Here is a 57,671-nt window from a genome sequence, read left to right as displayed (position 1 = left end):
CCGGGATAGAACTGCTTGTAGGGAAAATCGGTGCCGAGCATCAACAGCGTCTCGCAGCCCATCATCGCGGCATAGCCCGACGAGAACCCGATCAGCCCGGTCATGCCGACATCGTAGGGATTGTCGTATTCCACGACGTCCTTGCCGCCGAGCGCATGGACGATCGGACTCTTGAGCCTGCCCGCCACGGCCAGGAGGTCGGCGTGGGCTCCGGCGCAGCCGCGCCCGCACAGCAGGGTGACCTTGGCCGAACCGTTGAGGAGCTCGGCCAGGGCGTCGAGGTCGCGGTCGGCCGGCCGGACCAGCGGACGCGGCGGCTTGAGGCCGGGATTGGGCGAGGCCGCGCGCTTGGGCGCATCCATCTGCGCCACGTCGCCGGGGATGATGACGACGGAAACGCCGCGCTGGCCGATCGCCGCGCGCAGGGCGTTCTCCAGGACGAAGGGCAGCTGGGCCGGGTCCGAGACGACCTCGCAATAATGGCTGCATTGCGTAAACAGCGCCTTGGGGTCGGTCTCCTGGAAGTAGCCCGAGCCGATCTCGGCAGAGGGGATGTGGGCAGCGATGGCCAGCACCGGGGTGCGGCTGCGGTGGCAGTCGAACAGGCCGTTGACGAGGTGGACGTGGCCCGGCCCGCAGGAACCGGCGCAGACGGCGAGCTCGCCGGTGATCTGGCTCTCGGCGCCGGCGGCGAAGGCGCCGACCTCTTCGTGGCGGACGTGGACCCAATCGATGACGCCGCGCGCCCGGATCGATTCCGTCATCGCGTTGAGGCTGTCGCCGACCACCCCGTAGATGCGGCGGACCCCCACCTGCTGCAGGGTCTCGACGAGGAAGTCGGCGACGGTGGCGATGCGCATGGTGCGGTTCCCGTGTTCAGGAGCCGAACCGCCGGGTCCGGTCACCCGTTCCCGTGAAACGTCAGGCGCCGATCTCGGCCACCGTCGGGGCGATGACGGCGAATAGGTCGCCCAGGGTCGCCAGGCTCGCCGCCTGCAGGGCCGCGGCTGGCACGATGCCGCCGTCGAGCCCGGGAAGGGCGCGGGTGGCGGTGGCGGAGGCGACCACGGTCGGGCTGAACCCGAGGTTGAAGGCGCCGCGCGCCGTCGAGTTGATGCACATGTGCGTCATGAACCCGGCCAGGATCACCGATTTGACGCCCGCCGCCTCCAGCTGCGCCTGGAGGTCGGTGCCGACGAAGGCGTTCGGAAAAGTCTTCACGATCACCGGCTCGTCGCCCTGCGGTGCGACCTCGGGGCTGATCGCGCCGATCGGCGCGGTGACGTCGTAGGGCGAGCCCGGCCCGGCATCGTGCTGGACGTGGAACACGGGAATGCCGGCGGCGCGGGCGCGGGCGAGCAGGCTTTGGGCCTCCAGCAACGCGGGCTCGACGCCCTCCAACCGCATCACGCCCTCGCGATAGGTGTTCTGCAGGTCGATCATCACGAGGGCGGAGCCGGACAGGGTGGCCGGCGCGGGACTGAGGCCGGAGACATCGCGCAGCGTCTTGAGGGGCGTGTCCGAAGCGGTCATGGCGGTGGTTCCCGATTGTTGGGGCAGGACTCGGCCGCGAACAAGCGGGGTTTGCGGATCGCGGTCAAGACGACACCGAAGATGCACGCGGCACCACGGCATCGGCGTCCGACGCGAAAACCTGTCCCGGCGTCCTCCACGGCCTAGCCTCGCCCGGCGCCGGGCGGCTAAGACTGCCGCGCCACGACCGTGACTTCACGGTCGCCATCGTCCCCTTCCCCGGTCGGCCGGGGTACATCAAGCGGTCAGGACACACGAACCGGATGACCTCGACCCCGCCCGACGACGCCGACCGCAAGGGTCCGACGACGGTCCAGGACACGCCCGCCTCCGCCAGGCAGGCCCCCGGCCCCGAGCCGAAATCCGCGCCCGACATGGCGGCCATGGCGGCATCGGCCCCGGCCGAGCCTTCGCGCATCGAGGCTTCGCGTACTGAGTCTTCGCGTACCGAAGCTTCGCGCACGACGCCCTCGCCTGCCGCGACGCAGCCGGGCGCCACGGAGCCCGATCCACGGGCGGCGGCCGGGGAAGCGGTGGCGGCCGCACGCGTCCTCGCCCGTCAGCTCGGCATCCTCGCCGCCGGCGCGGCGCGCTCAGGCGGCCGGCGCGGGCGCAGCGTGATGGGCCGCCTGGCGGCCGGCGGCGCGGCGGCAGGCGCCACCCTGGCCGCGCGGCTGCGCACCAAGCCGGCCCCGGCGGACGTGCCGACGCCACGATCGGGCACCGGGTCCGCGCCACCTCCCGCCACGGGCCGCCGCCGGCAGGTACCCTTCGCCGTCGGGATGGCCTGCGCCGTCACGGCCTTCGCGATCGCCGGCTACCTCCTGTGGATCCTGGCGACGCTGCCGCCGCTGGGCGGCGTCGTGACGGAGAACGAGCGCCGGGCGATCACGGTGGAGGCCGACGACGGCCGGGTCTTCGCCACGCGCGGCGTGTTCCAGGGCCAGAAGCTGGTGGCCGCCGACCTGCCGCCCCACCTCGCCCAGGCGATCATCGCGATCGAGGACAGGCGGTTCTATTCGCACTGGGGGGTGGACCCGCGCGGCCTCGCCCGGGCGATCTGGCGCAACCTGTCGAGCGGCGGCGTGCGCGAGGGCGCCTCCACCATCACCCAGCAGTACGTCCGCCTGACCTCGCTGACGCAGGAGAAGACCCTGCGGCGCAAGCTACAGGAGGCCATCCTGGCCCTGCGCGCCGAGAGCCAGATGACCAAGCAGGAGATCCTGCTCGGCTACCTCAACACCGCCTATTTCGGTGCCGGCGCCTACGGCGTCGATGCGGCGGCACGGCGCTACTTCGGCAAGCCGGCCAAGACCCTGACCCTGCCGGAATCGGCGATGCTCGCCGGCCTCGTGCGCGCGCCCTCGCAGCTCTCGCCGACCCGCAACTTCGGCGGCGCCAAGGAGCGCGCCGACGTCGTCCTCCAGACCATGGTCGAGACCGGCGCCATCACCACGGCGGAGGCCGACAAGGCGCGGGCCGAGACCATCACCCTGCGCACGCCGCCCGAGACGCCGCCGGGCACCAACTTCTTTCTCGACGTGGTGGCCGCCGATGCCAAGCGCCTCGCCGACACCACCGGCGACGTCACGGTGCGCACCACCCTGAACCTCGACCTGCAGAGCCTGGCCGAGGGCATCGTCGCCCGCCGCCTCGATGCGGAGGGGGTCAAGAAGAAGGCCTCCCAGGCGGCGATGGTGGTGATGTCGAAGGACGGCGCCATCCTCGCCATGGTCGGCGGCCGCGACTACGAGGAGAGTCAGTTCAACCGGGCGACGCAGGCCAAGCGCCAGCCGGGATCGCTGTTCAAGCTGTTCGTCTACCTCACCGCCTACGAGAAGGGCTACACGCCGGAAACCGTGCTGGTGGATCGGCCGATCCAGATCGGCGAATGGGAGCCGCAGAACTCCAACAACCGTTTTCGCGGGGCGGTGCCGCTGCGCAGCGCCTTCGCCCTCTCCATCAACACCATCGCCGCCCAGATCGCCGACGAGGTCGGCATCCCGGCGGTGATCGAGACCGCCCGCCAGCTCGGCGTCCAATCCGACCTGCCCAACCTGCCGAGCCTCGCCCTCGGCTCGGCCGAGGTGACGCTTCTGGAGATGACCCGCGCCTACACCGGCGTGCTCGCCAACCGCACCGGGCTCGAGAGCTTCGGGGTCCACGCGATCCGCGGCGGCACCCCCCAGCCGCTCTACCTGCGGCCCGAGCCGAAGGCCGGCGTGCCACTGCCCGGCGAGAGCCGGACGATGATGCTCGATTCGCTCCAGGCGGTGGTCGACGGGGGCACCGGCAAGGCGGCCCGCGTCGCCAACATTCCCGTCGGCGGCAAGACCGGCACGACCCAGGACTACCGCGATGCCTGGTTCGTCGGGCTCACCCCGGACCTCGTGGTGGGAGTCTGGGTCGGCAACGACGACAACACGTCGATGAACAAGGTCAGCGGCGGCGACCTGCCGGCCGCCATCTTCCGCGACTTCGTCGAGCGGGCCTCCGCGCAGATGGCCAAGGCCCGCAAGCGCCCCTCCGCCGCCCGGGCGCAGCCGGCTCCCGCCGCCGCCCCGCCGTCGACGCCGGCGAGCGCCGACCTGCGCGGCGTGCCCGAGGTGATCGACACCGGCACGCTGGCCTTCCGCGGCCGCGTCGTGCGGCTCCTGGGCGTCGAGGGCGAGGGCGGCGCCCTCGCCCGCCAGCTCGCCCGCTACCTGCGTCGCCGCGAGGTCACCTGCGCCGCTCCTCCCGAGCCGGCGGCGGGGACGCCCGGCACGGTCCGCTGCCAGATCGACGGCGACGACCTCGCCTCGCTGATCCTGGCGGCGGGCGGCGGACGGGCGGGCGAGGATGCGCCGGCCGACCTCCTCGCCGCGGAGGAGCAGGCCCGCTCCGAGCGGGCCGGTCTGTGGCGGCGCGAGCGATGAGACGACAGGACGCTTTCCGGCCGAAAGACCCCATGCCATAGTGCCGCGAGGCGACACTCAAGGTCGCGCATGGAGGTGGGCGGATGGCATTCTTCCTCGGGATCGGCGGACCCTGGATCGTCCTGATGATCCTCGACCTCCTGTCGACGAAGCGTGATCTCGACACGCTTCCCGCCGAGCAGCGGCGGCCCTGGAACGAACGCCTAGAATATCTGCTCCAGCACCGCGATCCGGTGCCCTCCCCGATCCGGCGGCGCGGCTGAGGCCGCGGGGAACCCACACTCCGGCGTCGGGAGAGACCGCAACCTCTGCCGCCTGAGACACGATCGGGCAGGCCGCTGGCGCGTCGCTCCCGGCGCGACGTTCGTCAGGGATCAACGATGCCGCCTGCCGGTTCCCATGGCGAAAGCCACCTCATCGACCGGATCGGTTGGCTCCGAGCGGCCGTGCTCGGCGCCAACGACGGCCTCGTGTCGACGGCGAGCCTGATCGTCGGCGTCGCCGCCTCGGCGGCGGCATCGAGCGAGATCCTGGTGGCGGGCTGCGCCGGGCTCGTGGCCGGTGCCATGTCGATGGCGGCCGGCGAATACGTCTCCGTCAGTTCGCAGGCGGATACCGAGCGGGCGGACCTGGCCCGCGAACGCGCCGAACTGCTGCAGGATCCTGCCGCCGAACGCGAGGAGCTGGCGGGGATCTACGTGGCGCGCGGCCTCGACCACGACCTCGCCCGGCGGGTGGCCGACCAGCTGATGGCCAAGGACGCGCTGGGCGCCCACGCCCGCGACGAACTCGGCATCTCCGAATTCACCACCGCCCGGCCGATCCAGGCGGCGCTGACCTCGGCCGCAACGTTCTCGGCCGGCGCGGCCCTGCCGCTCGCGGTCGCCTGGGCGTCTCCGGCCCACCTCGTCGTCTACCTGGTCTCGGGCGCGTCGCTGGTGTTCCTGGCCGGGCTCGGAGCACTCGGCGCCAGGGCGGGCGGGGCCGGGGTTCTGCGCGCAACCCTGCGCGTGGCGTTCTGGGGCGCCCTCGCCATGGCGGTCACGGCGGGTATCGGCCGCCTCGTCGGCACGGCGGTCTGACCCGACGACCGTCGTCGTCCGAGACCGACGTGGTCCGAGACCGCCGTCAGCGGGCGCGATGGCGCGAGGCCGTCGCCACGAGGCCGTAGAGCACCCCGGCGTTGAGGAGATGCCAGAGGAAATGCGTGCCCATCGGCAAGCTCGGGCAGAGCGCCGTATCGAGGGTGCGCAGGGTGAGCGAGAGGGCGAACAGCGCCGCGAGGCCGATGAGCGCCGAAGAGGACCGTCGCGCCGCCGCTTCTTGTCCTTTCGTCAGGCGCAGGGCCGCGGCGACGCCCACCAGGGCGAGCACCGCCGGCAGGTAGGACAGTGAGCCGTTCGTCCGCAGACCGAGCGAAGGCCCGGCGATCGCGTCGAGAGCCGGCTCCAGGCCGATGTTGAAGCCGGCGAACGACAGCGTGACGAGGATGGCCGTCGCGCTTCCCAGCCCGAGGAAGCGGCGCATCGCCAGCAGGAAGTAGGCGTAGATGAACAGCGCGATCGGGACGACGTCGGCAAAGAGCGACCAGCGCACCGCGACGGTGTGGAACAGGAACGAGCCGAGGCCGACGACGGCGATCAGGCCGGCCAGGGCCAGGGCGGCCGGATCGGCGGCCGCCGCCCGCCGCTCGCGCCAGACCAGAGCGCCGGCGGCGAGCAGGAAGGCCCCGTTCGAGACGGCATTGAGCGGCTCGGCCCAGAACGACGCATCGCCGCGCTCGCAATAGGCCCGGATGGGGGCGAACCAGGTCTCGGTCACGGCACGGCTCCCGGTTGCGGCGGCGCGAGGGCCACGGCTCGCCTTGCCAGCGGCCTGCGAAGGCCCGATGACGGGCCGCCCCTCCTCTCGCCAGCCAGATCAGAGCCCATGCGGATCGCCACCTGGAACGTCAATTCGATCAAGCAGCGGGTCGGGCATCTCACGGCCTTCCTCACGCAGGCCAAGCCCGACGTGGTCTGCCTGCAGGAGCTGAAATGCCAGGACGTGGCCTTCCCGCGCGACGAGATCGCGGCGGCGGGGTATACCGTCGAGACCCTGGGCCAAAAGGCCTACAACGGCGTCGCGCTGCTGGTGCGCGCGCCGCTGGCCGTGAGCGAGATCCGCCGCGGCCTGCCGGGCGACGAGGCCGACGAGCAGGCCCGCTACATCGAGGCGCTGATCTCCGGCGAGGATCTGGCGCCGGTACGGGTGGCCTCGATCTACCTCCCCAACGGCAACCCGGCGCCGGGACCGAAGTACGACTACAAGCTCGCCTTCATGGGCCGCCTGCGCGCCCATGCCCGCCGGCTGCTGGAAGCCGAGGAGGCGCTGGTTCTGGCGGGCGACTACAACGTCATTCCCGAGCCGGAGGATGCCGCCAACCCCGAGGCCTGGGTCGCCGACGCGCTGTTCCTGCCTCCGACCCGCGCCGCGTTCCGCGCGCTGTTGGCGGAAGGGTTCACCGAGGCGCTGCGTGCCTGCGACGGGAGCAGCGGCCTCTACACCTTCTGGGACTACCAGGCTGGCTGCTGGCAACGGAACGCCGGCATCCGCATCGACCACCTGCTGCTCTCGCCCCGGGCCGCAGACCGGCTGGTCTCGGCATCCGTGGATAAATCCCAGCGCGGCCTCGAGAAGCCCTCCGACCACGTGCCGGTGACGGTGGACCTCGCCGATCGCTGAACCCGGACCCATATGGAGCGCGACGGCCGCGCCCCGCGCCCCTCCCGGGCCCGGTCGCTTCTACCCACCTCAGGAACGCTTCCGCATGATCCTCTACGGCACCAGCCTGTCTCCCTACGTCCGCAAGATCCTCGTCGCCCTGGCCGAAAAGGGTGTCGAGGCCGAACACAACCCCTGCTTCTTCCATTCCCCCGACGCGGCCTTCCAGTCGGCGAGCCCGCTGGGCAAGATCCCGGCGATCGACGACGGCGGCTTCAAGCTCGCCGATTCCTCCGCGATCCTGTTCTACATCGAGGCCAACCACCCGACGCCGGCCTTGCTGCCCACCGAGGCCAAGGCGCGCGGCCGCGCGATCTGGTTCGACAAGTTCGGCGACACCGAGCTGTTTCCCGTGCTGATCACGCCGTTCTTCAACCGAGTGGTGAAGCCCAAGATGATGGGCCAGCCCTGCGACGACGCGGCGATCGACAAGGCCCTCACCGTGGACCTGCCCAAGCTCTACGACTACCTCGAGACCCAGGTCGACGGCCCCTACCTCGTGGGCAACGCCTTCTCGATCGCCGACATCTCCATCGTCACCGGCTTCCACAACCTGAAGCTCGCCGGCGAGGAGGTCGATGCGGGCCGCTGGCCCAAGCTCGCGGCCTATGTGGCGGCGACGCTGGAGCGGCCGTCGTTCGTGAAGGCGGTGTCGGCCTCCACCGGCGGCTGACCGCGGCATCGCTTGGCGGTTCGTATCCCGCGCTGATCAGGCCGCGTCGTGTTCCAGATGGTACGGCTTGATCAGCAGGGCCATCGCCAATGGCTAGGCGTCGCTGATCGTACGGATCTGGTCCGAGGTCAGGCGCTGTGGTCGCTCAGCGCGCAATGAAACAGGGCACGCCACGCGGATTCTCTCCGTGGGTGCTTGTCCTGGAAGGCCGGAAGGCTGCGCTCAGCGACGACCTGCATTCAACGCCGCCGCTTGGCCGATCCCGTCACCTGGGTCTGCACCTGTGTCTGCGCCTCGGCGCGGTCGGTCTCGCTGGCCTGGGTCCAGGCCTTGTCGTAGAGGGCGACGATCCAGTCGTCCTTGCGGCCCTGAGCGGCTTCACGGGCGAGCGACAGCCACATCAGGCCGCGCGAGCGCTGGACCGGCACGCCCTGGCCGTTGATGAGCAGTTGGCCGAGCAGCGCCTGGGCCGGGGCATGCCCCTTCTCCGCAGCGAGGTTGAACCAGCGCGCGGCCTGGCGCGGATCGGATTCGACGCCGGTGCCATCGAGGTAGAGCCGCGCGAGGTTGTACTGCGCGTTCGGGTCGCCGAAGTACGAGGCCGCGTAATTGAACATGTCGTAGGCGCGCTCGGGGTTGGGGCGCACGTAGGTGCCCTTGATCCCGTCGAGGAAATAGGCGCCGAGCGCCGTGAAGGCGCTGGCCACCACGCCCGAGTTCTGGGCGTCGGGGCCGTCGTCGGTGGTGTCGTCGGCGATCCGGGAGAAGAACTCGAAGGCCTTGAGGTCGTCGTGGGGCACGCCGTCGCCCTCGGCGTACATGCGGCCGAGCTTCCACAACGCGAGGGCGTGGCCCTGGCCGGCGGCGTATTCGAGGGCGCGCGCCGCGCCCTCCTTGTCGCCGGCGTTGTAGTCGCGCACGCCCGAGCGCAGGGCCTCGCGGGCGGTGCGATAGTTCCCGGCCGGCACGGGCGTGCGGGCGGCGGCATCGAGGGCCTGGCTCGGCGGGATGCCGGGCAGCAGTGTCCCGGCCACGACCGCGGCCGCCGCCAGGGCGAGGCGCAGCCGAGCGGAAACCGCGGGCCGGCCGGGATCGGCCCCGGCCGGCCGCACGGGCCGGCTGAGGTCAGTCCTAGACATCCGCATAGGCTTGAATCTCCTCGGCGCCGCCCGGATGGGTCACCGCGCCGTCCACCGCAGGCCCGACGGTCTGCATGTACTTCCAGAGATAGCCCGAGGTCGCGGAGTTGGTCCGCGGCGTCCAGGCGGCCCGGCGCGCCGCCATCTCGTCGTCCGACAGGGCGACGTCGAGGGTGCCCTTGATCGCGTCGAGCGTGATGACGTCGCCGTCGCGGATCAGGCCGATCGGCCCGCCGATGGCGGCTTCCGGCCCGACGTGGCCGACGCAGAAGCCACGGGTGGCGCCCGAGAAGCGTCCGTCGGTGATGAGCGCGACCTTGTCGCCCATGCCCTGGCCGTAGAGGGCGGCGGTGGTCGACAGCATCTCGCGCATGCCCGGGCCGCCCTTCGGGCCCTCGTAGCGGATGACGAGAACCTCGCCCTCCTTGTAGGTGCGCTTCTGGACCGCCTCGAAGCAGGCTTCCTCGCCGTCGAACACCCGGGCCGGGCCGGTGAACACCTGCTTGTCGGGGCCCATGCCGGCGACCTTCACGATGGCGCCTTCGGGAGCGAGGTTGCCGCGCAGGCCCACGACGCCACCGGTGACGGTGATGGGGGCGTTGGCCGGGCGGACCACGTCCTGGTCCGGGTTCCAGGCCACGTGCTCCATGTTCTCGGCCATGGTGCGGCCGGTAACGGTCAGGCAGTCGCCGTGCATGAAGCCGTGGTCGAGCAGCGTCTTCATGAGGAGCGGGATGCCGCCGACCTCGAACATGTCCTTGGCGACATAGCGCCCGCCCGGCTTCAGGTCGGCGATGTAGGGCGTGCGCTTGAAGATCTCGGCGACGTCGAACAGGTCGAACTTGATGCCGCACTCGTGCGCGATCGCCGGCAGGTGCAGCGCCGCGTTGGTGGAGCCGCCCGAGGCGGCCACGGCGGCCGCGGCGTTCTCCAGGGACTTGCGCGTGACGATGTCGCGCGGGCGGATGTTCTTGGCGATAAGCTCCATCACCTTCTCGCCCGCGGTCATGCAGAATCTGTCGCGGATCTCGTAGGGGGCGGGCGCGCCGGCCGAATAGGGCAGCGCCAGGCCGATCGCCTCGGAGACCGTGGCCATGGTGTTGGCGGTGAACTGGGCGCCGCAGGCCCCGGCCGAGGGACAGGCGACCTGCTCCAGCTCGTCGAGGTCTTCGAGGCTCATGTCGCCGACGGCGTGCTTGCCCACCGCCTCGAACAGGTCCTGCACGGTGACCGGCTTGCCGCGGAACGAGCCGGGCAGGATCGAGCCGCCGTAGATGAAGATCGACGGCACGTTGAGGCGCACCATGGCCATCATCATGCCGGGCAGGGACTTGTCGCAGCCGGCCAGGCCCACGAGGGCGTCGTAGGCATGGCCGCGCATGGTCAGCTCGACGGAATCGGCGATGACCTCGCGCGAGGGCAGCGAGGCGCGCATGCCGGCGTGGCCCATGGCGATGCCGTCGGTGACGGTGATGGTGCAGAACTCGCGCGGGGTGCCGTTGGCGGCCGAGACGCCCTTCTTCACCGCCTGCGCCTGGCGCATCAGCGAGATGTTGCAGGGCGCCGCCTCGTTCCAGCAGGAGGCCACGCCGACCAACGGCTGGTGGATCTGCTCCTTGGTGAGGCCCATGGCGTAGAGATACGAGCGGTGCGGCGCCCGCTCGGGCCCCTCCGTGACGTGACGGCTCGGAAGTTTCGACTTGTCTGTGGTCCGCACGTCCATCGCCTGTCCCGCGCCCCGGTCCGTTGTGCATGGACGCCGGATCGTCCCCTTCGCGGATGCGGGCGCGCTCACCGCCGGCGAGGCGATGGGGCGACCGGTTCGGCGCGTTGGGCGAATGACCCGAAATCCTGCGGTAACGCGTTGGGGAAAAAGCCGTTTACCGCGGATGCTGAGGTGGTCCCGGTTTATGGCGGGATCGCGGCGAATGAGGGCGTCTCCCAAGGCGATGTCGGGATGCTTTTGGGGTGTGTCGGCACCGCCACAGCCACGGTTCGACCGGACACCCCTGCCCTTCTCCGGAGGACGCGTTTGGGCGCGAGGGCGGGCAGGAGCGCCCCGCCCGCCGACGCCTCACCGGGATCGCGGCGAGAACCGCAGCCACCTCCGGCCGGACCTAGCCGGCGGGATCGGACGCCGTCGTCATGGCACGGGCGGCCGCTGCCGGCTCGCCCCCCGCCTCACGCGGGTGAGCGTTTCCGGCTTCGCCCCGCAACCTTCGCCCCGCAACGCCTGGGATGCGGTCAGGCCGCGCGCACCGTCGCGAGGAAACGCGTGACCTCGGCCGACAGGTGCTCGGACTGGCGCGACAGCTCGGAGGCCGCGCCCAGCACCTGGGTCGCGGCCGCGCCGGTCTCCTCGGCGGCCCCCGCCACGCTGGCGATATTGGCCGTGACGTCGCCGGTGCCGCTCGACGCCTGCGCCACGTTGCGCACGATCTCCTGCGTCGCTGCGCCCTGCTCCTCGACGGCGGCCGCGATCGAGGTCGCGACCCCGGAGATTTCCTGGATGCGATCGGTGATGACGCCGATGGCCGTGACCGCCTGACCCGTCGAGGTCTGGATGCGGGCGATCTGGCTGGAGATCTCCTCCGTCGCCCGGGTCGTCTGGCCGGCCAGGTCCTTGACCTCGGCGGCGACCACCGCGAAGCCCCGCCCCGCCTCGCCCGCGCGGGCCGCCTCGATGGTGGCGTTGAGCGCCAGGAGGTTGGTCTGGCTGGCAATGGACGAGATGAGCCCGACGACGTCTCCGATGCGGGCCGCGGCCCCGCTCAGCTCCTGGACCAGCGCACCGGTGCGGTCGGCCTCGAACACCGCCTTGCGCGCCAGTTCGGCCGAGCCGTCGACCTGCCGTCCGATCTCCTGGACCGACGAACCGAGCTCTTCGGCCGCGGCCGCGACGGTGCTGACGTTGGTGGCCGCCTCCTCGGCGGCGGTGGCGACGCTGATCGATTGCGTCGCCGTCTCCGTCGCCGTGGCGGTCATCGTCCGGGCGGTTGCCTGCAACTCGGTGGCCGAGGCCGACACCATGCCGATGACACCGCCGACCGCGGTCTCGAAATCGTCCGCCATCTGGCGCATGCCGGCCTTGCGCTGCTCCTCGGCGGCCAGACGGGCATCGGCCGTCTCGGCCTCGATGCGGCGGGCCCGGACGAGATTGTCCTTGAAGACCGCGACGGCGCTGGCCATCGCGCCGATCTCGCTGCGCTCGCCCGCATGCGGGACGTCGACGGTGGTGTCGCCCTGCGCCACCGTCTCCATCACGCCGGCCATCCGCCGGACGGGCACCGAGATCGTGGTGACGGCGATGCAGCCGATCGCCACGGTGACCGCCGCGACCAGGGCCAGGACGACGGCGATGCCGAAGCGACCGCTCTCACCGAGGGCGGTGGCCGCGACGGCGGCCTGCTTCGCGGACGTTCCGTTGAAGTCGAGTTCGGCCTTCAAGGCGGCACGGGCCGCGTTGAGGGCCGGCAGCATGCCGTCGAGCAGGTGATCGCGCGCGCCCTTCACGTCGGCATCGTGCAGACGCTGTAGGAACTCCTCGCCCAGCGCGGCATAGGCCGGGACGGTCGTGGCGACGGCCTTCCACAGAGCCTCTTCGCCCTTGCTGACCAGGGGGGCGTAATCGGCCAGGTCCTTGGCGATATCGGCCTTGCTCGCCTGCAGCCGCACGAGGGACTGCGGACGGCGCTCGTCGCTGGAAACGAAATAGGCGAGCTGCCGGCTTCGCAGCGTCTCGAAGTTCGTGGCGAGGCGCCCCAAAATCCGCGTCGACGGCAGCGCGTTGCCGCCGATCTCGTCGGTGGCGACGCTCAGGGCCTGGAGCCGGACGTAGGAGAATGCACCCAGTCCGGAGGTCAGGGCGAACAGCATCACCAGCGCACCGATGAGGCGCGCGCGAATCGTGAAGTTTGACAGCATGACGTTCGCCCCAGCGTGACGTCACAGCTATCGATACGCTGGTTAACTGCGGCTTAAGCGCATCGCAGCGTGCCTGGACTTTGACAGGCCCGATAAGGACGCCGACTTACCCCGTCGTCCGGTCTACTCGCCGATCAGCTGACGTTGCACGACGCCCGCGGCCCATGGCGGGGGATCAGGGTGGTCGGCACCGGATGCCGCTGAGGGTGACAAGCTCCGCGACGCGACACGTGGAGCCGATGGATACACTCGCCGCCATCAGCCTACCGACCGGGCCGGCCGCCTTCAGCAAAAGTCGTCATTTAGCCAATTAAACCAAGCGACTCAGCGCCACTTGCTCACCTTGCCATCATCATACGACCGACACCGCACTACACTCGAAGCCGGGCACCGAATGAGGGCAGGCCATTTCACCGAACGTCAAATCAGCCTCACGCCGAAGGACTGACTCTGGAAACGCTATGATCCGTCTTCCAAGGCAAGCTATCCAATAGATTTTGGATTATCGACCGAACCGCAACTAAAGATTTTGAGTTAATTTCTACCGATCCAAACTCGCCACTACCTAACGTGCACGAAAAGCAATCGCCAAACAGGCTTTCCAACACCAGCATACCACCGTCTGCCGCGTTAATATGCTGACTTTCGATTGGGAAAGGAACAAGCGATTTATTTTTGCTACCTGTCCATACCATTCTCTCGTCCGCATGCGCTGAAGAGTTTCGAACGCCGGCAAGATGTGGAATAGCCTTATCGATCAAATCTAACGCTTTACTAGCAGAATATTTCGAAATATCATATTTCTTTAATGTAATAAAATTTTTTCTCACCGATTCTAATGAATAAATGAACGTTTTAGCATGAATAAACGGAATTCTACGTTGGTATTGCCTGGGCATATTTCCTGCCGCGACTACTTCTTGAAGACGGATGATCTCTGCCTCAACGCGAACACCATTCGTTCCGTCCCGGTCGGTCCACGTTATCCCCCGAACTGCGGCGATCTCATCTGCCAACTCTTGTTTCCGACCGGCTTCGGCCTGCCAAGCCTTCATATCGGGCATGGCCAATTGCCTCTTCCCGTCCTCATACATGGTCAGGGCAAGGGCTGCATCGGCCAGCGCCGTTTCCAATAGAAACAGCAGGCCCTCGACCTTGCTCGCCTCAACCAGATCGCCATCGAGCCAATGTGAAGGGAAAATCAGGCAGGCGACATGCATGGCCGTGGCACCCTGTCGATCATTTCGGATCTCGTCACGGCAGATCGATAATTCAGGACATAAGGGCCTGAAAACATGACCGAAACCGTAGGTTGGCTGGGGCGCCAGGACTCCCAGCCAGGTTCCAAATTCGTGAGCAGCCATAGGGTTGAGCGGCGCCCGGTTCGATCCGGTATCACCATGTGGACCACGGACCTGGGCTGGGTCAACGGGGCCCTAACCGGGGCGCACTAGCTACTTCCAAGGCCTCACTAGCCGCCTCCTCGGTCCTCCTACGGCGGCGCTCCGTCTCGGCGAGCCACATCAGATCGGGGACCAGCAGAGCCCCGCGGCCCGGGTCGGCGTGCAGGAAGTCGGCGGCAATCGCGGCCTGCTCCATCGTGCGGACGGCCTTCGCCTCGGCATCGCGCCGCCGCTGCACCTCGGCCGGGCGGCGGCGCGCCGCCTTCTCGACCTCGACCTCGATCCCGAATGCGCGCCCGGCGACGACCCGGGCGTGCGCCATCGCCATGTCCCGAGCATGGCGGGCGGCCCCGGTGACCTGGATCAAGGCGGCGCGATGCGGCTGGAGCCGGCCGCGGGCCCACCACCACGCCCGGCGCCATCCGGTCGGCGTCAGGGCCGCCAGGGCCGCGCGTCGTGCTTCCGCCGCATCGGCCTCGGCCTGGACCCGCCCCGCCTCCTCCCGCGCCCGCACCTCAAGGGCCCGGGCCTCGGCCACCGCAGCGGGTTCCGGGACGGGGGCCCGGGCCTCATCGCGCGCCCGGCGGGCCTGGTTGTAGATGGCCTCGACCTCGGCGAGCCGCGCGGCGAGGTAGCGTCGTGCGGCTTCCTCCTGGATCGTGGCAGGGTTCAGGCCGCGGGCGAGGCGGTGCGCGGCGGCGACTTCACGGATCCGGTCCCTGCGGCCGGTCGCGGGGACTGGGCCGGCAGGCGCAGGGCCCCCTCGATCCGGGCGAGCCGGTCCCCCGCCGCTCGCTGGGCCACCAGGATCTCCACCAGCGTCTCGCGCAGGGCCTCCAAGGGGGACGGGCCCTCCCGCTCCTCCAGCAGGTCGAGGAGCGCCATCAACCGGTCCGTGCGCGTGTCGATGATCCGGGTCCGGCTGAGGATTTCCTGGGAGGGCGGCGGCGGGGACGAGGGGAGTGCCGGGGTCGGTACGGTCATCGGATTCCTCCATGCGCGCGGCCACGACGGCCCGCTTCTGCTTCACGATGCGGTCGAGGGCGCCGACCACGGCGCCCCCGGCCGCGAGGACGGTCCAGACGCCGGGCTTCTCGCCCGGGGCGAGGGACAGGCCGGCCTCGGCGAGGGAGCCCCGGAGGGCTACCGGCCCGGTCGCGGTCGCCCACGCCGCCTTCACCGCGGCGCGGGCCGCCACGTCGTCCACCCCGGCCCGGCGTAGCCTCTGACGCGCCCCGGGCGTGGTCGCCGACCGCGGCGAACCGTCCGAGCCCGCCGCCTCCAGCGCGGCGGCGACTTCGGCCCGCCCACGGGCGCGCAGGGCCTTGACCAGGGCCCGGTCGTGACGGCCGGGGGTCAGGGGCTCGCCGCGGTCGTGCTCGATCTCGCGGGCGACCCGCTCCAGACGCAGGTGCAGCCAAGCGTCATCGAGCGCCTGCCCCTCCAGCCCCCAGTGGGCCACGACGAGGTGGGCGTGGCAGGGGGCTCGGCCGGCGACCGAGGCCTTGCCATGGACGATAAGGGCGTGCGGGTGGATCGTGGGGTCGGCGCCCATCTCGCGCATCGCCCGGTCGGCGTCGGCGCTCAGGTCGGCGACAGCGCAGGTCCCTGACGGGGCGAGGCTGATGTGGTGGAAGGCCGCCGCGGCGGTGCGTGGGGCGAGGCGGCGCATCGCGGCGAGTGCCCCCGGCAGGTCCGCGGCGGCGAGACCGACGACGCGGACAACCTCGACGCTGGCGTTGCCGTCCCGGCGTAGGAGGTGGCGCGCGAGGTTCTTGGCGTCGCGTGCGGTGCGTCCGTGGCGGACGTGCTGCATGATCACGCCTCCAGCGCCGTGCAGAGGCGGGCGTCGATGGCGGCCAGCGCCGCGCGGATCGCGGCGAGTTCCGCGGCCTGGACGGGTTGGCCCTGGTTCGTCCTCCGCGCGATCTGGTTGATGAGGTTGCCGAGCCGGCCGAGGGCTCCGGTGGCCTCGCGGACCGCCTCGGTGCGGGCCGAGCGGGGCTGCGGCAGGGGCCGGCGCCGTTCGGTGCCAAGCGCCCGGCGCACCGCATCCGCGGCGTAGGACGAAGGGCCGACGCCGAGACCGGCGGCGGTCGCGCGCAAGGTCGCGCGCTCCTCCGGGCGGAGCTTGAGGGTGACGACTTCACAGAGGGACGGGAAGGTCGCGTCGGTCGCCATGGCGGGGGTTCCACAGGGGGCGTTACGCCCCCTTGGCCAGTTGTCCGGTCATACCGGACATTGCTGGCTTTCGAGGGTTCTCCTGCACAGCATCCTTTTTCACATCGATTCGACAAGGTAACACTGAGACCCGGTGGGCCTCACGGTCGAAATAGGCTGACCTGATACCTGCGCGCCTGGTCTTCCATGCATCGTGGATACCGGTATCACCTTGCGGCATCGACACTCGCTCGGCACCCTCGTCTGACCTGGACGGGAGGAGCGGACCGATATGACTGCGAGCCTGACGCCGACGCCGAGCACGGAGGCAATCCGGTGGGACCCGCACGCCGACGCCTTCGTCCGCCTGACCCTGGACCCCTGCGGCCGGATCCTGGCGCGTCGCGACCTCGAACCAGCCGCAAAGGCGGCGGCCCTGCGCCACCTGTTCCTAGTCCGCACGACGGCCGCCCAGCGCCGGGCGGTCGGGGGCCAGCTCGATCGTGCCGGCCTGCTGCTGCGGCCGGACCCGGCCGGGTGCCAGGAGGACGCCACGACCTTGACCCGGCGGTTCCTGGCCGGCGGCGCGACCCCGGCCGTCGCGGGGATGGCACTACATCTTGATGTCGAAGTCCGCGCGGTGCTGGTCCTGGCCTGGGGCCTCGGGCTCGCCCGGGCGGCACCGGGTCAGGCTCTCCCGCACCTCGAAGACCTCGACGCGGATCTACCCTACACGCCCCCGCAGGGGCCCCTGCCGGGACCGGACGTCATCGATGTAGAGGCCATCCTCGCGGAGGCAGAGGCAGCCTGCGCGTCGGCCTCGATGGATCTCGCTTGAAGCACTGGATCGGGCCGCCGGTGTGAGCGCCGCAGCCGTTCCGGCGGCGAGTGCGGTGGCGCCAACACGGCTCGGTTGAGGAAGATGGTTTCGGAATCCTTAACGGATTCCGAAACCATGGCGTTCTGGTATGGCACGCCTCAGACAGCCAATTGAGCGTTCCGAAGGCGCTTCGCCAGCTTGGCGACGGTGGCGCGGCTGCAACCGGTCAGGTCTTGGATCGAGGACCACGACGCTCCGTCCCGCAGCATGGCGGTGATGCCGGCGTTGCGCTTCACGTCCTCGGCCCGGCCCCGGTAGAGGCCAGCCGTTTTTGCCTTCGCCTGCCCCTGGGCCTGCCGGCGGCGGCGGTCGTCGTAGTCCTTGCGGGCGACCGCCGCCAGCATGTCGAGCAGCATGGCGTTGATGGCGTCGAACATCCGCGCGGTGAACGGGTCGGCTTCCGTGCTCGCCATTGTCCACGAAGTCGGCAGGTCGAGGGCGACGACGCGGATACGGCGGGCGGCCATGTCGACTTTCAGGCGCTCCCAATCCTCGGCGGTGAGGCGCGACAGGCGGTCGACCTGCTCGACCAGAAGCACATCACCGGAGTGCGCGTCCCCGAGCAGGCGGAAAAGCTCGGGCCGGGCCAGCGAGGCGCCTGAAGCGTTCTCGACATAAGTTGCGGCGATGGTCAGGCCGCGCTCGGTGGCGAAGCGTTCGAGGTCGGCCCGGGCCCGGGAGGCATCCTGGTCGTCGGTGGAGGCGCGGAGGTAGGCACGGACGAACATCGGGAGGCCAGAGAGTTCACTTGGATTGGTTCACAGTCTACCAGTTCATTATGAAACGGCCAAGCTCGGAAAATGAACCACCGCCGTGCTGGTGCAGGAAGGGCATACCCAAAATGCACCAGACGGTTTAGCTGCTATGGTTGAAAGCCTAACTATTGGCGTTCCATACAGGCCGGCTAGAAGCCTGCCGGTCGTCAGCGGGTCCAGAGCGCCCGCCGGGTGCGCCCAATCCAGCGAAGGAACGCGGTGGAGCGCCACGACAGCGATTCGCGCATGCGCAGGCGCGAGGCCAGCGCCGCCTCCAATTGGGTACGCAGGTCGCCCATGACAGCATCCGCCTCCCGCAGGCGGACCGCCAAGCTATCGACGTCGTCCCCGCGTCGCGCGTCGGTCTCGGCCAGGACGGCGGCCCGTCCCTCGGCGTCCGCCACCGCCGCGTTCAGGTCGGCGACCTCACGGTCGTAGCGGAGATCTTTCTCCGCGGTGGCCTGCGCAAGGCGGGTGATCGCTTGGTCCTTCTCCATCCCTGCCTGCGTGAGCTGTGCCACGGTGTGGTCAAGCCGGTGGAACTCACGCTGCAGGTCCCTGACGGCGCTCAGGTTGAACACGTCGAGGGTGCCCGACCAGGCACGCAGGCGATCGAAGTCGGCCGGCGTCCGGGCATGGGCATGGAGGGTGTCGAGGGCAAAGCGCTGCATGTAGGTGTGGGGCTGCCGTTGTGCGATCGCGGCGACCCGCAGGGCGACCGGGTCGGTGGCGGGTCCGCCCTCTTCGCCGAACACCTCTCGGAACAAGTCGTCGTCGATGGTGACAAACCGCCCGAGGATTGGAGCGATCTCGTACTGCGACCGCAACATCGTCTGCACCGTCGGCGCGCTGGTGTTGGCGTCGTTGTCGCGGATGCGGAATGCGCTCAGGGGCTCGGGAAGGACATGGATGCCGTGGCCCGCGATCAGCATGCGGACCCACATGTCGTAGTCTTGCATGTTGGTGAGACGTGGATCGTAGGCGCCGGCGGCCTCGTAGGCCTCGCGCCGGATCATGGCGGTGGGCGCACACAGGCAGTTGCCTTCGAAGAAGAACTGCCGCAGCCAGGTTCGGCGCGAATAGTCGGGAAAGCGCAACGGCACGGTGAAATCGTTGAACGGCGCGGTCGGCAGCCCGTCCTCGCCGACGGGCCGCGGCTGGCCGAACACCAGGGAGACGTGAGGGTTCGCGTCAAGGAAGGCGACCTGCCGAGCGAGCCGTCCGGGCAGGGCCCAGTCGTCGGAGTTCAGGATCGCGAGATAGCGGCCGCGAGCGCGGGCGATGGTGGCGTTCATCGCCGCCGAGATGCCGAGGTTGTGCGGGTGCGCCTCCAGGCGGATGCGGGGATCGTCGAAGGCCTGGAGGATCGCCAGGGTGCCGTCGGTTGAGCCGTCGTCGGTCACGACGATCTCGAAGTCCTGGAACGACTGGTCGAGCACGCTCTCGATGGTCTGGCGCACGTAGGGCGCGTGGTTGTAGGACTTGATCAGGACCGAGATCGTGGGCGCGGCACCCAGGGTCGCCGGGACGGCCGGCGGGAGTGGCGCTGCCGCGACCCGCGCGACTCCCTCCGCGGCCTCCCACCACAGCGGCCGGATGCAGGTGGCGTCGGGGACGAAGCCGTCGACCGCGAGATCGGCCGAACCGGCCTCCATCTCGTCCCAGAACCTGCGCAGCTTCTCCTTCGTCCAGAGGTATTGCTGCGCGAAACCGTTGGCGTGATCCACAGTGCCCAGACGCAGGGCCTGGGTCGCCTCCCGGGTCGCGTTCCGGTCGAAGCCCAGGTGCTTGTAGTGCCAGAGCATAAGTTCGTCGCGGGCGGGGAGGTGGAGGGCGCCCACGGGCTCGGCCGCGTGACGTCCCGGCCCGAAGCCGGTCTCGCGCAGGGCGCCGGGGTCGAACACGCTGAGCTTATTGAAGGCGATGCGCGGCCGGCCGCGGGTGACGCGCTCCACCAGCAGGCCGGCGTCGTCGGGCATCGCCTCGGTGTTCATGTCGAAGCCGAGCGCCGGGATCAGGGTGACGCCGCGCTCCCGCTGCTCGGCGAGGTAGTCGGCCATGCCCCGCCCGCGCAGGTGGAGATGCTCGTCGATGGCGGTGACGATCACCCAGTCCGCCCGGCCGCGGCTCTCCTTCCAGGCCTCGTCCTGCATGGCCTTGTGCGACAGGACGAAGGACTCGGCCTCGACCCGGGCAAAGCTGCGCAGCTCCACCTTCGGATGCGCCGCCAGGATCTCGCGCGAACCGTCGGTGGAGCCGTCGTCGTAGATGACGTAGCGATCGACGAAGGGATCGTAGTGGCGGAAGAAGAAGCCGAGCATGTCGGCCTCGTCCCAGCACACGGTGTAGAGGTGGACAACGGGGAGCTTCACGTGACGGGCAGTCCCTTGTAGCCGCCGATGTCCCGCCGGACGATGCGGGCGGGGTTGCCGAGAACCAGGGCGCCCGGCGGCACGTCGCGGGTCACCACCGCGCCGCCGCCCACGACGGCGTTCTCGCCGATGGTCAGTTCGGGCAGGATCGTGGCGCCCGCCCCCACGACCGCGCCGCGCCCGATGGTGACATGGCCGGACACGACGACGCCGGGGCCGATGGAGACGAATTCCCCGAAGCGGGCGTGATGGCCGATGCTGGCCCCGCGGTTGATGAAGACGTGGGCGCCGAACGCCGAACGGGCGCCCAGCGAGCAGCCGGCATTGACGTAGGTGCCCGGCCCGATGTCGATCCGGCGGGGCGTCGCGACGGTGGGATCGACCAGCGTGAACGGCGTGACGAGCCCGGCCGCCCCCGCCTCCCGCGCCCCGGCCTGCCGGTGGGCGGGGGTGAACAGCGGCACCACGAACGCCAGGGCGCGCAGGGTTTCGTCGAGGTCGGCGACATCGAGGGCGCGCACGCCCTCCCCCAGGTGGCACTCGCCCGGCCGGTTGCGGACGCCGGCGACGATGGGGATGCCGGCGCGATGCAGGCTCTCCTCGACGTCGACCAGGATCGGCGAGCCGGTTCCGAACAGCAGGATCCCAGTCATCGCGGACCCGCCTCGGCGAAGGTCAGGACCGCCTGAGCGATCCGCTCGGCGGCGTCATGGGCCACCTCGGGCTGGATCGGCAGGCTCAGGAGGGTGTCGCTCAGCCTCTCGGTGATCGGCAGGGGGTGGGCCGCGCCCTCGGCGAAGGCGGGGTGCCGGTGCAGGCCGGGCGCGTAATGCACGGCGGTGCCGATGCCGGCGCCGGCCAGATGCTCCTTCAGCCGGTCGCGGTCGGGATGCGCGATGGCGAACTGGTGGTGGACGCAGCCCTCCGCCTCCGGCGGCAGGGCGATGGACGGACAGGCCGCCAGACCCGCCCGGTAGCGCGCCGCGATGGCCCGGCGCTCGGCGTTGCCGGCATCGCAATGGGGCAGGAGCGCCAGCAAGATCGCCGCCTGGATCTCGTCGAGCCGGGCGTTGAAGCCGAGGGTCTGGCTCACCCGACCGCCGGGCGAAAAGCCGTAGGCGCGCAGCGAGCGCAACCGGCCGGCCAGGGCCGCATCGTCGGTGACCACCGCGCCGCCGTCCCCGACGCAGCCGAGGTTCTTGGTGGGATAGAACGAATAGGCCGCCGCGTGCCCGAAGGTGCCCAGACGGCGTCCCCCCAGGGTGGCCCCGTGCGACTGGGCGCAATCCTCCACCACCGCCAGCCCGTGCCGGCCGGCGATGGCCATGAGGGCGGGCATGTCGGCCGGATACCCGAACAGGTGCACCGGCATGATCGCGGTCGTGCGGGCCGTCACCGCATCCGCCACCGCGGCCGGATCGATGCAGCGGCTGGCGGCATCGACCTCGACGAAGCGGGGCAGAGCCCCGCACTGCAGGATCGCCTGTGCGCTCCCGGCGAAGGTGAGGGCCGGCAGGATCACCTCGTCGCCCAGGCCGATGCCGAGAGCGCGCAGCGTCAGCGCCAGGGCATCCGTGCCCGAGGCGACACCGATGCCATGGCCACGGCCGCAGTAGCGCGCGAAAGCCGTCTCGAAGGCGTCCACCGCCGCACCGAGGATGTAGTCGGGTCCGCTCAGGACAGCCGACACCGAGGCGTCGATCTCGGGTCGGAAGCGGGCGATGCGGCGCGGCGGGGCCGCCTGCGGGATCATGCGAGGCAATCGGCCATGAAGAGATGCGGCTGGGCTCTGTCGTAGTGGCGGGTCTCGCCGTAGCGGGCCGAGGCGCACACCAGGAGGAGCGTGCCGGGACGGAAGTCCTGCAGGTGGATCAGGATCCCCGGCTTGATCCACAGGGCCCGGTCGTAGCCGTCGAGGCCGATGGCGGTCCGCTCGTCGCCGTTGTCGACCTGGATCTCCACCGACCCGGTCAAGGCCACGATCAGCTCGTCGCAGGAATTCGCGTGGCCGCCGCGGGTCACCTCCGACGACGAGACCTTCATGACGAACACCCGCTCCATCGGAAACGGAACGTTGCTGAAGTGTTCGAAGGCCAGTAGGTCGCCGCGCATGTCACGATTAACACGCTGGTCTATGAATTCGACGCCATTGATGAGGCGCATGACTTACCGTCCCGACGACATGGTTTTCATGGCACCGTATAATCCGATATTCTGAAATGCAAACTCGGGATTAATCGGAAACATAATTGCCGAATGCTCCCGGCGACACTGATGGGAGGCTTCGTTCCAGGCTGCCCGGAGGGGTGGAGCGTGTCGCAAACTCAGATCTGGGACGCGGAACGACCTCTTCAGTTCCGCTTTCACGCTTTAGTTTGCCATCGGAAGCCCGAAGCAGTGCGCGAGTAGCTGGTTCTGCGCCCGTGTTCCAGTTCCTGGACGCGAGCATCCTGCCCGATAACAAGCTGGTAGCGGTTGCAACGGACGATGCCCTCGACCTTGGTCTCCTCTCACTCTCGCGTCCACGTCACCTCGGCAGTACGGGCCGGCGGTTGGCTCGGGGTCGGAAACGAGTCTGTCTACGTGAAGTCGCGTTGCTTCGATCACTCCCCCTTCCCCCTGACTACCTCCGCCCAAGTCGACCTCATCCGGCGGGCGGGGGAAGCGTTAGACGCCCACCGTAGGGAGCGGAGGACCCTCCACCCCGAGGTGGGCCTGACCGACGCCTACAACGTCTTGGCCAAGCTCCGGGCCGGCACCATGGTTGCCTCGCTCGATGAGGAGGACCGGGCGATCCTGGAAGCTGCCCTGGTCGTGGTCCTGCGCGAGCTTCACGACGACTTCGACGCCGCGGTGACGGACGCTTACGGCTGGCCGGCGAACCTCACGGACGACGACATCCTCGCGCGCCTCGTCGCCCTCAACAAGGCGCGGGCGGCGGACGAGGTTCGGGGCATGATCCACTGGCTGCGCCCGAGTTTCCAAGTGCCGCGCCTGGGCATCCCTGCCCAAGGGACCGGGGAACAGGTCGAGGCCGACCTGGTGGTCGCGGACGGGACCGCCGGCAAGCCCGGCTTCCCGGCCGACGACATGGCACAGACCGCCGTGGTCATCGCTGCCCTCATGGGGGCGGCGGGTCCCCTCGACGCCCCCGCCATCGCCTCGGGATTTCAAAAGGCGCGCCACCTGGAGGAGCGGGTCGGGGCGGTACTGGCGGCGCTCTCGCGCTTGGGCTTCGTGACCACGACGGATGGGGGACGTTCCTGTGCGCTCCGACGGGCAGCCTAGGAGGCTTGTCTTGGGCGCGAGCGAATGGTCGGCAGGCCTCTTAAGATCGCGACCATCCGGGATCAGGGGAGTGGATACGCTAGACCTCGGCCCATTATCGCCGTGATGCGGGCCATGGCTTCGGCCACAGCGGCGCTGAGTGGCAGGCTGGTTCTTGGGCGAGGCGGTGAGCTTGCGGATTATGATCTTCGAGAGGGGGTGGGAGGGCCCTGAGGGCCATGCCTTGAGCATCCACCATTTCCTGGGTCGCAAGCCCCCCGTAACATTGCTACGAGCCTTTCTAGGGGAGCGGGTAGGAGCTACGGAGGATAGGCCCGTCGCCGGGGAAGCCTGCAACGTCGTCCGATCGGTCGCCGGGGAATTACCGCGGTACTCGCCGTAGGCGAGGTCTACGTGCGTGCGCGCGAGGGATGGATTCGGCTCAATCAACACGGTGGATCGAAGCGTCCCGCGAGGGGCTTTCACGACCGCGCACAGGGCCTTCCCCCCGGCGACCCTCTTCTGGCCTATGTCGACAACACGGCCCCCCTCCACGGTCGGCGCCGGCCGATTGGTGGCCTTACGGCGTGGCCCTCGGTCAGGCCGCTCCTCGACTAGGACGCGCTCCCCCTCCCGGCGAAGTACCATGCCCTCATGGGTCCGGCGGCAGACGCGGAAGGCCCCGGCCGGGCGGATTAGGCGCGTCCGCGGCAGGTTCCAGAGTTCCAGGATGGCCTCCTCGGGCCAAGTCATAATCTGGCGATGGTCGATGGTCCAACTGACACAGTAATTGGCGGCGCCGCCGGGATGTTCGACCCTGTCGCCATCCATCCATATGTCGAAGAACTTCATCGTAAGCTTAGCCCGCATGGCATCAATCTTGTCGTCGGCCACCCTCCACAGGGCGTGGATATGAATGTCCCACAGGCCCTGCATCACGTCGTAGCGGATGTGGATGACGGACAGGACGGGGGCGATGATGCCAGCGGTGACGAGGCGTCCGACGTGCCGGTCGTAGTCCCGCACTAGGGTCTCAAGCGCCTTGTCGAGGGTACCGGGCGGGGCCTTCCCCTGCTGCGGGCGGAGGCCGACCATGCGGAGGTTCTGCAGGTCTTGGTCCTGATGGAACGCGTCGAACGAGAGAGCCCACTCGGCCGCCCGGCGGCGAAGCGGAGTGGCGAATACTGGCCGGCCAACGGTCTCGTTGAGGAGGTGGACGGTGCGCGTGGATAGGACCACGAGCGCGGTCTCCTGGGGTGGCCGGAAATCGTAGCCGTGCCGCTCCAAGATGCCTATCACCCGGGCATCCGACCGGTCCCCCTCGGCTCGCGTTAGGCGCGGCTTAGGCGACCGCCGCCGCTTCCGTGGCTCACGGGGCGAGGGCTCGTCATCGCATTCGATGGAGGCTGGGGATGATGATTCGAGCAGCATGGCTGGGCATCGGGGACCCGCCACAGCAGCGGGGTATTACCCAAGCTCAGCTATTCGCATGCATATGTCGATGGCCCAGTTACGGGACGTCATCGACGTGACTTTTTAGCCCTGGCTGCCCGCGTTGCCTTCAACTCCATATCTCTTTCGGCGAGTGCGATGAACGCCGCACGTTGCTCGGCAGCGTCTGGCGCGGCAACGCCGCGGGTACCGCGGTAATCGAGGTGTGAAAGGTCCATCCCGATCTCAATGCGATCTAAGGTTTCCTTGAGGTGGCTCATGAAGACGCCCTTGGCATAGCGCTGGCGCTCGCTCGCTCGAATAGGGCTGTCGTGACCCGTTATTTCATCAGCCCAGCCCATGTTCAGGCCGGGCATATTTTGTAGATCCGTGGAGACATTATGTCGAAACGAGTGAAAATCGACTAGTTCTTTGTAGGTTTCAGTCCTCATTCGATAGTACGTGAACCATCCAGAGAACGCGGCAGAGCGGCGCTTGCCTGGACCTTGTGGGATCAACTCAGGGAACAAAGGCTCTTTGAGGTCGCGCCCGAAGTATCGATGCTCTAGGAAACCCATACGGAGCAGTGCTTCAGGAAGTGGAAGGTCACGCGGACTTTCCACAGTCTTACTGGCTCGAATGCGCAGGACGGCAATGCCAGCGATGAACTCAATATCGCCTACAACGCGCGAGCAGATCTCGTCTTCGCGTGCACCTGTAAGTCGCCCCCATAGCGTGACCCAGAACCGGGCATCCCGGTACACTATCTGTCCGGCAACGGTTCGGCGTTGCAAGCTCTTGCACCCCGAGAATACTGGCGAGGTGAAGAGCTTCTCGACCATCGCCTGCGGCCAAGCATCCCGTTCGTGACGGGCATGCCGCCCCTTAGGTTTGGACTGGATGAACCCCTCGAACGGATTCGTGTCCCCCCGAGGAAGGTGGCCATTCGTCTGCAGCCAGTCCCAGTACTCCTGAAGGTTGCCGAAGTGCTTGTCCACGGTGGCAAGCTTGAGGCGCGCAACAGGGTCTACGCCTGGCTCGGCCGCCGCTTTCCGAGCCTCGGCGGCCTCAATGATCTCGCGCACGGGCAGGCCACGCCATTCACGCGCCTTGTCGTACAATTTTGGAACGAGGAACAGAAGGTTCCGCCATTGTGATGCATCCTGGCGCGTCACAGCGGATGCCGGCTTGTCTCCGATTAGGGCGAGGAAGAGCTTGCGGGATGAAGACGCGTTCGAGGCCGTGTCCGGCTTCCACCGCCCATCGTTGCATTTGGCTGTCTCGAACTCAGTCCACCGCGATAAAAATGGGATCGAAGGGGGCCGGGGGGCCGCCTTCTCGGGCTGTCGCGACGCCGAGCAGCGCGGCACAGGTGTGAGGCTTCCACGCTCCGCTTCGGAACGCTCGTCCAGTAGGGTGGCGAGCCCTCGCAGGATGGTGCGAGCGAGGAAATGGCCGTCTGGGCTGTCCCGGTCAATCTCCGGCGCGATGTCCTCCAGGGCGCCTGCCACGACAGGCTCTAGGCTCTGCAATGCGTCTGGTCGCCGCCCAGAGAGCGCCGCCTGGGCCGTAGCCTTGAGACGAGGGCGGACCATCATGTCGCCGACGACCCGCATCAGGTCGTCCATCTCCCGCGACTGGTTGGGGCCCATCATCTCACCCTCGGCCTTCGTGAAGTACGCGAGGCCGCCAGTGGTGGCGATGTTGACCTCCCATGCCTGCGCGTGCCGGTCGATCCAGCCGCGAACCAGACAGTCAGCATCCGCACGGTCGATGGTCAGGGTAAGATCGGTCAAGAGCGGGTCCAGAGCTACGCGAAGCACCCTTGCCCGCGTAATGGCAACGGTCCGCGAATTCGTTTGCAGGTTCACGACAATCTCGCCCGGCAGCGCGAACGGCACAAGACCGGCCGGAAGTCGCGCCCGGAACCGATAGCGGTCACCCCGCTTCTGCAGGTAGTGTCCGTGCTGCACCCCGTACTCCCGATGTGGACCAGCAATGTGGACCAATCGGGCACCACCCGAGGGTGGATCCGCCTAACCTATGGGCACGGTACACGAAATTGGAACTTGGCTGGGGCGCCAGGATCCTGGCCCTCGGATCAGCCGACGAAAAGCCGCTGTCAGTTCAAACGGTTAGCTCTCAAGCCGTCAGGGGATTTGTAGCAGGTTCGAGTATCGGCAGGCAACCTCCCGTCAACGGTCGCGGTCGAGTGTCGGCGCCTGAAGTCGGGGCAGGTTTCGACCCCGAGGAGACGCTCACGTGGGTCTGAGTGATGACTGAAACTGGCCGAAAGCGGCGAATCCGCTTCCAAGAAGACCCGTCGGACGGCGAGGCCTGAGGGTCACGGCGCCGCGGTGGCGTTGGCCTTCATCGGGCGTAGGCCCGTGATGGCAGGTACGTGCGCACTGCGAGAAGCAGCTCGCGCTCGAACGGATGCAGGTTGATCGCGTCGAAGTCGGCGCCCGCGAGCATGCGCAGGCCCTGGTCTACGTCGTCGATGCGACCCCAGGCCCTCATCAGCTTCGAAGCGATCTCGGCCGGTACGCCGTACTCGTCGAGCGCGAAGAGGCCGGCCGGCATGAAAAGTGAGTCGGCCTGCGCGGCAAACAGGCCGTAGTCGCCGGGGGCGCCGCGTTCGCGCCGCAGAATGACGTCGGCTTGGATGCGGCTTAAGGCCATCAACTGGCGGCCGAAGGCGTAGCCGACGTAATTGCGCAGGAACGAAAGCGCGGCCTCGACGGCCTCGCTGATGCCGACGTCGTCGCGCCGTTCACGAACGCGCCGGTCGACGAATTGCCTGAGGTCGTCGGCCGCCATGAGGGCCGTGAGCGCCGCCTGGAGCTGGTCGCCCGCGAAGATGCCGTGCCGGCGTAGCGAATTTCCGCGGTCGATGTGGTCGTAAATTAGGTCGCATACTGTCCGGAGCTGCGGCGAAGAGGGCACGCCGCGCCACCGGAGGAGGCCGGGGTCCCGGTCGAGGATCTCGGCCACGGCCGCGCAGGTTGCGTCCTGCCGCTCGACCGGGACGTACCGATTCGCCCTGATGGTCGCCGCGTCGAGCATCGAGCCGCCGAATGCCTGGGCAAGCCGGTCGCGCGAAACCTCTGAAAGGCTGTCCTCGGGTAAGTCGAGAAGAAGAGACAGGGGGGTTGCCGCGTCCTGGCGGCCGACTGGCAGATCGACTGTATGGTCGCCGGGCTCCACCGCCGATTCTAGCACGAAGACCTTGCCAACGAAGTAGCGGTTCATGCGGCCGGCGCGTCCGGCGATGTTCCGGAACGTGAAGTCGTCGATGGTCTTCGTGTTTCTACGGCGGTCGAAGATGACAACGTTCTCGGCGACGGTGTTGACGCCCTCGATGATTGTGGACGTGCAGACAAGAATCTTGATCTTCCCCTGCTCGAAGGCGCGGACCATGTACTGCTGGATCGCGCGTGGCACATTGCCGTGGTGGATGCCGACGCCGCGTCGCAACGCCTGGACCACCTCCCATTCCGGCGGGTAATAGTGCGCTAGCCAGTCCGCCGCGTCCCGCGTCGCGTCGCAGGTCCCGAGGTCGCAGCCAACGTAGACATGCCTCGCCGCGTCACGGGCGCTGCGGGGCGATTGGCAGTACACGAGCGTCGGCCCGGCCAGCGTGCCGCAGAGCTCGACCAGTTTCCCGACGCGCTCCTCGCCGCGCTGCCGCAGGTTGAAGTGTTGTATGTCGAGCGCGACAGTTGTGAAGTCGGACGGGATGAAAACGTGCCTGTAGTCGGCCGCCAATCCCCCAACGGACGAGATATTGGGTCCTATGAGATAGAACTGTGCGCCCTGCCGCGCCAAGTGATGGAAGCACAGGTTGAGGTCGACCGTCCGCTCGTCGTCCTCCTCGCGCACGTCGAGCTTGTAGAACTCGTCGATGACAAAAAAGTCGACATCGCCGAGATCCTTGCGTCCCAACGCGCGCTCCTGAGTCAGGACATAGACCGTCGGCCGCCCGTCCTCCAGCCGCGTCTGGCTCGAATGGGTAATGATATCGTGGGACTGGCCCAGTGTGGAGGCGATCCGCCTCCGCGTCTCGTCGATCAGCGCGATCGTCGGGACGACGATGACCGCGCGCTTGTGTCGGCGCGTCGCAAGGACTGCGTCGATTACCAGGCTCTTGCCGACGCTGGTGGGCGCGCTCAGGACGACGTTGCGGCCCGCGACGAGCTCTTGGAACACGGAGAGCTGCAGGCTGTGGAAGAAGCGCTCCTCGCCGACACCATGCACGCGGTGCGCTTCGACGAGAATCTGGTCCTCCAGGTCACGGCCCTTCGCGTGATCGGCGTAGGGGAACAGTCCGACCTCGCGCACCAGGGCGTCGAGCAGCGCGTTGTACCCTTCGGGCAGCGTGGCCTTGTGCGCCAGCAGGCGTATTACGAGCTCGCGGGCCATCGCCACCGTCCGCTCGTCGTTGGCCAGCCGCGCGACCTCCCGGAAGATCGAGAATCGCTGAGCGGCGAGCTTGTCTGGGTCGGCTAGGCAAGCGCGGATCAGGTCCGTTTCCATCAACGCCCCCTGAGCCGGGTCGTGAAGTCCCGTTCGAGCGTCCCGGCGCACTCGACCGGGACGAGGAACAGCGACACCTCCACGCCGCGCAGCTCGTCGCCGATGCGGGCCTTGATCCTCTCATACTCGTCCCGGACCTCCGCCTGGAGGAGAGGCACGTAGGCGAGGTTGAAGCCCGCGCTCAGGGTATCACTGTCGTATGCGACCAGGATCGGCAGCCGGATGACCCGCAGCAGATCGGAGGTCTTGCCGGTCGCGCTTAGGATCCTGTCCAGGGTGTCGGCTCGGAGGTGGCGGGGTTCGCGGAGCTGCAAGATGATGTCGCGCTCCTCGACCAGGACGTCGCGGGTCAGCGCGGTGCGCAGTTCCGACAGCACCTCGTCGATGACTGCCCGATGGGACTGAGCGGTGACCAGACGGGAGCGCCCAAGCCAGATTTCGTCGCCGCCGGGCAGCGGAACGATGTGCGCGCTCGTAGATCGCAACTCCCCCGCGACCAGGAAAAAGATCCGACACGCGATCGGCTCGGCCCCGAAATGGTGGCGTAGGATGGCGTGCAGCATCAAGCCGGCGACGAGGCGCGGCATATCGGGCGGCCCGCGCCGGTCCAAAGCCCTGAGCGCTTCGCCGGGCAGCCGGCGCGCCGACAGGTGGTTGAATGTCGCCAGCATTCGGGGCGGCAACGCCACCTCCGGCAGCCAGTCCAAGAGATGCTCAATCAACTCGTCCTTGCGCCACGCGTCGCCGTCGTACTCGACGTCGTAGGCGTACAGGGCGCGCTTGGCGGCGGCGTCGGCAACGCTGCAGAGCTCCGAGAAGAAACTCGGGGCGTCCACCAGTTGGTAGACCTTGACGTGCGCCGCGACGGCGGCACGCATCAGGTTAAGTTCGCCCTCCCACCATGCCACGCAATCGGACCGCCGCCACGCCTTCTCAGCGGGGTCACTCGAGGCGGCGTCACCCATCGCGCGGGTCTTCGCCGTCAGCCGTGCGTACACTTCGTCAATAATGTGGAACGCGGGGGTGAGGCCGTGGCCATGCGCGAGCCTAAGCAGTGTCGTCGTGTTCCTGGCTTCCAGCGCCCTCTCATCGGATTCGACCTCCCACAACAGGTTCCGCGACCAATGGGCGAGCGTCTGGTCGGAGAGAGACTTGACATCGGGATATCTCTTGGCGAAGGCCTGGACCAGCGCCTCGAACGCCGCCTCACCTGAGCGCCGCGCCCGGTCCCGCGTGAATGGTACCAGCTTGGCCGACACCGCTCGGGTAGTCACGATTCGGTACCATGGCTCATCGCCTCCAGCGTCGCATAGAAGGGACCGCTCGCAGATGGAGGTGCCCTTCCTGCCCTTGTCGCGCGCCGTCAGTTCCTTGAGATTCCACTTGCCGTCCGACTCTGTGGTTTTGACCTGTACGTACTCGCTCACGCGCGCCGCGGCCGCCCCACGCCGGACGACGATGTCGTCGGCGGTCTCGCATTCGAGCTGGTGGATTGTCGGGTCCTGAAGCATCTCGAGGGCGATCCTCGCCGCGACGTGGTCCTGGATGCGGAAGCCCCGCCGGGCGGAAATGCCGCCGGCGTCGGATGCTCGCAACGCGTCGGTAGAGCCGTCTGTCACCCTGGGTCCCTGGACGCGATGGCATGGCGGGGCGAGAGTTACGTAAGGTTGAGGCAGGCTTTAGGAAAGCCCATTTCGCGAGGGAGTAGACGGCATCCGAGTGGTTGTGTCCGGCGGAACGCACGGCGATTCGGCACAAGCCAGCGCGGCAGCTCGATCGCCTGCTCTTGGAAGTCGTCGGCCGGCGACGGAAAGCCGGCGCAGAGTGCCCGGCCCATGACTGGCACCCGCACGGTTGCGATGGCGTCGCGGGGTAGTTCCTCGATGCGGAAGAGAATGCTGCTCATCTTGCCGTCACCCGGCCGCGCACGAAACCGCGGGAGACTTCGCGTCGAACGGCCTCGGTTCGGCGCTCGGCTGCCGCGAGGTCGGTCAGGGCGTCGGTGACCGCTGCCACGAGGGCTGCGCGATCATCGCCGTGATGGGCGTCGCGATATGCCTGCGCGATGCACACGGCCTCGGTGCGCTGTGTAATCGCCCCGACCGGTGGCTCGTTGTGCGGGGTCGTCCCGCGCTCGGCGATGGCGTGCATGCGATCCCCCGGCTCCTATAGAACACAAAGTGAACAAAGCCGATGACGGGGCTGGGTTTAACGAGGTTCAGGTCGGCGCCGAAACGGCGTGGGGAGCGCTGTGGACACGGAGCAAAAAGCGCAGTGACGGTGCAGCGTTACCACTTCCACTGCGTCGGCGGCGGGGGCGATGCGGCCTTCGACCTCTCGGGCCGCTGGGTGGGGCGGCCGCGCATGCTCGGCTCCCAGGCGGATCGCGTGGCGTGGGCATTGATGGAGGGGGCACCCGGCACGGATTGGTCGGGGTGGTGGGTCGATGTCCACGACGCGCGGGGGCGCCGGGTTCTCGTGCGTGCATTCGCGGACGTATGCGCCGGACGATGAGGCTTTCAAGACTGACGGCCTCCGAGCCGACGAGTCCAGAGGCACGATCTGTCGTGTCTCAGGCGTTCGAGCAGGGTCGGACACGTGCTGAACGCTCCGTCCATCTCGCAAAGTGTTTGAGACGTGGTGGTCCGGCATAGTTAGGAGACCCGCACAGGAAGGGTCTCCGACTGGAGGCCATCGTGACGCAGAGCAGTCAGACGAACCAACCGACCACCTTGGATCCCGTGCACCTGGTCAGATCATACATGGCGGGGTTAGGCCTACGAATCCTCTTCGACGGTTCGGTCCGGACTGGCGGCCGACCGCTTCAAATTTCGGGGCCGGAAGACGCTGAGGCCTGGATCGCCCGACCGTTCGACTGGAGTGTTGCGAGCATCGTCGATTGCGTAATGCTGGAAATTAAACGCGAAGGTCTCAAGCTCGGTACCAGCGACGTTACCCGTGCTGTTCGGCAAATCGTTCGGGAGGATCAGCGGGGACGGCTCGACTGGGTCATGAAGCCGTTACTGTTCGCAGTGCTCGACACTGCCGAGCAGCAGAAGGCACGGGACGAATGGGTGCGCCTTGCGGAAGCGGTCTTCGACCTCGACGCTGCGCTTGGGGTCGCCGTGCTCCAGCATTTCATCTGGCAGGTAAAACGCAAGCAACTCGGGCTTACCGTACGTCATCATCTGATGCCAGTGATCTTCGGTCCCGAGCAGGGCAGCGGCAAAACGATATTTGTGCGCCAATTCCTGAGCCCGTTGGAGGAACTGGCCAGCGATCCCGTTCTGCTGTCCGATCTCGCGGATCGGCGGAGCGGCGACGTGCTTCGATTTCCAGTTGTGGTCATCGACGATGTCGAGCGCCTCGACCGAAGCCTGTATGCGGTGTTGAAGTCTTTGATCACCGCTGTCGATCTCAGCCGACGTATTCTCGGAAAGTCGGCGGTCGAGAAGCGGCGCCAGTGCTCCACTCTGATTGGCACCGCCAACGAACCGGTCCGTCTGCTGATCGCCGACCCGACAGGCCACCGCCGCTTCGTGGAACTGCGGTTCCGCAACGGTGCCGTCGAGAAGGGAGGAGATCCAGCGGTATGGCGGGCGGTCAACGAGACCGACTATGGTCTGCTATGGCGGTCAGTCGACGGGTTCAAACCCTCGCCAATCGAGACACATCTTGCCGCGTTGGCGGCGTTGCAGAACGCGGCGGCGCCCGTGGACCGGCTCCGAGAGTGCCTCGTCGGCCTCGATGAGCGCTCCGAGGATGTCGCGAACATCACTGACCGGGGCTGCGTTCCCGCAGATAAGTTACGGCTGTTGCTCTGCGCGTTGCTGCGCACGGAAATCAGTGGGAATGAGTTCAGCGCGCGCATGGCGGTTTTCGTGCATGATCCCGCCGTTCCCTTTGCACCCAAGAGGCGAGGCGCAAAAGGGTACTTCTACCCCCTCAAGTCATTCGCGTGACCTGCGGACTGTGTCGCTGTCTCGCCTCGGCTCGATGGTGACAAGGCCTACATTGAGTGCACGGTCTGCATCGTCTGCACGGCCTACACCGGCTACATAGTGTGCATGACGGACAGCATCTCGAACTCGGCGAGCGACGCCCAAGCGGGGACCGATACGATCGGTCACCTGAACTTCGCCGACAAATACCGCCCGAGCACCTTCGACGAGGTGTTCGGGCAGAAGAGCGTCGTCGACTGCCTCTCCGGCCTGATCGAGCGCGGCCGCATCGGTCGCTGCGTCCTGCTGCATGGCGCCGTTGGCTCTGGCAAAACGACCTTGGCGCGCATCTACGCCAGGGCACTCAACTGTAAGGCGGAGGACCCAAAAAGTTCGCCGTGCTACGACTGCGAAGCTTGCGGGGCTTCACAGGCTGATTCGATTCTCGGTTTCGAAGAGTACAATATCAGCCGTTACGGTGGCGGAAAGGAGACGGTCGAAAGGGAGCTCAAAGCGTTCTACGGGCGCGATAAAGTGTCTCGGTATCGCATCATGTTCTTTGACGAGGCGCACATGCTGACGAAAGATGCGTGCGATTTGCTCCTCAATCACGTCGAGGAGTGCCGTTCTGATGTTGTGTTCTTGTTCGCCACGACTGAGGTGGAGAGGATCCGCGAGGCCCTACGTTCGCGCCTGTTCGACTTGCTGGTGCACCCACTCGCAATCACCGACGCCATCGAGTTCCTGTACCAAGCCGTTGTGAAAGAGGGGATCAGGCACGAATCCGGTGCGCTGGAGTTGCTCGCCGGCCTGCGCAAGGGCTACCCGCGCGACCTGCTGCTCGGACTGGAACGGGTCTGTGACCGTCGCGATTGCGTGCTGACGGTCGCACAGGTGCGTGCTGCCTTCGACGTCGATCAGACGTTGGTCCTTGTCGATTACTTCAAGGCGCTTGCCGATAGCGACCGCGACTCTGACCGCGATCGGCCGGCTGAGGTCGTGTCCGCTTGGCAGGAGGCGGCACCCGACAAGATCCGGTGGATCCAGGCCTTCCTCGTGCACGTCTACCACAACGAGATTCTCGGCCGGCGCCTCGTCGTCGATGGCGTGATCGAGGCGATCGCGGCCGACGTGCGCGCGGACATCGTCTGGAGCTTCTGCAAGCGCCTTGGCCTGACCGATCCGGCCGATCTCGCATCGTACTGGGTTCGACTAATGAACTTCTGGTCCTCCCCCGTGACCGAGGTTCACGAGACCGTTCTCAGTCTGCGCTTGACGCTGTTTCATCGGTTGGCTGCCTCAACCGCACTGGACGACGCCAAGGAAGCGACCGGGCGCGGGAGTCGAACCGGTCATGCCACGGCGAGCGCGTCGGCGACGGCACGAGCGGCGCTCGGACCATCCTCGGGCTTCGGGCCGCCACCGACCCCGCGCCCTGGCGCTCGCAAGGTGAAAGATCACAACGGCTATCTCACCTTGTACGACGTCCGCCAAATCGTCCACGCCGCCTCGTTCCTGGCGCAAGAGTACGGCGTCCTGTTCAACGTCGCCTTCAAGATCCGGCCTGCGCTGATTGGAGCGCGGGAGGCGCACGCGGCCGTGACGGCGATCATGGCGTTTCGTGACGATTTAGCCGCGCAGACGCGGGCTTGGGGCGGAGAGCTGATTGCCAGCATCACCGTTCTCGAACGCGACGATCAGGGCATGGTGGGTCGGATCGTCGCGCATCTGTATGCGCCCAACCTACAGGAACCGGCTGACGCCGACGGTGCCGGCCAGACCGGAGACTGGGCTCGTGCATGGCGGGACGGGGCGAAGCGCTTGAGAGGCGATGCGGTGGTATTCGAACCGGCGCCCGCGGGCGCTCGCGCGGCGCTCAAGTTCCACTGGAAGCAGACGCTCGACCTGTGTGCCGGGCTGGACGAAGAGGTCGAGGCGTTCGACCCAACGAGCGGGAAACACGTGTCGCTCCTCAAGCTGCTGCGCGTCAAAGCGCGGCGTCCAGGACCAGTTCGCGATCATCCCCTCGTCGCGATCCCCGCGCCGCTGTCTGACGAGTCAATCGCCACGGCTTGCCGTAGTCGGCTTGAACCCCTGTCGGCCTTCGACGACTCTGCCTGGGGAGAGCTGACCACCGGGTGGGAGTTGGAGGAGTTTCCCGAACGGCGAGCGACCCGAGCCGAACGCGAGTGTCGGCTGGCCGGGGTCTTCCAGCGGTTCGGTGAGGGTACGCCCGAGGCCAGCGCTGAGGTCGAGCGCATTGTAGGCACTTGGCCGAGCGACCCGCGGCGGCGACAGCGCCGCTGGCGCGGTTGGTGGGCGGGACGGCCATGACTGTGATGCGCGACGTCGACTTCCTGCTCGCTGCGCTCACAGGCGATCCTCTGCCCACAGATCGGCCGATGGTCTATCGATACCGCTCTGGCGCTCTGCGTACGCGCATGATCGTCGCGCTGCGCGATCTTGTAGAGCGGCGCGGCCTTGAGCTCTCACGCGAGCGACCGCCCTTGGGCCCGGAATTCGACGAAGCACCTCTTTGGTTCAGTCATCTGCCGCAGCCGGTGCCGCTCTTTGATTGGCCTGCACGGACATCGAGACGCAAAAGCCCCGATACCACGAAGGCTCCGCTTTCCGCCGATGCACTGCATGCATCACTGGCGCGCCTCTCCAACAGCCTCGATGTGCCGGGGATCCATTTTGTCGAACATGGCAGCAAAGTCGACCAGCATCCCGGCTGGGACACGGTAAGGCGCGCTGCGCTGGTGATCGAGGAACCAAAGATCACCAGCGAGAGCCTGCAGCCGGTCCTGCGCTACCTCGCCGCCACCACCGACCTCGCCCTTGGGGCTGATCTGCTTGGCCAGCGCGGGTTCCTCACAAGCTTCACAGATTTGATTGAAGAACGCGTGGGCCTGCCCGCCGTCATCCAGGCGTTCGAGGAGCGCGTGTTGCTGTGCGTCGACCCGACGACGCATCTGTATGACGACGTGCGCTACCAACGTGATGTTTCCGGAAGGCAGGTCCAACGAGTGCTCGTGCCCTACCTGCGTGATCTCGTGGCGCTGCGTCGGGAAGATGACCTCGTCGATCTACTTTCCGGGTTTGATGAACGCCGGGCGACCTGGGGCTGGTCGGCCTATCGCCTCGTGGTGGAACTCTACAAGGCGGCGGGTCGGCTGCTCGAGTCGACGAGCGATCGGCTTGCGGTTCGTGCGAACGCTTATTCGCGGGTGGCTGCGTATAGAATCACGGAGGGCGCGGTGCTGTGGGGCGCCCTACTGCTTGTCTGGGAGGACACCTTCGTCCGCAGTGTGCGCGAGGACGATGTCGGCTACCGGCGCGGCCCGGACTTGGTCGTGCCGGGATTGGCTGGCCTCGGACGGGACTTCCTCGCACGCGAGGACCAAGCCGAGGCTTGCGACCCGTTGGACGGTCGGTGGTCCGCCCTCGGCCGCAGCTTGGGTCGTTGTGGGACAGATGATCGGGACGACTCGCTGGCGAATGCACGCGGCAGCCTCGTGCGTGTGCTCCATGCAGCACTAGCTCGCGATGATGAGGAGCGGCCGGATTGGTTCCGGCATCTGCAGGAAGGGGTTTTGGCCGCTTGCGCTCGACTCGACGCGAAAGTGGTTCGGGACGAGGAGTGTGAGGCTAATTCAGAGGGGACAGAGGCCAAATTGCCACCCCTGATCTGGAACATAACCCCCGCACCGCGACACCGGTCGTTTGCCACCGTGATTGGTCGGAACCACGCGGCGGCGGCGTTGTCTCGGCACGCGCGCGAGCGGACCGACGGAGTCGACTTGCTGCTGTACGGCCCTGCCGGGGTCGGCAAGCAGGAGTTGGCGCGATGCTACGCGCGGATGGTGTTGTGCACGCAGCCCTCTGCTGATGGCGCTGCATGCTGCAAATGCGAGTCTTGTCGAGCCATCGAATGCGGAAACGGTGGCCGCATCGAAGTGGACGGAACACGCCCAGATATCGCACGCCTCACGGATCAGATCGTAGAGCGCGTGCAGACGGGCACACTCCTAGCCCAACGTTTAGTGTTCGTCATCCGGAACGCAGACCGCTATCCGCCGGAGGCGTTCGACAAGCTGTTGAAGGTGATGGAGGACGGCCGCAAGGCGAGTTTCGTGCTGCTGGCGCGCGAGCGTGAGGGTGTTCGGCTGGCCGGTCAGTCGCGCTGCTTCGACTACCGGGTGCGTCCGCTTGCACGGTCGGAGGCCAGGCGGTTCGTGCGTGAGGCTCTCGTCGCCCGCGGCCTTCAGCCCGACGAAGCCATTGTCACGCTGCTCGTTGATGCGGGCGAGAGTATACCACGGCGCCTGCTGGAACACTGTGAAACCTTGACTGAGATGGGGCCGGCAGGCCTTGATGAAATGCGCGAGCAGCTTGGCTCGGGGTGGCCGGGGGCTCTCGCTGCGGACTGGCCGGAAATCGTCGCTGGATCGTCGGACGCTTTGCCGGACGTCAGGCAGTGGCCCGGCCCAGAGCGTGCCGAGCACGTACGCCGCATACGGGCCGTGCTGCACTGGGTTTCCCTGCCTGGATTATCGGCGAAATGGCGTAACGGTGCTGGGGTGGATCCAGCGCTCCGGCATCTGCATGAAGGAGTACGCCGAAGCCTCATGGCCAAGATGGTTTGGCAGGCCGATCGGGAGGGTACGGCCGCTGAAACTGTTTGGGCACGGCTGGTCGAGACTTGGTTGGCAGATTGGTTGTCGCCAGACTGGTGTAATAGTCTTATTGCAGACGTACCAATCAATAATTGAGCGCAGTGGGCGCTAAACCTTTATAACACCGACTGCGCCTAGTGGCAGATACTGCGGTCGCGGTAAGACTTGCCGCTAACTGCGAGAGATCATCGATGTGGGGCGGTTTGTTGGGCCCCGCATAGGTCGGCGTGCAGGGCGCGGAGGTAGAGCCAGGGGAAGGCCAGTGCGTCGTCCGCTGTCGCCTCGCCGGCCGCGATCAGCACGGTGAGCTTGAGCGCGAGGTCGGCGTGGGCCTCTGTCGGCGCCAGTAGAAGGTGGCTGGCCGCCTCGCTGAGTTCCCGCGCCGTCCGCGCTTCCTGCGCGCGGGCTGTACCCAGGCCGGCCGCGGCTGCCGCCTGTAGGAAGGCGGCCTGTCGACGGCGCAATTCGGCGGTGAGCCGGCGTGCGGTCAGGCCGGTGCCGAGGCGTCGCGTGATCGTGGCGGCGTCGGCGGCGTAGTCCGGCGTCCCGCGCCGCTTCGGCAGGGGGACACGCGGATAGCCGTGGGCGGTCACCACCAAATCCTCAATCCGGTCGAGGGCCGCCAGGGCGGCGAGGTGCGCCTCCAGGGCGGCCTCCACGCGTACGAAGGAGCGGGTGACCGCTGTTGGCTCGTCCCTGTCGGGTCCGGTTGTCGGCGTGGTCGAGCGCAGGGCCGTGAGCACCCGGCGGGACAGAGGTGGCACCGTAGTCATGCCACGCTCCCGGCACTGGAGTACGGGGCGGTCGGCGTCGCCCTTGTGGGCGGTGAGTCGGTGATGAAGTTCGGCGTGGCGGGGTTGTGTTCTGTATTGTCTTGTCCTGCGGCGCGGGTTGCGTCGTTTTGCGGCTGCAGGGCGGCGAGGTAGTCGGCGGCACGTGAGCCGGCCGTGGCCGCTGTCGCCAGCGCGCGCGGATCAGCTTTGAGTAGCGGCAGCCAGGACGCGAGGTAGGCGGCGTGGTCCGGGTGGGGCGTGCGTGCCAATCCGAGGTCGGCCAACACGAAGGCGGCGCCGAGTTCAGCGACCAGTTCCTCGGCCGCATAGGCGCGGCGTCCGAAGCGGCCGGTCAGGTCACGGGCGAGGCGGTGGGGGGCGCCCGTCCAGTGTACGAGTTCGTGCGCGAGGGTGCCGGCGTAGCCTTCCGGTGTGCGGAAGGCGTTGCGGGGCGGCATCCGGATCGTGTCGGTGGCCGGGATATAACAGGCACGGGTGCCGCCAGTGTGGATGGTGGCGCCCGTGGCCGTAACGAAGGTGTCGAAGGTGGGTTGCGGGGCGGGCGGTAGTCCTGTCGGGGCGGTCGCCTGGGGCGCGGCGTCGACTTGGGCGATGTTGAACACGGTCGAGGCGCGGGCAACGAAGCGGGCGGCGGTCGTGTCGCTGTCGGCGCTGGTCCCGTGCGTTGTGTCCGTTCGGGCGCCGGTCGGCAGGTCCTTGTAGAACAGGATCAGGGTGCCGCGCTCGCCGCGACGAACCTGGGCGCCGAGGGCGGCCCACTGGCGGTACGTCGCCCAGCGGGCATCCGCATAGGCATTGGCTTGCGCCGCGCACCATAGCGCCAGGATGTTGAGCCCGCGGTAGCGCTTGCCCGTGAGCGCGTTGCGGGGCAGCGGGTTGGCGCCGTGCCAGGGTGGGGTCCATGCAGCGGGATCAGCGGTGTCAAGCTGTTGCAGGATCGTCGCAGTGACGCGCTCGTGCAGGTCGGTGGCCATGAGCGGGTGGGCTCCTTCTCGCCGCGATGAAGGGAGCGGCTTCGAGAGCGGGATTCCCGGATCAGGGGGGTGAACCACACAGCAAATGGGCGGATGTGTCCGGAAGCTGAGCTGGAGCTCGCGGGTGCGGGGCGTGTCGCCATCCGGGCAGCAGTACGTTGATGTGACCGCTGAAGTTTCAAACACTTAGCGTGTCGTGGATCGGCCAGCTTTGGTGGATGTGGCTCGGTCGGTACTCCCGGGCAGGTTCAGGCTGGGGTGGGTGCAAGCATGGATGTGGACGATGGCGCGGAAGGTAACGTCGCTGCTCTGATGAAGGTGGGGGCTTCGGTCCATCGCGCTGCGCTGTGCCGGGGCCGGTCCGCCGGGTTATTCGTCCGTGGCCGTGCCGGTGGCCCAACGGTGGTGTCGGGTGATTGCGGCGTGTGGTTTGGATCTTGGTGAACGTTGGACGGAGGCCGTCTTGCTGGAGGCAAGGCTTTGCCGGGCGACCGGCGAAGCCGAGCTGAGCCGCAGGGCTCGGGTCCGGATCTCGGAGCCACGCCTTCGGTCAACCGTCAGATCGACGTACAACCTGGTGAGAGGGAGGCCGGGGTTGTGCTGTCGGCCTTTACGTACCGCTTCCCGCCGCGAGGCGGACAACGCGAACGGACCCCATCTGCTCGATCTGCGGACGTCGGGGCCGTTCCGGAGGTTTGGGGTCAACCCGTTCCCTCCGTCCTGTGAACCTGTCTTGCGACGGGTCCACTTTTGCCGATGCCATTCGGCGGGTGACCCGGTTACTCCCTCCCGCCTGGATAGCGGTGACGACCGGGGCTCATAAGGAGCTGGCTCTTACCTTTGGCGGGTAAGCTTTGTGTAACACCGTTACAGCAGAGGAAGCGGTTGAGGGCTGATCCTTCGCCCAAGGGTTATGCGCCGAGGCCGCTATGGTAACCTTCAAGTGCAAGCGGGCCAAGCTTCGAGTCAGCGCGCAGTCGGAAAATCTCAATGCTACCTTATGACCCTCAACTCACCTGGGACTGTCCGTTTCGAGGGGGTTTAGTTGAGTGACCTGTATGACCGGGTGGGTGGATTGTCGCCCGTCTGCTCTTGGACGGTTGAGCATCGAACCGGATATAGCCGCTCGGACCACTTGCGACCCTTCCCAGGTTCTCGGGATGTCGGATGCGGGGCCAAAGGGTTAAGGTTCATGATCTTTCGATAAAGGCTATCGAGTCAGCGTTAGGGATTGGGTTTCAGTCGTGCGCGGCGGTGCAAGAGGGCGAAAGGGGTAAGCGGAAATTGTTTGTCCCAAAGCCTCATTGGCCGAGAAGTCGGAGCGATGATTTTAGAGTCGTGATTTGCTGTTGGCTAAATGCGATACCTGAGGGCTCGAAGCCATCCGGTCCACTTGGACCGAATGTAAGTAATAGCTCATGAGTCCTAGTTCTGTTTAGATTTAAGATCGGAGCGCCGAGGCCTGAAACTGAAACTAGCTTAAGACTAGGTGCGATGCCGAGGCCCGTGACAACAGCAAATTTGAGATCATAACTATAAACGTCAATCTTTTCAGGCTTCTTATTGCCTACTTTTGACGATCTAAGCAAAGCTGCAGCTCTAACGTTTTGGTCAAGAAATCGATAAATTCCCAGGTCGGAGGAGAGAAGCAGAGAGCTACCGCGACGATCGACATCTTTGCAGAAATCTTCGTTCCCTTTTGTTATTCGACCAACATTCCAGTAGGTATAGGTAGTATCTGTCCGTGTCGCGGTTGAAGAGGCGTTCGGGTTAAAACCGAGCCCAAAATTTTGTCCTATGGTGACCCCCGACTCTGCTCCATTCGGAAAGGTGCGATTGTAAGTCACGGTCGGTGACAAGGTCGTTGCTTCGGCGACTGCGAGCGTGAGCTGTAGCTGCATACTGTAGTTGTCGGGTATCGCTTTGCCGAAATTAGACGGTAAGGCATTTATACGATTGATAGATGAAACTGCCTCGCAGAAAATGTTTTGCTTGATGTTGTAGATCATGTTGTCGCTGACGTCCTGAGCCTCCCATGGCTCCGAAAGTCGGGGTGCTTGCAACCCACAACCAGCCAGCAACGCTGGAAGCAGCAGGAACCCGAGGCGCAACATCGGAACGTACGGGCGTGTCATCGGCATCGATCAGGTAAGTGTAGTTCCAAGTTTTTCGTTTATTGCTTCAACATGCTCAGGCCGCAGTGAAGTCAATGTTAAATCGACTGCGTCCCCCGATTTTTGTACAATCATATGGCATTCGGGACCTATAATGCTTGCCACCATTGGAAGCAGAGCTACATCTAATCCACCAATTGTCATATTGAGCGAATTGGCAAGTTGTATTGGAGCGAGTACTACGGGGATTTTATAGCAATAATCTCCGAGCTGAAAATCTCCAACGTTGCAAGGGGGCGAGTAAGGCAAAACAACCTCCAAAGTTTCCAGCACCTATTGCTGCATAGCGAGCCGCGAGTCGCAAGGTGGAGACTTCGATATTCCCGGGATGTTGCTCGGATACATCACCCAAATGGAAATAGCCGGCCAACTGAGGCGGCGGGGATCCGTGCTGAGGCTGTTCGTTCCGCGGCGTGCCAATGAAAAAGTGAGAGTGACCCGTCTCAAAGAGCCATGTTTCAAGGCTGACTTGGACCGGCGATTGACGTTTGCTCTCCAGCTCAAGCGATAGCAGTTGGACCGCCAACGAGTGTCTGCTTCTGGGAAGTGCTTTTGATGATCCCGACGGCTAAGATAGGTCGGATGCGGAACGTCCGCTTCCGGGCAGGCGCCCACTTCCGTGTCTGGCGCAAAGCGGCAATGAGGTCCGCAACGTAATGGGGCTCTGGCGAAGACTGTGCTGGAGGTCTCGGGTGCGAGTGTCGGCGCCATCCGGGCAGCAGTTGGCGGAGGCGACCGCTGAAGTTTCAAACACTTGGCCTCGCCTCATACGGCCAGCATTTGGTGATGGCGTGCGGCGGGTGGTGCTGTCGGATACCAGGGCTGGGACAACCCGCCGTCGTCGATCGCCTCTTTGGCTGGGTGGGGCGACGAAGGTAGGCGGGCGTCTGCCTGTTCAGCCTGCCCGCCGGTGCCTTGTTATGCGGTCGCGAGGTGTAGGTTGAGCTGGTGCAGCCACCACTCCGTGAGTGCGGCAAGTTCGTTGGGGATGGTAGGCGACCACCAGGGGTCGGGGGTGATCCGGGTCGCGATCGTCAGCCGTGTCTCCAGTCGCCGGCCACTGCAGTGGATGGGCTCGAGGATGAAGCTCAGCAGCAGCGTACTGTCGTGGCCGTCCTGCTCCGGCTCGTCCGCGGTGCTGACCGTGAGGTGGTGGGGTGATCTGTGAGCTGTCTGAAGTGGCCGACGCTCTTCAACGTGGCCGTCGGCGCTGCTCACTCGCATGGCACTGTTGGCATGCGGGCGTAGGTCGAGTTCGACTGCGACGAAGCTAGGTTGCTGTAGATCGAGGGCTGGCTTGAATTCCTGCAGATCGACGAGTGCGCGGCTCAGCATGCCAGGCGTCGTTCGGAAGCGCTGGCTTGTGACGTAGGTGTNCTGTAGATCGAGGGCTGGCTTGAATTCCTGCAGATCGACGAGTGCGCGGCTCAGCATGCCAGGCGTCGTTCGGAAGCGCTGGCTTGTGACGTAGGTGTCGAAGGTCTGGCGGTTGGTGGATGTGAGCACGGTGGTGACGTCCGAGAGAAGACGCCGCACCGCATGCTGAGCGGACAAACCGTAGTGGGGTACGAGAAGTGCCACTATTATGAAGTAGAGGCTGTAGGGAACGAGAAGTGTGGCTGCGTCCGCACCGACATCGCGGGCGGCGTCGCCGGTCGTTGGGCCGGCTTTTGCTAATTAACTGATGAACGCGTGTCTGGATATAGTTTTGCTCTGCAGCGGTTGGATGACGCCATCGAGCGGTCTTAGGAGTGGCTACTGTGGCTGCGAGACAGAGGCTGCGCATTTCTCCGGGGGGCATGGGTCCCGGCGATGCGGCACGCCGAGACCCAAGGTTGGGGTGGTAATGGTGCGGGCCGCGGCGGCCGAGGTCGTCAGGCGGCCTTGCGGTGCGGTTGTGCCTCGGGCCGGGGCCGTGTCCGGTTGGCGTTCCGGGGATGCACGAACAGGTTGGTCTCGCTCGGGGTGGCATCGAGCTGCAGTTCGCCATCCACCAGCCACCAATCGGCGTAACGGCGGTGCAGTGCGCGGGCGTGGTCCGTAAGGCCGGTTGCCGCGAGCGCCGTGATCGCTTGCTCCAGCGTGCGGGGAATGAACGGGATCGGTCCGCCCGCCGGGTCACGAAGGTGGCGGGTGAAGGTGGTGGCGGCGGTCGCGGTGAGTGTGTTGTGCTGGGGGGCGATGAGCACCAACACGGCCCGGTCGGCAAGGCCCTGGTCGAGGATGGTGGCGGCGAGGCAGTGCTGGCGGAACAGCTGCTGGCAGGGGTTGGCACGCAACGCGGCCGCGGCGGGGTCGACGAAGAGGTTCGCGGTCGGGGCGATGGCGGCGTAACGGGGGCTGAAGCGCGGCACCGTCTCGAAGCTGCTCTCGCTGTACTTTATTTCGATGCCGACGAAGAGCCGCTCGCCTGTCTCACTGCGCCCACGAACGACGACATCGAAGGCGGTGCCATCCTGGGTGAAGCGGGCATCGCCGCGGCCCGGACTGTGCTCGAAGGCGAGGTCCGTGACGTCCTTCATTAGGCCCGGGATGAACTCCGCCATGAAGCGGGTGGCCAGGGCGAGGTCGCGGGCGAGCAGGCCGAACAGGTTGAAGGTTAGGGGCTGCGATGACAGCAGGTTGGTCTTGAGGCGGTCGACGTCATAGACCGCGCCGGGTTCACGGTACGCCAGGGCCCGGGCCACGACCGGGACGATGTCGGGGTGGATGAAGTTGGTGCCCTGCTCGCCTGCCGAGGTACCGATGCAGGAGCCGAGGCGACGGCGGCGCTTGCCTAACGAATCGGTGTGGTAGCCGATGGGCAAGTCGCGGTCCTCACGCCAGAGGGCCTGGAGGAACCGGGCCGCGGCCTTGAAGCGGTGGTCCGCGGGCACGAAGACGTGGTGGTGGCGCCGGGCCGCGTCGGGGATGAGTGGCACGCGCTCGATCGGGCCGAGATCGCTTGGGTCGATGAGGTCATGGAGGTGTGCGGGGACAGAGTCGCCGGTGCCTGCGGGGACGGGAAGATAGTTGACCATGGTGGTTGATGTCCTGACGGCGACCGCGGTGGTGCGGTCAGGTCAGGGTTCCCGGATCGGCCAGCAGGATGAACACGGCCTGGGTTGGGTCTAAGCGTATGCCTGTCCGGGCACTTGGAACGGCGGGGTATGGCAGCCGGGTGTCAGTGTGGTGGTCGGCGGCGTGTGGTGCAACGCGGTGGTGTGGGTCGTAGGCATCGCGGCCGGCGGCATCCGGCGGTCGTGGTGTGTGCGCCTTCTGCTCGCCGGGGGTGTTTTTTATCTGAAGATTTAGCGGTTCAGAAAGCGGAGAGACATGCGTTTGCCTTGCTGGCCTTCGCAGTGATGCGCTGGTGTGTCTCGTCATACCCATGCGGTTGGGCCACTTCCGAAGTTGACCTATTGCCGACACTCAGTATGTCTGCTTCCGGGCTTCGTGCTTATCCGCTACCCGAAATAACCAGCGACGTGACTGTATCGTGGGCTGAGACCATCGGGCCCCGCCTCCCCAGATGGCATTCGGCAAACGTCACGAGCCCAAGCCAAGATGTCTGGGGGCAGCATTGGTCACGAAAATCCTAGACGCTCCAGCGTCATGTTCTCGGCTATCGAGTCATCAGGAAGGAGGACGTAGCTCCAAGGCTTGCCGCCGTGACGAGTAGCGTGCGCGCTCGCGTGAGCGCACCAAGCCTGCGCGACGTCACGCTTTGTCATTACCTCAGGATCGACAAGCTGATTGGAAGCCTTCGGCTCCAGCATAAATATTCGGTCTGCCACCTCGGCCACGAAGTCAGGAACGTACTCGGGATGATCAGCGCCCCGGCGATAATAGATCTGGAATTGACCCTTCGCCGGTTTGAACCACTTCTCACTGTCGCGGTCGAGTACGATTGCGAGCTTCCGTTCGGCGTTCGATTGGAACTTCAACGCCGGATAGAGGCATCGTCGGAAACCGCCAAAGACGTACCGAGCGATGTTATTCAGGTCCGGCGGAGGTGCACGGAAGTTGAGTGGCTCTTCGTCTACGGCGGCGGTAAATGCGCTGTCGCGAAGCATCGTCCAACCCCGCTTGACAACGACCTCGTAACCCTCGTCGACGGCCTCCTCGTAATGGCTCTGCATCTGCCCGTGAATTAGGTTCGCCAGGAGTTCATCGTTAGCACTCAGCACTTCAGCAACCTCCTCCTCAGGCAGATAGGTCCGCAGGTGCGCAACGAACTGCCGAGCGAGGTCGTAGAGAAGGTCTGCGTGCTGGTCGTAGGCGATGTCCGGCTTGTCGATCAGTCGGCGCACGAGGTAATCTTCGAGCTGCTTCTCGTGCCCCCGGGACTCGCTGCTGGGCAAGAGCGTCTCCGCCCGTCCGGTTCGCAGCTCTTGGAGCCACAAGGTCGTCCCCCCAGGCTGCGGGCGGATGTTGGCGAGGTCTAGCGTAAACGGCCGGTAGCCGGATCTGACCTCGCCGCGCGGGGTAAGCAAAATGCGTGGAATGTTAATTATGCCCTGCACGACGAGCTCGGCCGTGCGTGCAACGACCGAGGCCACGTCCGGCTGTTCGCGGATGCCCCCGAGCTGAACGTGAGCGGGACGGTATTGGCGTTCGACCTCGACAACGACGGCCGCCTGGATGTCCGGCCTAAGGAGAGAGGCCGAGGTGGGAGCTCGGTCTGGCTGCGCTTCCAGTCGTCTGAACTCTGCCCAAGCGATCCGGGCTACGCGCCCCTCCACAGCGTCGAACACGGCTTGGTCGCGCTCGCCGAAGCCGTCGCCACCAAGCGACGAAGGTATGACATCAGTGGCTAGCCCGAGCTGGTCGGCGAGCCTGGGCCGGGACACGAAAGTGGTCGTGCGACCGGAAAGAATGGCATCGTCCAGCACCAACGAGCGCATACGGATGGGCGAGTCCGGCCGGTTTGCCGAGTCCACGATCTCCTGAAAGCGGTCGTGAGCGACGATGTTCAACCGGTCCACCGCTGCGACGCCCGTCCGCGCCCCGTAGGGCAGGCGTAGGCCGCGCCCAATCGACTGCTCAATCAGCGTCCGGGCGTTAGCGGCGCGGAGCGGCACGATCGTGTAGAGGTTCGTGACGTCCCAACCCTCTTTCAGCATGTTGACGTGGATCACGATCTCCGTCGGCTCCTCCGCCCGCTCGACGTTTAGCAGCGCCTGGACCGTCGCGTCCTCTTTCACGGAAGAATCGACCTGGATGACCCGTCCCGCGTAGCGTCCGCTGAACAGTTCGCCTTCGATGTTTGCCTTGAGCTCGGCCGCGTGGGTTATGTCGCGCGCGATTACGAGCAGGAAGGGCTTGACTCGCGGCAGCCCCGATTGCCTCGCGTAGGTCTCAAGCTCGACTTTCACACTTTCGTGCAGCCGGATACCGTCCTCGAGCTTAAGACGCTGGATCGCTTCTGCGCTCATGCCGGCCGGGTTGAAGTCGCGTCGTGTCACGACGACCGGCTCCTTGACGAAGCCGTCGACCATCGCCCGCCCGAGCGGGTAATCGAGGATCACGTTTTTGAACGGGACTGGCCCCTTTGGGGTCTCGACGAAAGGCGTGGCGGTCAGCTCTAGGCCGATCACCGGCTTCAGCTCGTTCAGCGCGCGCCAGCCGGCCGAGGCGCGGTAGCGGTGGCTCTCGTCCATGATGAGCACGAGGTCGGGCTGGCCGGCTAGATAGTCAAAGTAGCTCTCGCCCAGCGTCTCCCGAAAGGAGCGCATCCGGAGTTGGCGCCCGCCGCGCACCTCCGAGTTCAGCTTTGAGATATTGAAGATGTTGATCTTGCAGCGATGGAGAGAGTCGAGCAGCGCGCCCCGGCTCTCGAAGTTCTCACCCGTCACGATCTCGGGCTCGTCCGTCACGAACTCGCTGATGCCCCTGAAAACGTACTTCGGCGTATTCGGGGTAAAATCAGCGATAAGCTTCTGGTAGATCGTAAGGTTCGGCGCCAGCACGAAGAAATTCTGGATCCCGTGCGCCAGGTGTAGGTAAGCAATGAAGGCGCCCATCAATCGTGTTTTGCCCACACCGGTCGCGAGCGCGAAGCAGACACTTAGGAACTCGCGTTCGAAATCAGTTACGCTCGGGTACTCGGCCCGGATCGCAGCCAGCCCCCCCGCCCGATCGGCGCCGCGCCGCGGCGGGACGAGTTCGCAGACCCGGTCGAGGATCTCCAGTGACTGTCGCTGGGGCGCCCGTAGGCTCAGCCTCCCGGCGATCACGCCGACGTGGCGGTTCACTTCGCAGGCTCCGCGAACAGCGTCGCCTGCGCGGGCGCGCCCTCTTCTTTTGGCCCAGCCTCGGGCAGCGCCGCAATGACAAGCCTGTAATCGTCCCGGCCCCATTCGCAGCGGTCGCGGACGTGGTCGGGAATCTTTCTAACCGTGAGGTTAGGCAGGCTCCGGGCATCGCCCCGATAAGCCGCGCAGAGCACGAGAAGAGTGCGGTCGGGCCCGACCTCCTCCGAGAGGTCGCGAAGCTGCTCGTGAGTCAGCGTCTGGGTGGTGACGTACAAGAAGTCGCGCTCCGTCGAGAGACCCTGCATCCAGTACTCCGTCTCGGCGGGCGCGTAGGTGAAACCCTCGATCTTGCAGAGCGCCTCTGCCAGCATGGCGGCGTTGTAGCTTTTGGAGATCACCTCCCGACCCCACTTATCGCGTTCCAGAAGCGACGGTGCCAAGCGGAAGAAGCGGAAGCCGCCGCCACCCTTCCATCCGGCCACTTCCGTGATCCCGCCCGGATCAGTCCCATCGACCACCTTGCAAAGCCGCGGAACGATGTGAGTCTGGGCATGCTTACCCAACTCCACCATAATCCACCGCCGCCCCATTTTGTGTGCCACGGCCCCCGTCGTGCCGGAGCCGGCGAAAGAGTCGAGGACGAGGTCCCCGGGGTTCGTGGCGAGGTCGAGCACTCGCTTCAGGAGCGCTTCTGGTTTTGGTGTGTCGAACGACACGTCACCGGGGAATAGTGCCCGCAGCTCATTCTTTGATGTTCGATTGCTGCCAACGTCATTTTTTGACCAGAGCGTCCGCGGTACTAGGTCACCTACCTCGTTGAGGTAGCGTTTGATGCTTGGACGGGCGCTTCGGTTCGGTCCCCACCAGACACGGCCATTCTGATCTAGCTCTCTCAACCTTTCTTCGGAAACACGCCAATATCTCCCCGGAGGTGGAGAGAAGGTACGCCCTGTAGGACCAACCATTTTGTACAAACCCTTAGAGTAGGGCTTGTTAGCGTACGGGTCGCCGGGCAACCACGGTCCACGCGGATCGTCGTCGGGATTTGCATAAATTGCATTGGCTTCTTCGGTACGTGCAAGCCTCCGCGGAACCCATTCTGGTCCCTTTGCATAAACGATGACGTGGTCATGGTCGGTCGAGAACTGGCGAGCAGAGTTCCGAGGCGAGTCTGATTTCTCCCAGACCACATTTGTAACGAAGCATTCGCGCCCAAATACCTCATCAGCCATGACCTTGAAGTAATGCGCCTCGTTGTCGTCAAGTGTCACCCAGAGTGAGCCGTCCGGGGAAAGGAGACGGCGGATAAGCTCCAGGCGATCGCGCATCATGGAGAGCCAGAGAGAGTGCTCCATTCCATCGTCGTAGTGTGCGAAGGCCGAGCCCGTATTGTAAGGAGGGTCGATGAAGACGCACTTCACCTGGCCGGCGAACTCCGCCTCCAGCGCCTTCAGCGCCAGGAGGTTGTCGCCCTGGATTAGCCGGTTATCGAATACGTCCCGCTCGCCTCGGTGGCCCGCGTGGTGGGACAACTCCGGCTCTTCTAGGAGAATGCGAGGCTCCAGCCGTGGCCGCTTCTCCTTCCCGACCCAGGTCAGTTCCAACTTCTGTTTCTTCGTCACGTCAGGCCCCCGATTTGTGGAGCCTTGCTGGCGAGGTAATCATACAGCTTCACTGGATAGTGCTCTCCCGGAACGGCGACGGAGACGTGTGGGAGCGCGGGGTCGCTCTGCAAGTTGTAGTGATTGATCATCGCCTCACGAAGTATCGGGAGCGCTTCTCCGACATTGCGGACAATAGAGAGCGGCCCCTTGTCCGCCTGCTGAAGTCGAGCGGATACCGCATTCCAGAGCGCCTGGCGTGCTTCATCGAATGGTTGAGACAAAGCCCCAGCCAGTCTCGCAGGGTCAACGACTGTTGCACCCGCGAGGGTGGTTTCGATCCGCTTACCGAGAACGAATCCAATCGCATAGTCGCCGTGCTTATAGGTCAGACGTTCGTAACCCGTCCCAGCTGCGGCCTTTTCCTGGATGCGCATTTGCGCCTGCACGTACCGAAAGAAGCGTACGGCATTCAGCAAACGAAAGGCTGTCAACGATGGCGTGAAGAGCGACTTATAACTCGGACCCTCGACGAGCAGCAGCTGTCCCGGTTCTTTCTTCAGATAGACCACGAAGCGCGGATCACGGGTGACGACAGCTAGAGCCTGCGCCGCCTCCTCAATTCGAACGCGGTTAGTATCGGCCGCATCGCCGAGCGCCTCCGGCTTATAGGCGTAGTGGACGCCCAAAAGGGCCAACTCACGCCGTAGCCGCTCCTGCTCATCATCCAATGCAGCAAAGTTCTGGCTGTAGACGGGATTCTGATGGTTCCGTGCGCGCGTCACTCGCTTGCTGAAGTCGTGATCCAGATCAGCCTGAATTACGGTGATCGGAACATACGCATCCGCAATCGACGCATTAGGACGATCTTCTACAAAACCTGCAGCAGATGCGACCGTCTGTGCCCCGTTTATGATCGACAGACCAGTCAGGTCCAGTCGCCTGCCTCGGTGCGCATTGTTATTTTTAGGATCGATCCTCTCTGCGAGTATAGTCACACCGTTATTGAGGTGCTCAAACTCTTCCGGGCAGTCGGTCAGTGTCTGCCGGATCGCGATATTAACATCAGTCTTGTGTCCAAGGTGCTGGCGAATGTTCTTTGTATATAATGCTTTTCCAAACCGCTTGTGCAATGTCACTAGCCGATCGAGTGCAACAAAGCCGATGTACGTCTTGCGACCCTCGTCGCGATAACTGCTGGCCTTCAGGTGGACCGTTCCGTCCACGCGGGCATCGGCGCCACTGTCGTGCAGATATGTCGCAACCCTGTCCGCACCGAGCTCGGAGTAACCCGTGCACAGGCGCTCCTCATCATTCTTTTCTTCAACAATAAGTTGTTTGAGGGCGCCATCGGCATGTGCGCTCATGCCTGCACCAACATGCACGATGACCAGCTCGATTCGCGAGCAGTTTTCAATGGCATCTTCTATGGCTGTTTGTCGCCTCAGGACGTGCTCATTGAATCCGACAAAGTCCTGGCGGATCAGCTTCCGCACGCCCTGGCAAAACGCGTTGGCCTCTGTCTGCGAAAACTGTGAACCCGCCTTCAATTTAGCCTGCACAAGATACAGTGTTGTTGTCGACGCATGATAATGAATCGCGTCGACTCCATAATCATCGTAGTCGTCAACAACGGATGCAGATGCCTCGTCTGGGCTTGCCTCGCATAGTGCGCTGATTACGAGAGCAGCGAGAGCCCTGGATCGGTTCTTAATTGTGTCGTCCGCGCCGCCCTTCGGCTGCAAAAGCGGGGCCAGATGGGGAACGAAGGCGGAGTCAAGCTTGGCGTTCAGCAAGGCACTCTGCTGTGAGGACAGGCTCAACTCACTCTCCGACCCAGAATCCACCCAAGGCGCCACCACTTCGGGGCAGCCCTCCACCCCCATCCCTAGCCTGGACTGCATGAGAGCCGCAACTCGCGGGAAGCCTCAGCTCACAGTGGGAGGCCGCGAAGGGCGTTCAACTGCGCCACCGAGGGGCTGTCGAGGCTGGTGACCCGGTCTTTAAGCATCAGCGGTCCGCCAGCGCTGTGGGCGATCCTCGCATAGTAGCGCCTGCCGCCGAAGCCGTTGCCCTACCTGCCACCGTAGACGTTCTTCTCGCCGGCGATCAGCCACGCCGCGGCCAGCTCTTTGCGAGCGGGAAGACGAGGGAAGGTCGCGCGGTCGATCAGGGCCGTCGTCGCGGTGCCATCCGCCGTGGCGTCGCGGAACAGGGTTCGCCCGTCGCGATCTGACTATTCGATGGCGCTCCCGCTTCCCGGGCGAAGATCAAGATTCCGCATCAGTTAGAGCCGTTGCCGCTCATGTTGGTTCGAAGGCATCGTATCCAGCAGCGGCGACGTAGCTTCGGCATTCGTGCGGGCGGAAGGCCTTGAAGGCTTCTCGGATGGCGGCTCAGAGGTCTGGGACGGTGCGCGCGGCGGCCGTTCGCAGGAGCGCCTTCAGCTTGGCGAAGGCTTGCTCGATCGGGTTGAAGTCCGGGCTATAGGCCGGGTGGTAGAGCAAGCGTGCGCCGGCCGCCTCGATGGCTGCCCTCACCCCGGTGACCTTGTGGACGTTCAGGTTGTCGAGGATGACCGTGTCGCCGCGCTTTAGAACCGGAACCAGGGTGCCGGTGACGCAAGTCAGGAAGCGCTCGCCGTTCGTCGCTCCGTCGAACAAGGTGGTGGCGACGAGGCCGTTCGTGCGCAGGCCGGCGGTGACGGTGGTGGTCTTGTAGTGCCCGTGCGGAGCGGAGATGCGGCAGCGCTCGCCTCGTGGGGATCGGCCATAGGGCCGCTCCATGTTGGTGGCGGCCGCCGTCTCGTCGATGAAGACGAGGCTGTCTGGATCGAGATCGAGTTGGCCGTCAAGCCAAGCGTCCCGGGCCGCCCTCACGTCCTCGCGCTGCTGCTCGTCTGCATGAAGAGCCCCTTTTTACGGGTGATGCCGTGGCGACCGAAGAACCGCCACAGCCCGCTCGTGCTGGTTCGGACACCCTGCTGGGCTAGCCTGTCGCGTAGTTCCCGCAGGAAAATCTGCGGATGCTCGCGGCAGATCTCCAAGATCGTCTCGGCATGAGCCTCGATGGCGGGCGGGGATCGGTCGCCGCCCACGGGCTTGGGGGCGATCTCGCCCGCGTCCCGGAAGCGCGCGTGCCATCGGATCGCGCTGGCCTTCCCGACACCGAAGCGCTCGGCCGCTTGCCGGCGCGACGATCCCGCTTGAACCGCTTCGATGACTCGCTCACGCAGATCGACTGACAGAGCTGACGGCATGGCGCTCTCCTTCGAAAGCGCGCCATCGAATCAGACCGCGCCCCTCACCGCTACCCCCGACTCAAGCCGAACGGGAACGGCTCTAAGGGCGCGGCAGGCACGCCTCCACGATCACGGCGAGAGAGTGATCGTAGCCGCGTTCCTAGGCCCGTCAACCGATCGTCGTGCCCCGAATCTGCACGCCCTTCTCACGGCGACGCTCGCGGGGTGTTCAGGGTCCGTTCTTCACGGCGACGGGCTGGACCAGTTGTCACAACGCGAGCGTCAGAACTTCTTAAAGACGGCTATGGCTGCGCTCAAATGACCAGATCCACCGCCTGTTAAGGGACGGCACCGACGGTCGCCTATCTGCAAACGAATGTCCGCTGCTAGCTGGGGCGGTGATGTCCGCTCGTGGCGCAAAGCTGTATCGACGCTTCCGTTGTGGCAGCTGATTTAGGTGCCGCAGGTAAGCCGATCCGCGTCGGGGCTGAGCAACAGCTCGCCGGTGTCCGCGTTGGCACCATCCGGGCAGAAGTTGTTTGCGCGGACCGCCTAAGTTTCAAACACTTAGCCTGGTCTATTTTGGGCAGCTTCCTTGGATGTGGGGGAGGCGGTAGTGGGTCCTCCTTTCGTAAGCCTTTCACCTTTGTTTCCGCTGGCCGAATGGCATATATGTGACAGGTATAGTGGGGGAACGTGCGCCATGAAGCCGGCGATGGCCCCCGTGAACGCGCCCATCTGCCCCGGGCTCAGCTGCGGTAGTGTGCGTCTGAGCGCACGACGTGGCGCTGTTCGGTCAGGCCAAATCGTCGGACGAGTTCGGCGACCGTCTCGGGCCGTTGGAGCCGCCGGTCGGCGTAGATAGTGAACAATCCGGCCGGCCGCATGTAGACGACACGTCCGCGGGGGAAGACCTCATATTCGTGGGCGGTGATCGCAGTGGGCAGGCCCTGGCGGCGCAGAGCCGTGGCTCCGAGCCGCCGCCATTCCTCCCAGACCTCGCTGTGTCCGTGGGGATGGGTGAGGCAGTCGCCGTAGCTTTCCGCTTCCGCCAAAGGGGTGCGGTGGGTGACGAGCACGGTTCTGCCATTCTCCGGCACGCCCCAGAAAATGCCGACCGACGGCACGGTCGCCGCCTCTTGCTCCGGGCATTCCGGTCTGCGTTCAGCCGCGAAGTGCATGGAATGTCTTTCTGATCGTCGGGTCGTACTCATGGCCTCAGGATGTCCTCGAGCTGTGCAATTGGCGTCTCCGCCGGTCCTTCCTCCTCCTGCTCTGGGTAACCGAAGCGTCGGGCGAGGTCGGTGGTATCCGTTTGGCTGCCTGCGCCGATCGCATGGCAGACGGCGAAGTAGATCGTCGTCGCCGTCTCCAGCACGCCCGGCGGTCCGAATGCGGCGTTGATCGGCAGGTACTCCGCGGCCCAGCGGCCCTGTTCATCGCGATTGATCAGTGCCGGCTTCGATTTGGAGCAGAAGACGTAGCTGGTTCTCGCTTGCCCGCCCTGCCGCGGCGTCTTGCGGGCGTAGTTGCCGTCCGGATGGTGGGACTGCCAGCCCTTGAGCACGACCTTGAACAACGCCCCCGCCTTCGCGGTGCCGGCCAGATCCTTCTCCTCGACGCTGAACCAGCTGCAGAAACCCATGTGGCAACGCCCGGAGATCAGCTCGGCCGCGTTGGTCGGGGCAGGCGTCAGGCTCAGGCAGGCGAGGAGGGCCGCGAGCTTTCGTGTCCTAGGTCTGTGCATGGGGCCGCTCCAATCATGGTGCTGGGGGTGCTCGTGGGGCATCGTCAAAACACGAACTTCCAGTCGAAGCGGCGAACACGGGCGGCTGTGTCGGTGAGGTGGGCCGTGCACAGGATGACGATGTCCTGCTTGATCGGCGTTGTCCCCGCCCGCACCGGGTTCGGCTTGACCACGAAGCACAGGCCGGTAGCCGGCCAATGCCGTTGGCTGTCGGGGTTCCCCACCGGCATCAGCGTCACCGAGGTCAGGCGCAGGGCGTAGCCGTAAGCGTTCTCCATGGCGGGTGCCTGGGCGGTCGCGAACGCCACCACCGTCTTCACGCCGGCCTTGGCCTCGTCGTAGCCGGTGACGAGCGTGATCTCGCCCTGGCCGTCGTCGACGAGCCGGAAGTCGTGGTTGCAGCGACGAACCTGGCCGTCGACCTTGAGCTCGAGGCACAGCCCCGCCTTTGTCTCGTCGACCGGCGGATTGGCGTGGGCCGCCGGGGCGGCAAGGAGCAGGGCAAGCGTCAGGGTTGCACGCGGCAGCAGGGTGCGCATGGGGNAGGCACAGCCCCGCCTTTGTCTCGTCGACCGGCGGATTGGCGTGGGCCGCCGGGGCGGCAAGGAGCAGGGCAAGCGTCAGGGTTGCACGCGGCAGCAGGGTGCGCATGGGGCGGTTCCGTTTCAGAGGCAGAAGAGAGGGTTGACCGGGGGGGGCCAGTCGCGGCAGTGGGCGAACGCGGCTGTGGTCGCGCTCGGTCCTAGTCCGGATCAGCGGCGCTTGAGCGCTCCGGCGAAATCGCAGGACATTCCGTGGTAGTCGCTGCAGTTGTGCGCCGACATCGTCACGCGGCTGCGATCGGGGCTGAAGCGCAGCGTCACCTCGCAGGTCAGCTCGCTGCCCTCACCCTTCTGGCGCAGTCGCAGGGTACCGGGATTGATCAGGGTGGCCAGTCCACCCACGCTGCCGGTGCACTCGTTCGGCACTGCAGTGTCGGTGGTGACGTAATACTCCGGCCGGTTCGGTTCGGTCGAAACGTCCGCGACGCGCAGGGTGAGGAGCCCTTCGCCGCGGCCCTGGAAGCGGCCTTCGAGACGCGGTTCGGATTGGGCCTGCTCGGAGACGCACAGCAGAGCCAAGAGGGCGGCGTGGAAGGTGCCGCGGGTGAGGGCGGGAGTGGGCAGCGACATGATGACGAAGTCCCGTCGGGGCTCGAACGAGCCNGCACAGCAGAGCCAAGAGGGCGGCGTGGAAGGTGCCGCGGGTGAGGGCGGGAGTGGGCAGCGACATGATGACGAAGTCCCGTCGGGGCTCGAACGAGCCGGGACTAGGGATTCACGTAGACCCCCCTCGGAATTTACAGCTGGGCGCAGATTGTGGGTGCGGCTGGCGGTCGCATCCACAATCTGTGGGCGTGTGGAGGCGATCGGCTACGGGCGTCGGAAAGCGTTGCTGGTGCCCGCGCCCGGGTTGCCGATGGCCCGGACTGCGAGACTGAACGGCTCTGCCTGCAGCCTCTTAAGGTGTGTTCCGAAGATGCCGTCGCGTTGGTCGGCGTCGAAGCCGAACACAACGAGTCGTGGGCGTGGGTCGACCCGCAGACGCCGTGCTCCCTCGGCGACTTCTGCTACCAGAGGATCGCGCCGCCAGAGGTCCGCCTCCGACACGCCTGCGGCTCGCTGCACCCGCTGGCGCAGGGCGTCGAGCCGGATGAGGTCGCGGCATAGGAGTTGGTAGCCGCTCGCAAGGTGGTCGGCTTCTCGGGTCAGTGTCGTGGTGTAGCGCGAGACCTGCGCGACGATGGCCGGCTGCCCGCTCGGTGCAGCACGCAGTTCGGGGTTTGCGGCGATCTTGGCCTCGTGAAACACCAGCCATGCCTCGCCCGGCTCCGCACGCTCCTCCAGGCTTGCCACATCTAGTCGGTCCGGACTGCGGGAGACGGAGATTGGTACTGTGCTATCGAGGAGGGCGCCGCTGGCGTCCTCGCCGTCTGTATCAGCGCTGTCTGCAATGGAACTGGTCAGTGCGATCTCGACATCGATGACGTTAGGGGCATGCCGCAGCAAACGATGCAGGCCCGTCTTCTCCAGGCCCGATAGTGCAGTTGCGGCACGGAGCATCTCTGTCAACGTCGTCGGGCCGGCGTAGCTGGTCGATATGGCCGTCGCTGGGTCGATCCCGAATGCTCCTGTCGGGTCGAGACGAACAGTCGTTTGGCGCTGGCGCAGGAGATACTTGGCGTGCGTCTCGGCCGTCACCGTGCCGTTCGGGAAGGTGACGCGGAAGATCGAGGCGCCGCGGTAGTAGAAGTTCACGGCCTCGCGTCGCACCGCCAGGATCAAGTCCGGGTGGGCGAGCACGTCCTGCCACCAACCCGGGCGTTCCGCCAAGGCCTCTAGGGCGTCGAGGAAGCCGGGGCTCAAGGCCCGGAAAACGGAAACTGGATTACTCACGCTGCACACTCCCACCAAGTCCCGTCCTGTTCGATGCGCACGCTTGGTCCGAACAGCGCCGGGAACTGCTCGGGTGCGAAGGTGTGAATGGGTAC

The 57,671-nt window shown here is 66.2% G+C and carries 39 protein-coding genes and 2 pseudogenes (1 of these 41 running past the window's edge); 11 read left to right on the top strand and 30 right to left on the bottom strand.

The annotated features are described in order from the left end of the window. A protein-coding gene (poxB, locus tag ASG40_RS15280; protein ID WP_055887612.1) for a ubiquinone-dependent pyruvate dehydrogenase crosses the window boundary here: on the bottom strand, positions 1-860 show its beginning. Its footprint begins 904 nt before the window's first position; the window shows 860 of its 1,764 coding nt (coding positions 1-860); the start codon lies at positions 858-860; its stop codon lies beyond the left edge, outside the window. A 61-nt stretch (positions 861-921) separates the two neighbouring features. Continuing rightward, entirely contained in the window at positions 922-1,533 is a 612-nt protein-coding gene (locus tag ASG40_RS15275; protein WP_055887609.1) for a cysteine hydrolase family protein, read from the bottom strand. Positions 1,534-1,796: 263 nt separating this feature from the next. Between ASG40_RS15275 and ASG40_RS15270 the strand changes: the two genes are divergently transcribed. The 3 genes from ASG40_RS15270 to ASG40_RS15260 all read left to right on the top strand — a co-directional run bounded on the left by ASG40_RS15270 (position 1,797) and on the right by ASG40_RS15260 (position 5,533). Further along, positions 1,797-4,451: a PBP1A family penicillin-binding protein gene (locus tag ASG40_RS15270; RefSeq protein ID WP_244480634.1), complete on the top strand. Its 2,655-nt coding sequence runs from the start codon at positions 1,797-1,799 to the stop codon at positions 4,449-4,451. Between the two features lie 83 nt (positions 4,452-4,534). Next, positions 4,535-4,714: a hypothetical protein gene (locus ASG40_RS15265; RefSeq protein ID WP_055887606.1), complete on the top strand. Its 180-nt coding sequence runs from the start codon at positions 4,535-4,537 to the stop codon at positions 4,712-4,714. Between the two features lie 117 nt (positions 4,715-4,831). Beyond that, a complete protein-coding gene (locus ASG40_RS15260) occupies positions 4,832-5,533 on the top strand; it encodes a VIT1/CCC1 transporter family protein (protein ID WP_055887596.1) in 702 nt (233 codons plus the stop codon). A 46-nt stretch (positions 5,534-5,579) separates the two neighbouring features. Here ASG40_RS15260 and ASG40_RS15255 read toward each other — a convergent pair whose 3' ends face one another. Further along, a complete protein-coding gene (locus ASG40_RS15255; RefSeq protein ID WP_055887593.1) occupies positions 5,580-6,272 on the bottom strand; it encodes a ceramidase domain-containing protein in 693 nt (230 codons plus the stop codon). Positions 6,273-6,380: 108 nt separating this feature from the next. On the opposite strand from ASG40_RS15255, the gene xth reads away from it, so the two are divergent. Together xth and ASG40_RS15245 are read left to right on the top strand one after the other, a co-directional pair. Continuing rightward, positions 6,381-7,175 carry an exodeoxyribonuclease III gene (xth, locus tag ASG40_RS15250; protein ID WP_055887589.1) on the top strand — a complete coding sequence of 265 codons (795 nt, stop codon included), beginning with the start codon at positions 6,381-6,383 and terminating at the stop codon, positions 7,173-7,175. Positions 7,176-7,260: 85 nt separating this feature from the next. After that, complete coding sequence (locus ASG40_RS15245; protein ID WP_055887586.1) at positions 7,261-7,887, top strand: glutathione S-transferase family protein; 627 nt, start codon at positions 7,261-7,263, stop codon at positions 7,885-7,887. Between the two features lie 239 nt (positions 7,888-8,126). Here ASG40_RS15245 and ASG40_RS15240 read toward each other — a convergent pair whose 3' ends face one another. The 6 genes from ASG40_RS15240 to ASG40_RS15220 form a co-directional block, all read right to left on the bottom strand. Beyond that, positions 8,127-9,032 carry a tetratricopeptide repeat protein gene (locus ASG40_RS15240; RefSeq protein ID WP_055887584.1) on the bottom strand — a complete coding sequence of 302 codons (906 nt, stop codon included), beginning with the start codon at positions 9,030-9,032 and terminating at the stop codon, positions 8,127-8,129. Further along, on the bottom strand, positions 9,019-10,749 hold the full coding sequence (gene ilvD / locus ASG40_RS15235; protein ID WP_055887580.1) for a dihydroxy-acid dehydratase: 1,731 nt from the start codon (positions 10,747-10,749) through the stop codon (positions 9,019-9,021). Before ilvD ends, ASG40_RS15240 begins: the two co-directional genes overlap by 14 nt. Before the next feature lie 521 nt (positions 10,750-11,270). Beyond that, positions 11,271-12,950: a methyl-accepting chemotaxis protein gene (locus ASG40_RS15230; RefSeq protein WP_055887577.1), complete on the bottom strand. Its 1,680-nt coding sequence runs from the start codon at positions 12,948-12,950 to the stop codon at positions 11,271-11,273. A 431-nt stretch (positions 12,951-13,381) separates the two neighbouring features. After that, positions 13,382-14,314: a hypothetical protein gene (locus ASG40_RS21305; RefSeq protein WP_156387757.1), complete on the bottom strand. Its 933-nt coding sequence runs from the start codon at positions 14,312-14,314 to the stop codon at positions 13,382-13,384. 61 nt (positions 14,315-14,375) lie between these two features. Further along, positions 14,376-16,169, bottom strand: coding sequence for a hypothetical protein (locus ASG40_RS15225; protein WP_055887574.1), 1,794 nt, complete (start codon positions 16,167-16,169; stop codon positions 14,376-14,378). A 2-nt stretch (positions 16,170-16,171) separates the two neighbouring features. Continuing rightward, positions 16,172-16,534 (bottom strand): plasmid mobilization protein, encoded by a 363-nt coding sequence (locus ASG40_RS15220; RefSeq protein WP_055887572.1) that lies wholly within the window; start codon positions 16,532-16,534, stop codon positions 16,172-16,174. 271 nt (positions 16,535-16,805) lie between these two features. Between ASG40_RS15220 and ASG40_RS15215 the strand changes: the two genes are divergently transcribed. After that, entirely contained in the window at positions 16,806-17,351 is a 546-nt protein-coding gene (locus tag ASG40_RS15215; RefSeq protein ID WP_055887569.1) for a hypothetical protein, read from the top strand. 140 nt (positions 17,352-17,491) lie between these two features. Here the strand turns inward: ASG40_RS15215 and ASG40_RS15210 are convergent, their stop codons facing one another. From ASG40_RS15210 to ASG40_RS15190, 5 genes are all read right to left on the bottom strand, one after another. After that, positions 17,492-18,121: a recombinase family protein gene (locus ASG40_RS15210; protein ID WP_055887567.1), complete on the bottom strand. Its 630-nt coding sequence runs from the start codon at positions 18,119-18,121 to the stop codon at positions 17,492-17,494. 194 nt (positions 18,122-18,315) lie between these two features. Next, entirely contained in the window at positions 18,316-20,520 is a 2,205-nt protein-coding gene (locus ASG40_RS15205) for a glycosyltransferase family 2 protein (RefSeq protein ID WP_055887564.1), read from the bottom strand. Continuing rightward, positions 20,517-21,173, bottom strand: coding sequence for an acetyltransferase (locus tag ASG40_RS15200; RefSeq protein WP_055887562.1), 657 nt, complete (start codon positions 21,171-21,173; stop codon positions 20,517-20,519). The genes ASG40_RS15205 and ASG40_RS15200 overlap by 4 nt, the downstream gene beginning before the upstream one ends. Continuing rightward, positions 21,170-22,273, bottom strand: a complete 1,104-nt coding sequence (locus ASG40_RS15195; protein WP_055887559.1) for a DegT/DnrJ/EryC1/StrS family aminotransferase — start codon at positions 22,271-22,273, stop codon at positions 21,170-21,172. The genes ASG40_RS15200 and ASG40_RS15195 overlap by 4 nt, the downstream gene beginning before the upstream one ends. Next, positions 22,270-22,683: a sugar 3,4-ketoisomerase gene (locus tag ASG40_RS15190; protein ID WP_082524101.1), complete on the bottom strand. Its 414-nt coding sequence runs from the start codon at positions 22,681-22,683 to the stop codon at positions 22,270-22,272. The genes ASG40_RS15195 and ASG40_RS15190 overlap by 4 nt, the downstream gene beginning before the upstream one ends. 546 nt (positions 22,684-23,229) lie before the next feature. On the opposite strand from ASG40_RS15190, the gene ASG40_RS15185 reads away from it, so the two are divergent. Further along, complete coding sequence (locus ASG40_RS15185; protein ID WP_156387756.1) at positions 23,230-23,808, top strand: hypothetical protein; 579 nt, start codon at positions 23,230-23,232, stop codon at positions 23,806-23,808. Positions 23,809-25,307: 1,499 nt separating this feature from the next. On the opposite strand, the gene ASG40_RS15180 is transcribed toward ASG40_RS15185, so the two are convergent. The 5 genes and pseudogenes from ASG40_RS15180 to ASG40_RS15165 all read right to left on the bottom strand — a co-directional run bounded on the left by ASG40_RS15180 (position 25,308) and on the right by ASG40_RS15165 (position 31,905). After that, a complete protein-coding gene (locus ASG40_RS15180; RefSeq protein ID WP_156387755.1) occupies positions 25,308-27,191 on the bottom strand; it encodes a DUF6538 domain-containing protein in 1,884 nt (627 codons plus the stop codon). A gap of 397 nt (positions 27,192-27,588) precedes the next feature. Further along, entirely contained in the window at positions 27,589-29,754 is a 2,166-nt protein-coding gene (locus ASG40_RS15175; RefSeq protein WP_055887548.1) for a DEAD/DEAH box helicase, read from the bottom strand. Beyond that, positions 29,754-31,373: a HamA C-terminal domain-containing protein gene (locus ASG40_RS15170; protein WP_082524100.1), complete on the bottom strand. Its 1,620-nt coding sequence runs from the start codon at positions 31,371-31,373 to the stop codon at positions 29,754-29,756. The genes ASG40_RS15175 and ASG40_RS15170 overlap by 1 nt, the downstream gene beginning before the upstream one ends. Before the next feature lie 128 nt (positions 31,374-31,501). After that, a pseudogene (locus ASG40_RS20730) lies at positions 31,502-31,660 on the bottom strand (LexA family protein); the annotation flags it as partial. Beyond that, positions 31,657-31,905 carry a hypothetical protein gene (locus ASG40_RS15165; protein ID WP_055887543.1) on the bottom strand — a complete coding sequence of 83 codons (249 nt, stop codon included), beginning with the start codon at positions 31,903-31,905 and terminating at the stop codon, positions 31,657-31,659. The pseudogene ASG40_RS20730 and the gene ASG40_RS15165, both read right to left, overlap by 4 nt. Before the next feature lie 42 nt (positions 31,906-31,947). Here ASG40_RS15165 and ASG40_RS22595 point away from each other — a divergent pair, with 42 nt between their 5' ends. The 4 genes from ASG40_RS22595 to ASG40_RS20725 all read left to right on the top strand — a co-directional run bounded on the left by ASG40_RS22595 (position 31,948) and on the right by ASG40_RS20725 (position 38,470). Then, positions 31,948-32,268 (top strand): DUF6894 family protein, encoded by a 321-nt coding sequence (locus ASG40_RS22595; protein WP_443136622.1) that lies wholly within the window; start codon positions 31,948-31,950, stop codon positions 32,266-32,268. 182 nt (positions 32,269-32,450) lie between these two features. After that, positions 32,451-33,716 carry a VapE domain-containing protein gene (locus tag ASG40_RS15155; protein ID WP_156387754.1) on the top strand — a complete coding sequence of 422 codons (1,266 nt, stop codon included), beginning with the start codon at positions 32,451-32,453 and terminating at the stop codon, positions 33,714-33,716. Positions 33,717-33,821: 105 nt separating this feature from the next. Then, the gene (locus tag ASG40_RS15150) at positions 33,822-36,029 is read left to right on the top strand and encodes an AAA family ATPase (RefSeq protein ID WP_055887534.1); all 2,208 of its coding nucleotides are present in this window, start codon (positions 33,822-33,824) and stop codon (positions 36,027-36,029) included. Between the two features lie 5 nt (positions 36,030-36,034). Beyond that, positions 36,035-38,470, top strand: a complete 2,436-nt coding sequence (locus tag ASG40_RS20725; RefSeq protein WP_162243326.1) for a hypothetical protein — start codon at positions 36,035-36,037, stop codon at positions 38,468-38,470. An 89-nt stretch (positions 38,471-38,559) separates the two neighbouring features. Here the strand turns inward: ASG40_RS20725 and ASG40_RS15130 are convergent, their stop codons facing one another. The 11 genes and pseudogenes from ASG40_RS15130 to ASG40_RS15065 all read right to left on the bottom strand — a co-directional run bounded on the left by ASG40_RS15130 (position 38,560) and on the right by ASG40_RS15065 (position 57,576). Continuing rightward, positions 38,560-39,147: a hypothetical protein gene (locus tag ASG40_RS15130; protein ID WP_156387752.1), complete on the bottom strand. Its 588-nt coding sequence runs from the start codon at positions 39,145-39,147 to the stop codon at positions 38,560-38,562. Next, positions 39,144-40,142 (bottom strand): ArdC family protein, encoded by a 999-nt coding sequence (locus tag ASG40_RS15125; protein ID WP_082524098.1) that lies wholly within the window; start codon positions 40,140-40,142, stop codon positions 39,144-39,146. The genes ASG40_RS15130 and ASG40_RS15125 overlap by 4 nt, the downstream gene beginning before the upstream one ends. 1,301 nt (positions 40,143-41,443) lie before the next feature. Further along, entirely contained in the window at positions 41,444-42,151 is a 708-nt protein-coding gene (locus tag ASG40_RS21300; RefSeq protein WP_156387751.1) for a hypothetical protein, read from the bottom strand. A gap of 2,039 nt (positions 42,152-44,190) precedes the next feature. After that, complete coding sequence (locus ASG40_RS15115; protein WP_156387749.1) at positions 44,191-45,237, bottom strand: PGN_0703 family putative restriction endonuclease; 1,047 nt, start codon at positions 45,235-45,237, stop codon at positions 44,191-44,193. A 645-nt stretch (positions 45,238-45,882) separates the two neighbouring features. Then, positions 45,883-48,552 (bottom strand): DEAD/DEAH box helicase, encoded by a 2,670-nt coding sequence (locus ASG40_RS15110; protein ID WP_055887511.1) that lies wholly within the window; start codon positions 48,550-48,552, stop codon positions 45,883-45,885. Further along, positions 48,549-50,174, bottom strand: a complete 1,626-nt coding sequence (locus ASG40_RS15105; RefSeq protein ID WP_055887508.1) for a site-specific DNA-methyltransferase — start codon at positions 50,172-50,174, stop codon at positions 48,549-48,551. Before ASG40_RS15105 ends, ASG40_RS15110 begins: the two co-directional genes overlap by 4 nt. After that, entirely contained in the window at positions 50,171-51,976 is a 1,806-nt protein-coding gene (locus ASG40_RS20720; RefSeq protein WP_162243325.1) for an AIPR family protein, read from the bottom strand. The genes ASG40_RS15105 and ASG40_RS20720 overlap by 4 nt, the downstream gene beginning before the upstream one ends. A gap of 480 nt (positions 51,977-52,456) precedes the next feature. Beyond that, a pseudogene (locus ASG40_RS20715) lies at positions 52,457-53,412 on the bottom strand (IS630 family transposase). Between the two features lie 731 nt (positions 53,413-54,143). Next, complete coding sequence (locus tag ASG40_RS15085; protein ID WP_055887500.1) at positions 54,144-54,575, bottom strand: hypothetical protein; 432 nt, start codon at positions 54,573-54,575, stop codon at positions 54,144-54,146. Positions 54,576-54,604: 29 nt separating this feature from the next. Next, entirely contained in the window at positions 54,605-55,141 is a 537-nt protein-coding gene (locus tag ASG40_RS15080; RefSeq protein WP_156387748.1) for a hypothetical protein, read from the bottom strand. 1,412 nt (positions 55,142-56,553) lie between these two features. Beyond that, positions 56,554-57,576 (bottom strand): hypothetical protein, encoded by a 1,023-nt coding sequence (locus tag ASG40_RS15065; RefSeq protein ID WP_244480633.1) that lies wholly within the window; start codon positions 57,574-57,576, stop codon positions 56,554-56,556. Positions 57,577-57,671: the final 95 nt, after the last annotated feature.

It is taken from the genome of Methylobacterium sp. Leaf399 (assembly GCF_001424525.1).
Classification (GTDB): domain Bacteria; phylum Pseudomonadota; class Alphaproteobacteria; order Rhizobiales; family Beijerinckiaceae; genus Methylobacterium.
This window is presented reverse-complemented; position numbering and strand designations above follow the sequence as displayed.

Coding starts and splice junctions, on each gene's coding strand:
- ASG40_RS15275 (WP_055887609.1), bottom strand. CDS start 1,533: ATGACCGCTTCGGACACGCCCCTCAAGACGCTGCGCGATGTCTCCGGC.
- ASG40_RS15270 (WP_244480634.1), top strand. CDS start 1,797: ATGACCTCGACCCCGCCCGACGACGCCGACCGCAAGGGTCCGACGACG.
- ASG40_RS15265 (WP_055887606.1), top strand. CDS start 4,535: ATGGCATTCTTCCTCGGGATCGGCGGACCCTGGATCGTCCTGATGATC.
- ASG40_RS15260 (WP_055887596.1), top strand. CDS start 4,832: ATGCCGCCTGCCGGTTCCCATGGCGAAAGCCACCTCATCGACCGGATC.
- xth (WP_055887589.1), top strand. CDS start 6,381: ATGCGGATCGCCACCTGGAACGTCAATTCGATCAAGCAGCGGGTCGGG.
- ASG40_RS15245 (WP_055887586.1), top strand. CDS start 7,261: ATGATCCTCTACGGCACCAGCCTGTCTCCCTACGTCCGCAAGATCCTC.
- ASG40_RS15240 (WP_055887584.1), bottom strand. CDS start 9,032: ATGCGGATGTCTAGGACTGACCTCAGCCGGCCCGTGCGGCCGGCCGGG.
- ilvD (WP_055887580.1), bottom strand. CDS start 10,749: ATGGACGTGCGGACCACAGACAAGTCGAAACTTCCGAGCCGTCACGTC.
- ASG40_RS15230 (WP_055887577.1), bottom strand. CDS start 12,950: ATGCTGTCAAACTTCACGATTCGCGCGCGCCTCATCGGTGCGCTGGTG.
- ASG40_RS21305 (WP_156387757.1), bottom strand. CDS start 14,314: ATGGCTGCTCACGAATTTGGAACCTGGCTGGGAGTCCTGGCGCCCCAG.
- ASG40_RS15225 (WP_055887574.1), bottom strand. CDS start 16,169: ATGCAGCACGTCCGCCACGGACGCACCGCACGCGACGCCAAGAACCTC.
- ASG40_RS15220 (WP_055887572.1), bottom strand. CDS start 16,534: ATGGCGACCGACGCGACCTTCCCGTCCCTCTGTGAAGTCGTCACCCTC.
- ASG40_RS15215 (WP_055887569.1), top strand. CDS start 16,806: ATGACTGCGAGCCTGACGCCGACGCCGAGCACGGAGGCAATCCGGTGG.
- ASG40_RS15210 (WP_055887567.1), bottom strand. CDS start 18,121: ATGTTCGTCCGTGCCTACCTCCGCGCCTCCACCGACGACCAGGATGCC.
- ASG40_RS15200 (WP_055887562.1), bottom strand. CDS start 21,173: ATGACTGGGATCCTGCTGTTCGGAACCGGCTCGCCGATCCTGGTCGAC.
- ASG40_RS15195 (WP_055887559.1), bottom strand. CDS start 22,273: ATGATCCCGCAGGCGGCCCCGCCGCGCCGCATCGCCCGCTTCCGACCC.
- ASG40_RS15190 (WP_082524101.1), bottom strand. CDS start 22,683: ATGCGCCTCATCAATGGCGTCGAATTCATAGACCAGCGTGTTAATCGT.
- ASG40_RS15175 (WP_055887548.1), bottom strand. CDS start 29,754: ATGGAAACGGACCTGATCCGCGCTTGCCTAGCCGACCCAGACAAGCTC.
- ASG40_RS15165 (WP_055887543.1), bottom strand. CDS start 31,905: ATGCACGCCATCGCCGAGCGCGGGACGACCCCGCACAACGAGCCACCG.
- ASG40_RS22595 (WP_443136622.1), top strand. CDS start 31,948: ATGACGGGGCTGGGTTTAACGAGGTTCAGGTCGGCGCCGAAACGGCGT.
- ASG40_RS15150 (WP_055887534.1), top strand. CDS start 33,822: ATGACGGACAGCATCTCGAACTCGGCGAGCGACGCCCAAGCGGGGACC.
- ASG40_RS20725 (WP_162243326.1), top strand. CDS start 36,035: ATGCGCGACGTCGACTTCCTGCTCGCTGCGCTCACAGGCGATCCTCTG.
- ASG40_RS15130 (WP_156387752.1), bottom strand. CDS start 39,147: ATGACTACGGTGCCACCTCTGTCCCGCCGGGTGCTCACGGCCCTGCGC.
- ASG40_RS15125 (WP_082524098.1), bottom strand. CDS start 40,142: ATGGCCACCGACCTGCACGAGCGCGTCACTGCGACGATCCTGCAACAG.
- ASG40_RS21300 (WP_156387751.1), bottom strand. CDS start 42,151: ATGATCTACAACATCAAGCAAAACATTTTCTGCGAGGCAGTTTCATCT.
- ASG40_RS15085 (WP_055887500.1), bottom strand. CDS start 54,575: ATGCACTTCGCGGCTGAACGCAGACCGGAATGCCCGGAGCAAGAGGCG.
- ASG40_RS15080 (WP_156387748.1), bottom strand. CDS start 55,141: ATGCACAGACCTAGGACACGAAAGCTCGCGGCCCTCCTCGCCTGCCTG.